This window comes from Staphylococcus sp. HMSC036D05 (assembly GCF_001836225.1).
GTDB lineage: Bacteria > Bacillota > Bacilli > Staphylococcales > Staphylococcaceae > Staphylococcus > Staphylococcus caprae.
This window is the reverse complement of record NZ_KV827773.1, coordinates 363,022-420,692: the sequence shown is the minus strand read 5'-3', so window position 1 is coordinate 420,692 and position 57,671 is coordinate 363,022. Positions and strand designations below refer to the sequence as shown.

At 33.2% G+C, this 57,671-nt stretch carries 52 protein-coding genes (1 of these 52 running past the window's edge); 17 read left to right on the top strand and 35 right to left on the bottom strand.

Annotated elements, in window-relative coordinates; translation table 11 throughout:
* The 6 genes from HMPREF2580_RS02500 to hutU form a co-directional block, all read right to left on the bottom strand.
* A protein-coding gene (locus tag HMPREF2580_RS02500; RefSeq protein ID WP_002443902.1) for a Na+/H+ antiporter NhaC family protein crosses the window boundary here: on the bottom strand, positions 1-238 show its 5' portion. The gene continues 1,064 nt to the left of window position 1, outside the view; 238 of the gene's 1,302 nt are visible here — the first part of the coding sequence; it begins with the start codon at positions 236-238; its stop codon lies beyond the left edge, outside the window.
* 294 nt (positions 239-532) lie between these two features.
* Complete coding sequence (locus tag HMPREF2580_RS02495; protein WP_256326369.1) at positions 533-1,132, bottom strand: hypothetical protein; 600 nt, start codon at positions 1,130-1,132, stop codon at positions 533-535.
* Positions 1,133-1,394: 262 nt separating this feature from the next.
* On the bottom strand, positions 1,395-2,276 hold the full coding sequence (locus HMPREF2580_RS02490; protein WP_070830295.1) for an SDR family oxidoreductase: 882 nt from the start codon (positions 2,274-2,276) through the stop codon (positions 1,395-1,397).
* Positions 2,277-2,407: 131 nt separating this feature from the next.
* On the bottom strand, positions 2,408-3,529 hold the full coding sequence (locus HMPREF2580_RS02485; protein ID WP_070830294.1) for an amidohydrolase: 1,122 nt from the start codon (positions 3,527-3,529) through the stop codon (positions 2,408-2,410).
* A gap of 333 nt (positions 3,530-3,862) precedes the next feature.
* On the bottom strand, positions 3,863-5,098 hold the full coding sequence (gene hutI / locus HMPREF2580_RS02480) for an imidazolonepropionase (RefSeq protein WP_070830293.1): 1,236 nt from the start codon (positions 5,096-5,098) through the stop codon (positions 3,863-3,865).
* A complete protein-coding gene (hutU, locus tag HMPREF2580_RS02475) occupies positions 5,098-6,759 on the bottom strand; it encodes a urocanate hydratase (RefSeq protein WP_070830292.1) in 1,662 nt (553 codons plus the stop codon). The genes hutI and hutU overlap by 1 nt, the downstream gene beginning before the upstream one ends.
* A 270-nt stretch (positions 6,760-7,029) precedes the next feature.
* On the opposite strand from hutU, the gene HMPREF2580_RS02470 reads away from it, so the two are divergent.
* Positions 7,030-7,899, top strand: a complete 870-nt coding sequence (locus HMPREF2580_RS02470; RefSeq protein ID WP_070830291.1) for a LysR family transcriptional regulator — start codon at positions 7,030-7,032, stop codon at positions 7,897-7,899.
* Positions 7,900-7,991: 92 nt separating this feature from the next.
* Here the strand turns inward: HMPREF2580_RS02470 and hutG are convergent, their stop codons facing one another.
* The gene (hutG, locus tag HMPREF2580_RS02465) at positions 7,992-8,927 is read right to left on the bottom strand and encodes a formimidoylglutamase (protein ID WP_002443915.1); all 936 of its coding nucleotides are present in this window, start codon (positions 8,925-8,927) and stop codon (positions 7,992-7,994) included.
* Between the two features lie 248 nt (positions 8,928-9,175).
* On the opposite strand from hutG, the gene HMPREF2580_RS02460 reads away from it, so the two are divergent.
* Positions 9,176-10,252 carry a peptidoglycan release complex CPBP-like subunit SdpC gene (locus tag HMPREF2580_RS02460; protein ID WP_070830290.1) on the top strand — a complete coding sequence of 359 codons (1,077 nt, stop codon included), beginning with the start codon at positions 9,176-9,178 and terminating at the stop codon, positions 10,250-10,252.
* A gap of 58 nt (positions 10,253-10,310) precedes the next feature.
* Here the strand turns inward: HMPREF2580_RS02460 and HMPREF2580_RS02455 are convergent, their stop codons facing one another.
* The 5 genes from HMPREF2580_RS02455 to HMPREF2580_RS02435 all read right to left on the bottom strand — a co-directional run bounded on the left by HMPREF2580_RS02455 (position 10,311) and on the right by HMPREF2580_RS02435 (position 15,022).
* Positions 10,311-11,000, bottom strand: a complete 690-nt coding sequence (locus tag HMPREF2580_RS02455; protein ID WP_070830289.1) for a ribose 5-phosphate isomerase A — start codon at positions 10,998-11,000, stop codon at positions 10,311-10,313.
* 290 nt (positions 11,001-11,290) lie between these two features.
* Positions 11,291-12,301, bottom strand: a complete 1,011-nt coding sequence (locus HMPREF2580_RS02450) for an aldose epimerase family protein (RefSeq protein WP_070830288.1) — start codon at positions 12,299-12,301, stop codon at positions 11,291-11,293.
* 29 nt (positions 12,302-12,330) lie between these two features.
* Entirely contained in the window at positions 12,331-12,657 is a 327-nt protein-coding gene (locus HMPREF2580_RS02445; protein ID WP_070830287.1) for a YnfA family protein, read from the bottom strand.
* 237 nt (positions 12,658-12,894) lie between these two features.
* The gene (locus tag HMPREF2580_RS02440; protein ID WP_070830286.1) at positions 12,895-14,130 is read right to left on the bottom strand and encodes an ABC transporter permease; all 1,236 of its coding nucleotides are present in this window, start codon (positions 14,128-14,130) and stop codon (positions 12,895-12,897) included.
* Entirely contained in the window at positions 14,123-15,022 is a 900-nt protein-coding gene (locus tag HMPREF2580_RS02435; RefSeq protein ID WP_002443927.1) for an ABC transporter ATP-binding protein, read from the bottom strand. The genes HMPREF2580_RS02440 and HMPREF2580_RS02435 overlap by 8 nt, the downstream gene beginning before the upstream one ends.
* A gap of 183 nt (positions 15,023-15,205) precedes the next feature.
* Here HMPREF2580_RS02435 and HMPREF2580_RS02430 point away from each other — a divergent pair, with 183 nt between their 5' ends.
* A complete protein-coding gene (locus HMPREF2580_RS02430) occupies positions 15,206-16,825 on the top strand; it encodes a ribulokinase (protein ID WP_070830285.1) in 1,620 nt (539 codons plus the stop codon).
* A 139-nt stretch (positions 16,826-16,964) separates the two neighbouring features.
* On the opposite strand, the gene HMPREF2580_RS02425 is transcribed toward HMPREF2580_RS02430, so the two are convergent.
* The 3 genes from HMPREF2580_RS02425 to HMPREF2580_RS02415 all read right to left on the bottom strand — a co-directional run bounded on the left by HMPREF2580_RS02425 (position 16,965) and on the right by HMPREF2580_RS02415 (position 18,649).
* The gene (locus HMPREF2580_RS02425) at positions 16,965-17,729 is read right to left on the bottom strand and encodes a hypothetical protein (protein ID WP_070830284.1); all 765 of its coding nucleotides are present in this window, start codon (positions 17,727-17,729) and stop codon (positions 16,965-16,967) included.
* Positions 17,722-17,919, bottom strand: a complete 198-nt coding sequence (locus HMPREF2580_RS02420; protein ID WP_070830283.1) for a helix-turn-helix transcriptional regulator — start codon at positions 17,917-17,919, stop codon at positions 17,722-17,724. Before HMPREF2580_RS02420 ends, HMPREF2580_RS02425 begins: the two co-directional genes overlap by 8 nt.
* Positions 17,920-18,049: 130 nt before the next feature.
* The gene (locus HMPREF2580_RS02415; RefSeq protein WP_070830282.1) at positions 18,050-18,649 is read right to left on the bottom strand and encodes a DUF805 domain-containing protein; all 600 of its coding nucleotides are present in this window, start codon (positions 18,647-18,649) and stop codon (positions 18,050-18,052) included.
* A 204-nt stretch (positions 18,650-18,853) separates the two neighbouring features.
* On the opposite strand from HMPREF2580_RS02415, the gene HMPREF2580_RS02410 reads away from it, so the two are divergent.
* The gene (locus HMPREF2580_RS02410; protein ID WP_037541616.1) at positions 18,854-19,462 is read left to right on the top strand and encodes a DNA-3-methyladenine glycosylase; all 609 of its coding nucleotides are present in this window, start codon (positions 18,854-18,856) and stop codon (positions 19,460-19,462) included.
* 357 nt (positions 19,463-19,819) lie between these two features.
* Positions 19,820-21,028, top strand: a complete 1,209-nt coding sequence (gene gltS, locus HMPREF2580_RS02405; protein WP_070830281.1) for a sodium/glutamate symporter — start codon at positions 19,820-19,822, stop codon at positions 21,026-21,028.
* A 257-nt stretch (positions 21,029-21,285) separates the two neighbouring features.
* Here the strand turns inward: gltS and fni are convergent, their stop codons facing one another.
* Positions 21,286-22,335, bottom strand: coding sequence for a type 2 isopentenyl-diphosphate Delta-isomerase (gene fni / locus HMPREF2580_RS02395; RefSeq protein ID WP_070830279.1), 1,050 nt, complete (start codon positions 22,333-22,335; stop codon positions 21,286-21,288).
* Between the two features lie 46 nt (positions 22,336-22,381).
* Positions 22,382-23,329: a magnesium/cobalt transporter CorA gene (corA, locus tag HMPREF2580_RS02390; protein WP_070830278.1), complete on the bottom strand. Its 948-nt coding sequence runs from the start codon at positions 23,327-23,329 to the stop codon at positions 22,382-22,384.
* Between the two features lie 110 nt (positions 23,330-23,439).
* Here corA and HMPREF2580_RS02385 point away from each other — a divergent pair, with 110 nt between their 5' ends.
* Entirely contained in the window at positions 23,440-23,916 is a 477-nt protein-coding gene (locus tag HMPREF2580_RS02385) for a thioesterase family protein (RefSeq protein WP_070830277.1), read from the top strand.
* 2 nt (positions 23,917-23,918) lie between these two features.
* Positions 23,919-24,311: a hypothetical protein gene (locus HMPREF2580_RS02380; protein WP_070830276.1), complete on the top strand. Its 393-nt coding sequence runs from the start codon at positions 23,919-23,921 to the stop codon at positions 24,309-24,311.
* 49 nt (positions 24,312-24,360) lie between these two features.
* On the opposite strand, the gene HMPREF2580_RS02375 is transcribed toward HMPREF2580_RS02380, so the two are convergent.
* A complete protein-coding gene (locus HMPREF2580_RS02375) occupies positions 24,361-25,260 on the bottom strand; it encodes an alpha/beta hydrolase fold domain-containing protein (protein WP_070830275.1) in 900 nt (299 codons plus the stop codon).
* 278 nt (positions 25,261-25,538) lie between these two features.
* On the opposite strand from HMPREF2580_RS02375, the gene HMPREF2580_RS02370 reads away from it, so the two are divergent.
* Entirely contained in the window at positions 25,539-26,120 is a 582-nt protein-coding gene (locus HMPREF2580_RS02370; RefSeq protein WP_241159061.1) for a hypothetical protein, read from the top strand.
* Between the two features lie 330 nt (positions 26,121-26,450).
* On the opposite strand, the gene HMPREF2580_RS02365 is transcribed toward HMPREF2580_RS02370, so the two are convergent.
* Together HMPREF2580_RS02365 and HMPREF2580_RS02360 are read right to left on the bottom strand one after the other, a co-directional pair.
* Positions 26,451-28,505: a DHA2 family efflux MFS transporter permease subunit gene (locus tag HMPREF2580_RS02365; protein WP_002443953.1), complete on the bottom strand. Its 2,055-nt coding sequence runs from the start codon at positions 28,503-28,505 to the stop codon at positions 26,451-26,453.
* Between the two features lie 12 nt (positions 28,506-28,517).
* Positions 28,518-29,165 carry an HlyD family secretion protein gene (locus HMPREF2580_RS02360; RefSeq protein ID WP_002443955.1) on the bottom strand — a complete coding sequence of 216 codons (648 nt, stop codon included), beginning with the start codon at positions 29,163-29,165 and terminating at the stop codon, positions 28,518-28,520.
* Between the two features lie 140 nt (positions 29,166-29,305).
* Between HMPREF2580_RS02360 and HMPREF2580_RS02355 the strand changes: the two genes are divergently transcribed.
* Positions 29,306-29,857, top strand: a complete 552-nt coding sequence (locus HMPREF2580_RS02355) for a TetR/AcrR family transcriptional regulator (protein WP_070830273.1) — start codon at positions 29,306-29,308, stop codon at positions 29,855-29,857.
* Between the two features lie 83 nt (positions 29,858-29,940).
* On the opposite strand, the gene HMPREF2580_RS02350 is transcribed toward HMPREF2580_RS02355, so the two are convergent.
* The 3 genes from HMPREF2580_RS02350 to HMPREF2580_RS02340 form a co-directional block, all read right to left on the bottom strand.
* Positions 29,941-31,155, bottom strand: coding sequence for a putative multidrug effflux MFS transporter TcaB (locus tag HMPREF2580_RS02350; protein ID WP_070830272.1), 1,215 nt, complete (start codon positions 31,153-31,155; stop codon positions 29,941-29,943).
* 339 nt (positions 31,156-31,494) lie between these two features.
* Positions 31,495-32,886, bottom strand: a complete 1,392-nt coding sequence (locus HMPREF2580_RS02345; protein WP_002443961.1) for a membrane-associated protein TcaA — start codon at positions 32,884-32,886, stop codon at positions 31,495-31,497.
* A gap of 283 nt (positions 32,887-33,169) precedes the next feature.
* Positions 33,170-33,625, bottom strand: coding sequence for a MarR family transcriptional regulator TcaR (locus HMPREF2580_RS02340; RefSeq protein ID WP_070830271.1), 456 nt, complete (start codon positions 33,623-33,625; stop codon positions 33,170-33,172).
* A gap of 186 nt (positions 33,626-33,811) precedes the next feature.
* Here HMPREF2580_RS02340 and HMPREF2580_RS02335 point away from each other — a divergent pair, with 186 nt between their 5' ends.
* Positions 33,812-34,774 carry a YdcF family protein gene (locus tag HMPREF2580_RS02335; protein ID WP_070830270.1) on the top strand — a complete coding sequence of 321 codons (963 nt, stop codon included), beginning with the start codon at positions 33,812-33,814 and terminating at the stop codon, positions 34,772-34,774.
* 59 nt (positions 34,775-34,833) lie between these two features.
* Here HMPREF2580_RS02335 and HMPREF2580_RS02330 read toward each other — a convergent pair whose 3' ends face one another.
* Complete coding sequence (locus tag HMPREF2580_RS02330) at positions 34,834-35,502, bottom strand: ABC transporter ATP-binding protein (RefSeq protein WP_070830269.1); 669 nt, start codon at positions 35,500-35,502, stop codon at positions 34,834-34,836.
* Entirely contained in the window at positions 35,502-36,557 is a 1,056-nt protein-coding gene (locus HMPREF2580_RS02325; RefSeq protein ID WP_070830268.1) for an ABC transporter permease, read from the bottom strand. Before HMPREF2580_RS02325 ends, HMPREF2580_RS02330 begins: the two co-directional genes overlap by 1 nt.
* 133 nt (positions 36,558-36,690) lie before the next feature.
* Between HMPREF2580_RS02325 and HMPREF2580_RS02320 the strand changes: the two genes are divergently transcribed.
* Both HMPREF2580_RS02320 and HMPREF2580_RS02315 read left to right on the top strand, forming a co-directional pair.
* Positions 36,691-37,365 (top strand): response regulator transcription factor, encoded by a 675-nt coding sequence (locus HMPREF2580_RS02320; protein WP_070830267.1) that lies wholly within the window; start codon positions 36,691-36,693, stop codon positions 37,363-37,365.
* Positions 37,358-38,713 carry a HAMP domain-containing sensor histidine kinase gene (locus HMPREF2580_RS02315; RefSeq protein WP_070830266.1) on the top strand — a complete coding sequence of 452 codons (1,356 nt, stop codon included), beginning with the start codon at positions 37,358-37,360 and terminating at the stop codon, positions 38,711-38,713. Before HMPREF2580_RS02320 ends, HMPREF2580_RS02315 begins: the two co-directional genes overlap by 8 nt.
* Positions 38,714-38,919: 206 nt before the next feature.
* On the opposite strand, the gene HMPREF2580_RS02310 is transcribed toward HMPREF2580_RS02315, so the two are convergent.
* On the bottom strand, positions 38,920-40,398 hold the full coding sequence (locus HMPREF2580_RS02310; RefSeq protein ID WP_070830265.1) for a malate:quinone oxidoreductase: 1,479 nt from the start codon (positions 40,396-40,398) through the stop codon (positions 38,920-38,922).
* A 354-nt stretch (positions 40,399-40,752) separates the two neighbouring features.
* Between HMPREF2580_RS02310 and HMPREF2580_RS02305 the strand changes: the two genes are divergently transcribed.
* A complete protein-coding gene (locus tag HMPREF2580_RS02305) occupies positions 40,753-41,898 on the top strand; it encodes a glycosyltransferase family 4 protein (RefSeq protein WP_070830264.1) in 1,146 nt (381 codons plus the stop codon).
* A gap of 206 nt (positions 41,899-42,104) precedes the next feature.
* On the opposite strand, the gene HMPREF2580_RS02300 is transcribed toward HMPREF2580_RS02305, so the two are convergent.
* Complete coding sequence (locus HMPREF2580_RS02300) at positions 42,105-43,706, bottom strand: L-lactate permease (protein WP_070830263.1); 1,602 nt, start codon at positions 43,704-43,706, stop codon at positions 42,105-42,107.
* A 332-nt stretch (positions 43,707-44,038) separates the two neighbouring features.
* Between HMPREF2580_RS02300 and HMPREF2580_RS02295 the strand changes: the two genes are divergently transcribed.
* Complete coding sequence (locus tag HMPREF2580_RS02295; protein WP_070830262.1) at positions 44,039-45,718, top strand: CDP-glycerol glycerophosphotransferase family protein; 1,680 nt, start codon at positions 44,039-44,041, stop codon at positions 45,716-45,718.
* 154 nt (positions 45,719-45,872) lie between these two features.
* Here HMPREF2580_RS02295 and HMPREF2580_RS02290 read toward each other — a convergent pair whose 3' ends face one another.
* From HMPREF2580_RS02290 to HMPREF2580_RS02280, 3 genes are all read right to left on the bottom strand, one after another.
* Entirely contained in the window at positions 45,873-46,475 is a 603-nt protein-coding gene (locus HMPREF2580_RS02290; protein WP_070830261.1) for a hypothetical protein, read from the bottom strand.
* Positions 46,476-46,620: 145 nt separating this feature from the next.
* Entirely contained in the window at positions 46,621-48,789 is a 2,169-nt protein-coding gene (locus tag HMPREF2580_RS11945) for a bifunctional glycosyltransferase/CDP-glycerol:glycerophosphate glycerophosphotransferase (RefSeq protein ID WP_083321650.1), read from the bottom strand.
* Positions 48,790-49,014: 225 nt separating this feature from the next.
* Positions 49,015-49,533, bottom strand: coding sequence for a GNAT family N-acetyltransferase (locus tag HMPREF2580_RS02280; protein WP_037541625.1), 519 nt, complete (start codon positions 49,531-49,533; stop codon positions 49,015-49,017).
* 182 nt (positions 49,534-49,715) lie between these two features.
* Here HMPREF2580_RS02280 and tatA point away from each other — a divergent pair, with 182 nt between their 5' ends.
* Both tatA and tatC read left to right on the top strand, forming a co-directional pair.
* On the top strand, positions 49,716-49,937 hold the full coding sequence (tatA, locus tag HMPREF2580_RS02275) for a twin-arginine translocase TatA/TatE family subunit (RefSeq protein WP_002443985.1): 222 nt from the start codon (positions 49,716-49,718) through the stop codon (positions 49,935-49,937).
* A gap of 10 nt (positions 49,938-49,947) precedes the next feature.
* Complete coding sequence (gene tatC, locus HMPREF2580_RS02270) at positions 49,948-50,655, top strand: twin-arginine translocase subunit TatC (RefSeq protein WP_070830260.1); 708 nt, start codon at positions 49,948-49,950, stop codon at positions 50,653-50,655.
* 27 nt (positions 50,656-50,682) lie between these two features.
* On the opposite strand, the gene HMPREF2580_RS02265 is transcribed toward tatC, so the two are convergent.
* The 3 genes from HMPREF2580_RS02265 to efeO are packed head-to-tail and all read right to left on the bottom strand — an operon-like array spanning position 50,683 to position 54,462.
* A complete protein-coding gene (locus HMPREF2580_RS02265; protein ID WP_070830259.1) occupies positions 50,683-52,401 on the bottom strand; it encodes an FTR1 family protein in 1,719 nt (572 codons plus the stop codon).
* A complete protein-coding gene (gene efeB, locus HMPREF2580_RS02260) occupies positions 52,382-53,608 on the bottom strand; it encodes an iron uptake transporter deferrochelatase/peroxidase subunit (RefSeq protein ID WP_002443989.1) in 1,227 nt (408 codons plus the stop codon). The genes HMPREF2580_RS02265 and efeB overlap by 20 nt, the downstream gene beginning before the upstream one ends.
* Positions 53,605-54,462, bottom strand: coding sequence for an iron uptake system protein EfeO (gene efeO / locus HMPREF2580_RS02255; protein WP_044466794.1), 858 nt, complete (start codon positions 54,460-54,462; stop codon positions 53,605-53,607). Before efeO ends, efeB begins: the two co-directional genes overlap by 4 nt.
* Positions 54,463-54,778: 316 nt before the next feature.
* Between efeO and HMPREF2580_RS02250 the strand changes: the two genes are divergently transcribed.
* Positions 54,779-55,771, top strand: coding sequence for an acrylyl-CoA reductase family protein (locus HMPREF2580_RS02250; RefSeq protein WP_070830258.1), 993 nt, complete (start codon positions 54,779-54,781; stop codon positions 55,769-55,771).
* A gap of 61 nt (positions 55,772-55,832) precedes the next feature.
* Here HMPREF2580_RS02250 and HMPREF2580_RS02245 read toward each other — a convergent pair whose 3' ends face one another.
* Both HMPREF2580_RS02245 and HMPREF2580_RS02240 read right to left on the bottom strand, forming a co-directional pair.
* Entirely contained in the window at positions 55,833-56,234 is a 402-nt protein-coding gene (locus tag HMPREF2580_RS02245) for a GNAT family N-acetyltransferase (RefSeq protein WP_070830257.1), read from the bottom strand.
* 24 nt (positions 56,235-56,258) lie between these two features.
* The gene (locus HMPREF2580_RS02240) at positions 56,259-57,293 is read right to left on the bottom strand and encodes an NAD(P)/FAD-dependent oxidoreductase (RefSeq protein WP_070830256.1); all 1,035 of its coding nucleotides are present in this window, start codon (positions 57,291-57,293) and stop codon (positions 56,259-56,261) included.
* Between the last annotated feature and the right edge of the window lie 378 nt (positions 57,294-57,671).

Genomic DNA, 57,671 nt, shown 5'->3' with positions numbered 1-57,671 from the left:
AGATCAACATCATCAAAATAATATTCGAATGTCCAGCACCCTTTGTAAATACTTCTACCTTCTTAGCGAAGGATTCCTTTCTATTCATAAGTAAGGCAACAATTACTGTAATTGTAATCGCTACATTTAAAGGCATCGTTGTGAAATCGCCAGAAACGATTCCCACGCCTAGAAATAGTAATACAAATAGAAGTAATGGGAGTAGCGCCCATGCGTTACCTTTCTTTATTTTCTCCATTATTCAACCTACTTTCCATAAAAATAGGAGCGAAACAGAAATCTGATTCTCAAAGAACGATTTCGGCATCCCGCTCCCATCTTGTAATGCTTGTAGAACTTCATTAATGAAATTCTCTATCTTGAGACTTGGCGCCAAGGATCATTAAGATTGTAAGTCATTGTATACGATACAACATTGCAGAAACTTCTTTGTCCAGCTCTCAACTTATCTTGATAAGCTACGCGAATTGTGTCTAACATTACAAGATTATAGTTACAACGTCAATACTTAAAATACATAGCTTTTTAAAAATTATTCTTCAATACGCGTAGTAAAATATTTTTCATAAATTGATAAAGCAATAGCGACTAAAATTAATAATGCTATTGATACGCCAAATAAAATCCACCATTTTAAATACAAACTCAAAATGATAAGTAAAATACTCATTACCGTTGTGATAATTGAAGTTATTTTAAATGTTTTTTCAGCGCGATGTGACACAACCTTATAGTCAGCCATGCTCGTATCGTTTACATATTTTTCTTGCTCCCCTTTTTTATCATCAATAATTTTAAGTTTATATTCTAGGTAAAGTGTAATTAAACCAGTCAATAACACTATAAAAAATACAGTAGGAAAGGTAATATGTCTTAAAATCACCCATGAAAATATACCCAAATAAACGATAGCGGCTATCGCTCCTAATATACGATCAATAATGGGGTGAAGCCAAATCATGCCCTTTGTTATATTTTCATTAACTAAATAAAGATTGACTAAAACGTTATATATACAAAGTACAAGAAACATTGAAATCGTAATAATTGGATTATAATTAAATATTATAATACTACCTATTCCTATAGTTAATAATATGTAAGGTAAAAATCTAATTAAGAATGTTCTCACGCAGTATCACCTTGTTCTTTTTATTTGCCCATCATCTTACTTAGAACCATTATCCTTACATACATGGTACATGAAATCATCTGCGTTTATCAAATCGCTTCCATTCGCTTCAATTGAGGAAAATGCCACACTTTCTACTCAAAACAAACTGGCACCTCTATCAAAGTAAAAAAGCTCCTAAAATGAATTTTAAATTCTTCATTTTAGGAACTCGAATGACATTGTTGAATGATAATTTAATAAAAACGGTGTCCGTAACCTTTTAGTCGATTTGTGTACCGCCAGTGACACCAAACACTTGTCCTGTAGTATAGCTAGAATCCTCTGAAGCTAGCAATACATATGTGCCTGAGAGCTCTACGGGTTGACCTGCACGTCCAAGAGGTGTTTGTTGGCCAAATTGAGGTATAGCACTTTGTGGTTGTCCGCCTGTAATTTGAAGTGGTGACCAGAATGGACCAGGTGCCACACAGTTTACTCTAATTCCTTTTGCGCCAAGTTCTTCTGAAAAACTTTTCGTTAATGAAATAATAGCAGCCTTTGATGCAGCGTAATCATGTAGTATCGGACTCGGGTTATAACCTTGGACGGATGACGTTGTAGTAATTGATGCGCCTGGTTTTAAGTATTCTAAAGCTTTTTGAACAGTCCAGAACACAGGATAAACATTCGTTTCAAACGTTTCCGCAAATGCTTCTGTATTAAACCCATGGATATCATCATGATATTGTTGATGGCCCGCAACTAAAGTAACATTGTCTAAACCACCTAATTTAATATAAGCTGTTTCAACCATATCGTAGTTAAATTGTTCATCTCTTAAATCACCAGGAATAAGGATAGCTGTTTGTCCAACACCCTCAATCACTTGTTTCACTTCTTGTGCATCATCTTCTTCACTAGGTAAATAGTTAATAGCGACATCTGCGCCTTCTTTGGCATAGGCTATTGCAGCAGCGCGTCCGATTGCAGAATCACCACCAGTGACTAACATCTTATAACCTTTTAATCTCCCATGCCCTTCATAGGATGTTTCTCCGCAGTCTGGTTGTGGCGTCATCTTGGATTGTAATCCTGGTAACGCTTGCTCTTGTTTTTCATAATCCGTCGTTTTAAATTTGTTTCTAGGATCTTGTGCTGACATCAATCATCATCTCCTAATTGTAGTTTCTATTATTTATACCCACAATTTCTCATTATTTAATCATATTTTATTTTCGGAAAATGAATTTAACAGCACGAATTTATCACAAAAACAATATTTGAAATCAATCATTACCCCTTTAACAATTTCTGCACAAGTTTCACAAAGTATGTTGGTACTTTTTCAAGGATACGTTCATCAGGATCATATTTAGGATGATGTAAATCGTACTTACTATTTGAACCAATGAACGCAAAAACACCAGGATAATCTTTCGTGTAACCTGAGAAATCTTCTCCGATAGTGAGCGGTTCTGTCATCATATGAACGTGATACCCTACTTCTTTAGCAACTTCTATCGCTTGGTCTGTTAAGTTCTCATCGTTGACGACAGCACCTGGTAACTGTGTATAGGTCAATTCCATTTCAACATTAAATGCTTGGGACAACCCTTCAGAAATTTCGTGCATACGCTGTTCTATATATTGGCGTTTTTCAGCATCAAATGTACGCACCGTACCTTGAATATACGCTTGGTCAGCAATCACATTCCAAGTATTACCACAAGATACTTCACCTATTGTTATGACTGCACTATCAAATGCTGATAAATTACGGCTTACAATCGATTGTAAACTATTTATCAACTGACCTACTACGATAACTGGATCATTACCTTGTTCAGGTTTCGCAGCATGTGCGCCCTTTCCTTGAATATGAAATTCAAAACGATCTACTGCTGACGTTGTCACACCACTTTTGATTGCAAATTCTCCAATATCTAGAGTTGGATAATTATGATAACCTAGCACCGCTTTCACACCTTCAAGTGCCCCCGTTTGACTTAGTTTAATAGCACCATCGCCTAATTCTTCCGAAGCTTGGAAAAGTATTCTCACACGTCCATTCAATTCACTTTCTATCGCTTTAAGTTGTGTTGCAACAGCTAATATACTCGCCATATGAATATCATGCCCACATGCGTGCATGACACCTTCATTAGTCGAAGTAAATTCATGCTCCACTTGTTCCGTTATAGGTAAGGCATCAATATCAGTTCTCACAGCTACCATGGGTTCTCCTTGTCCTATCTCAGCAACTAAACCTGTCTCTAAAGGTAAATCCAAAATCGAAATATGATAACTTTCTAATATTCGTTTTAAACGTTTTGTTGTTTCAAACTCTTTTTTGGAGAGCTCTGGATATTGATGAAATGTACGTCTCCAATTGACATAATCTGAATAATTGGCCATCTTTGATTCAACCCCTTCTTTTCGAAAATGACTGTAAAACAAATATAAAATAGAACCTGAAATGACCGAGTTCTAATAAACGGTCTTTACATTTCGAATATTTCGAATTTTCTTAAATTATATACATAGCATTTCTAATAAGAAAAGTTTAATCGTTACGTTATTGAAAAATATTCACTACATACTTTTATTTTCATCAAATATTTTAGTAATATTTTTATCTGAAAGCTTTATTGATATAGAACGAGCCCCTAAAACGAATGTACGTCAATTCATTTTAAGGGCTCCTTGATTAAGTTTAATTTCCTAGTGCATTTGTGATTCAGACATCAACTAATCTAATTTAAATTCATTATCAACAATAACCTTGCCATCTTTGATCACTTTTTGAGCGTGATTAATACCAAAATGATATGGAATATATTCATGGTTAGGTGCATCCCAAATGACGATATTTGCTTTGTCACCTTCATTAATCGTACCTGCATCAGCATCAATAGCTTTTGCAGCATTCACTGTCACAGCGTTCCATACTTCATTAGGAGATAATTTTAATTTTAAAGCTGCAATAGCCATGGCAAGTTGTAAGTTATTTGTTACACTACTACCTGGATTATAATCAGTTGCCACTGCAATCGCGCCGCCATTATTAATCATGCCACGTGCATCAGCATAATCATTCTTATCTAAATAGAATGTCGTAGCTGGTAATAACACAGCCACTGTATCACTATTTTTTAATTTGGCTTTACCTTCTTCACTAGATGCTACTAAGTGATCTGCAGAAATAGCATCCTCATCAATTGCCAATTCTAAACCACCTAATGGATCAATTTCATCGGCATGAATTTTAACTTTAAATCCAGCTTCTTTAGCTTTTTCCATATAACGCTTAGATTCTTCCACTGAGAATACTCCCGTTTCACAGAAAATATCTGCAAAGTCAGCATATTTTCTAACTTCAGGAAGTAATTCAATCATTTCTTCTAAGAATGCTTCATTCGATTCAGCTTCTTCTGGCACCGCATGAGGCCCTAAGAAAGTATGTTTGATATCCAAATTATATTTATCAGCTAATTGATTAGACACTCGTAATTGTTTCAATTCATTATCTTTATCTAAACCATATCCACTTTTACTTTCTATCGTAAGCACACCATGTTTAATCATAGTTAATAAATCATGCTCTGCTTTTTTGAAAAGGTCTTCCTCACTAATTTCTCGTGTAGATTTAACAGTTGAAAGAATGCCTCCACCAGACTCAAGAATTTCTAAATATGATTTACCTTGACGTTTGAGAGACATTTCATGCTCACGTGAACCGCCAAATATAAAGTGCGTATGTGCGTCAACAAGCGCAGGTGAAACAACCTTACCAGTAGCATCAATTGTTTCATTTGCTTCATATTCATCTGTATGAGGGCCAGAATAAACGACTTTGCCATCTTTAACGACAACCGTTCCATTTTCAACAACTTCTAATTCATCTAACTCTCTACCTTTTAAAGGTTTGTCAGTAGATTTAGGTAAAATCAATTCTTGAATATTTTGGATAATTAAATCATTCATTATTTATCACCTGCTTCATCAATCATTGGAATTTTGACACCTTTTTCTTTAGCTGTTTGAATCGCAATATCATAACCTGCATCAACGTGTCTTGCTACTCCCATACCCGGATCTGTAGTAAGTACTCGTCCTAATCTTCTCTCCGCACGTTCTGATCCATCAGCCACAACAACCATACCGGCATGTAGTGAATAGCCCATACCTACACCGCCACCGTGGTGGAATGAAATCCAAGAACCGCCAGCTGCAGTATTAATTAATGCGTTTAATACAGCCCAGTCACCAACTGCATCACTGCCATCTTTCATACCTTCAGTTTCTCGGTTTGGACTAGCGACTGAACCAGAGTCTAAATGGTCACGTCCAATAACGATTGGGGCAGATATTTCACCGTCACGTACAAGTTTGTTTAGAGCTAACCCCATTTTTGCACGTTCTCCATAACCTAACCATGCAATTCTAGATGGCAATCCTTGATAAGATATTTTTTCTTCCGCTAAATCTAACCATCTTAACAATTTTTCGTTTTCTGGGAATAACTTTCTCATTTCTTCGTCAGCACGTTCAATGTCTTTTGGATCACCACTTAATGCTGCAAAGCGGAAAGGCCCTTTACCTTCACAGAATAACGGACGAATATACGCTGGAACGAACCCAGGAAAATCGAACGCATTTTCAACACCATTATTATAGGCAACTTGGCGAATGTTGTTACCATAGTCGAAAGCTACAGCACCATTTTTTTGGAACTCTAACATGAGTTCAACATGTTTAGCCATTGAAGCCTCAGCTAATTCAACGTATTTTTTAGGATTTTCTTTACGTAATTGTTTTGCTTCTTCCACTGAATAACCTTGTGGCACATAACCATTCAATGGATCATGCGCACTTGTTTGGTCAGTAATGATATCTATTTTAAAACCTTTGTCTAAAATTGCTTTATGAACATCTACAGCATTTCCTACTAAGCCAATGGATAATGCTTCCCCTTTATCTTTAGCTTCTTGTGCCATTTTCAATGCTTCGTCTAAATCTGTAGATTTAACATCACAATAATTAGTTTCAACACGTTTATCAACACGTGTTTCATCTACATCTACACAGATGGCAACACCATTATTCATCGTAACTGCTAGTGGTTGTGCGCCACCCATGCCGCCTAAACCAGCAGTTAATGTAATAGTCCCTGTTAAATCGCTATTGTATTCTTGTTTAGCAAGTTCAGCGAATGTTTCATAAGTTCCTTGAACAATACCTTGAGAACCGATATAAATCCAACTTCCTGCAGTCATTTGTCCATACATGATTAAGCCTTTTTTATCGAGTTCATTAAAGTGATCCCAATTTGCCCATTCAGGAACTAACACAGAGTTTGAAATTAATACACGTGGTGCTTCTTCATGAGTTTTAAACACTGCAACTGGTTTACCAGATTGAACTAACATAGTTTCATCTGCTTCTAAATCGCGTAATGTGTTTTCAATTGCTTCGAATGCTTTCCAGTTACGAGCAGCTTTACCAATCCCACCATAAACAACTAATTCTTCAGGATGTTCAGCAACTTCAGAATCTAAGTTGTTATATAACATTCTTAATACCGCTTCTTGTTCCCAACCTTTACACTCAATGTCTAACCCTTTTTTAGCGTGAATTTCTCTCATGTCAATCTCTCCCATCTGATTATTGTTTACATGCATTTTCAAATTGATTGTTATTCATTTTTTCTAAAAACAAATTTCTTTTGTGATTGAATATTATAAAATAGGGAAAAGAGTACTAAAATTAATTAAATTATTCAAAATATTCAATGCGTTAAACGACTTAACACAGCAAATATTTTGTAATTACAGTATAATAGTCTGAGATATAGACAACAAATATAAATAAACTAATCATTTATAACTTAAAACTATAAATACGGGGTGCTTTACATGAAAATCATTCAGCTAGAATATTTTTTGGCTATAGTTAAATACAATAGTTTTACAAAAGCTTCTAACTTTTTACATATTAGTCAACCTTCATTGACCGCTACAATTAAAAAAATGGAAGCAGATTTAGGTTATGACTTATTTATGAGGACTACAAAAGATATCAAAATCACCGAAAAAGGCATTCAGTTTTATAAGTATGCGACACAATTAGTTCAGGAATATCGTTCCACTGTTGAAAAGATGTATGATTTAAACATTACATCAGAACCAAGAATTAAAATGGGCATATTGGAGTCTACAAGTCAGTGGATAGCTAAAGTTACACAGCTACATCATAAAAATTTTCCAGATCAACAATATCGTATGTATGAAGTTCACGATAGAAGCGATTCTATTGATCAGTTACTTAATTTCGATGTACATTTTGCGCTAACCAATGAAAAAATTAATCACGAAGATATTGCGTCTATCCCTCTATATGAAGAACCATATGTTTTACTCACCCCTAAAAATGAATTTCCAAATCAAAAGACAATTAAAATAGAAAATCTGCCTCTCATTATGCCAAATAAAAATTCGCAAGTACGCAAGCATCTAGACGATTATTTTAATAGAAGAAATGAATTTCCAAATATTGTAGTGGAAACAGATCGTTTTGAATCTGCTACAAACTTTGTGCATTTAAATCTCGGTTATGCAATTGTGCCTCGCTTTTATTATCAGTCTTATTTTGCCAAGAATTTAGATAGTATAAAAATACGTCCTAACTTAGGACGCAAGATTTTTATTAATTATTTAAAAAAACGTAAACATTCAGAACAAGTCATGTCTTTAATACAACAATGTTTAGATTACTGGGATATATAAGAAACACCTGTAAAAGTGGGAATCATCATCCTAACTTTTACAGGTGTTTTATTTATAATTAACGTAGTCAATTTGCTTACATTTTCAAAGCGTTAAATTAAGAAGTGATGTACTAAGTTTGCTACAAGTTTCGCAGTGCGATTGTCTAAATCATATTGAGGATTCATTTCAGCAATACTGATTGAAGCAACCTTCTCACTTGGTATAATACGTTTAGCTAATTCAAATACAGTGTGAGGATAGATACCTAGTACAGCTGGTGCACTTACCCCTGGCGCAAAGGCGCTATCGACAACATCCATACAAACGGTAAACATAATAATGTCGTGATCATGAATAAAATGTTCTATCATATCTTTAATCGGGGGAGAAACTTGGTTTAATAATTCATCAGCATAAACATATTGAACATGTTTCTCTTTAGCATAATCAAATAATCCTTGAGTATTACCACCTTGTGATATACCTAATACCATGTAATCAGCGTTATCATCTTGCTCTAATATTTGTCTAAAGCTTGTGCCTGAAGTAGACTCACCTTCATCACGTGTATCAAAGTGGGCATCAATATTGATGACGCCAATAGATTCGTTAGGGTAAACCTTACGCGTAGCTAAGTATTGTGCATAAGCAATATCGTGTCCGCCACCAAGTAAAAATGTTTGCTTATGATTTTGAATAGATTTAGCAGCTAACTCTGCATATTCTTTTTGAGTATCAATCAGGGCGTCGTGATCATGCTCAACATTGCCATAATCAACAAGTTCTTCACATTGATTTAAATCTGGCAAACCTGCAAATGCCTTTTTAATCGCATTCGGGCCTTCTTTTGCACCTACACGTCCTTTATTTAATTCGACGCCTTTATCAACAGCATACCCTAATATACCTACCCCTTTTCGTGTCCCAGATTTTTCAACTTTCGATAAATCACCAAATTTTACAGTTTGAAAGTGTCTAAATTGTTTTACATCTGTTTCACTATCTAGACGACCTGTCCATAAATCACGTTCAGCAAGTCTATACATGATACTTCCCCCTTGATTTGTTAATCACAATAGTTAAATAAAGTATAACTATTGGTGTATTTGAATTCAACGCTTGTAATATTTTGATACCCTGAAAAGAAAATATTTAATTACGATTAGCTAACAAAATGATTCAAGACTATTACATTTTGATGATAATTAAAATAGACAATTTAAACATCTCCTTGTAAGATGTATAATTGTAAATAAAATAAATTTAGCTTGTTACCTAATGGAGGTTACATAAAATGAAGAACTCTCGAATTTCTGGGTTTCAATGGGCTATGATGGTCTTTGTCTTCTTTGTTATAACAATGGCCTTAGCCGTTATACTTAGAGATTTCCAAGTATCCATTGGAGTTAAACGATTTGTTTTTGACATCAAAGATTTAGCACCTTTAATAGCATCAATTGTATGTATTTTAGTATTTAAGTATAAAAAAGAACAATTAGCAGGGTTAAAGTTTTCATTCAGTTTAAAGGTTATTGAACGAATTATTTTAGCGCTTATCTTACCATTAATTATTCTTATGATTGGTATGTATAGCTTTAATACTTTTGCTGATAGTTTCATCTTATTACAAACATCAGATTTATCAGTATCATTAATTACAATATTAATTGGTCATATTTTAATGGCTTTTGTTACTGAATTTGGTTTCCGTTCATACTTACAAAATATTCTTGAAACAAAGATGAACACTTTCTTTGCAAGTATTGTTGTAGGTATTATTTATTCAATCTTTACTGCTAATACTACATACGGTCTGGAATATGCTGGTTACCATTTCTTATATACATTTGCGTTCTCAATGATTATCGGTGAATTAATCAGAGCTACTCAAGGACGTACCATTTACATTGCTACAGTCTTCCATGCTGCGATGACATTTGCATTAGTATTCTTATTTAGTGAGGAAACTGGCGATCTTTTCTCGATGAAAGTCATTGCGATCTCAACAACTCTTGTAGGTGTTGTCTTCATCGTGTTAAGTTTAATCATTCGTGCTATTGTTTATAAAACAACAAAGCAAAGTTTAGAAGAAGTTGAACCTAACAACTATTTAGACCATACTGAAGAGGATGACTTCGGAGGCGTGAACAATCGTTCCAAAGAAGCTGACTCTGAAAAGGAAAATGTTGAGAAACCAAAAGATGAATCACACTCAGCAGTTGATTCTGAACAAACGCATACTGACAACTCAGATTTAAAGGATAGTGCGTCTTACACAGAAGACCGTCATTCATCTGTAGTTAGCGATGTGAAAGATGAAATCAACGAAGCAGAAGAACAAACTACCGAAGATTCAACTAAAAAAGAATAACAAAACCTATAAAAAGAACTTGAGGCATTTTGTAACCCTCAAGTTCTTTTTATATATTCTACACTTTATTCATAATTTTAACGCCATCTTGTGTTCCCACAATTACCTGATCCGTCATATCAAGGAAGTAACCTGTTTCTAATACACCCGTTAGATGTATTAAAAATTCATGCATGTCATAAGGGTCAATGCCTTCTGGCAATGTACAATCTAATATGTAATTTCCATTATCTGTCGTAAATGGAACATCCTCATTCACGCGTCTATTAACTTTCACACCTTGAATGTCTTCTATTCTTTTCGCTACTTGATACCAATTAAATTTATCTACCTCAACTGGTAATACAAACGTTTGCCCTAAATAATCAACAAGTTTATTTTCATCAGCAATGACAACGAATCTTTCAGCCATTTCATCAATCACTTTCTCTCTGAATAGTGCACCGCCACCACCTTTAATAAGGTTAAGGTTTGGATCTACTTCATCAGCACCGTCGATAGCTAAGTCAATGTGATTGACATCATTAACCTCAACAATTTTAATATCTAATTCTTTCGCCAGAAAGGCCGTTTTATTTGATGTACATACACCAGTAATATCGTAATGATGTTGATGAACCAATTCAGCAATTCTAGGTACTAGCAATTCGATTGTACTTCCAGTCCCTATCCCAAGCGTCATACCATCTTCTATCTGACTAATCACATCATCTAACGTCATGAGTTTAAGTTCTTTTACGTCTTTCATTTGCTGATTATCCCCTTTTCTCTAATTTCCTTAATTTCATTTTACATGAGTTTAATTATTTTTAAATACCTTTAGATAATGAAATTAATTTTCATACTTTTTCTCTTTTAAAATTAGAGTTCAATCATCTCAATATTTAAAAAGTAAGCAACTGGAATTGATAGCAGTGCCTCATTTAAAACATCCCCATTCACTTAGAGATAACACACTCTGTAAAGTCAAAATATTAAAAACGTCGAGTTACCATTCCAGTTTCATAAAATGGAGACCCGACGTTTTCAATTAATTATTTACTTTTCATTAATTTGATAGCTTGTTTTAGAAAGATAAGGCGTATGTGCTTCTAAAATAGACTGCGCTTTCTCACCATACATGTTGATATCATTAGGGAGATTTTGAGTTTCCACAGTAAATCCAGAATGAGATTTATAAATATTGAAATCATTATCCCAATTTTGTGGTTCATTAAAAGTATATATCACCATATGTGGCATATCTGTTTCGACTTTTAATTCAAACTCATTATTATCAATAAGAAGTTGACGCCCTCCTACCTCAAATGGATGATCTAAACCTTTATATCGTTGCATTTGCTGATGAAGTTTTTCATTTGTACTATTAAATATATCTTTAAACAGTACACCCTTTTCTTTAAATACATCATAGAAATCAAGTGGTGCTTCTTGTTTCACAATATGGTTATCATCCAAAGTAAACATTTTTAAAGAAGAACTTGATATTTTGTGATTATCAACAACATTATTATCTCGATTTAAATTAAAGTACACATGATTTGTTGGATTAAATAGCGTTTTTTGCGTGGATTCCGCTTCATATTTTATCGTCCAGCGTTGATCAGCATCGTAAGTGTGTGTGACTTTAATAGTCATATCGCCCGGATAATGATCTTCCTCTTCTTTAATCGTGGCTGTGAAAATGACTTTGATCTGGCCAATTTCGTCTACAATTTCATAATCAAAAATTCTAGTATCTAAACCTTTAGAGCCACCGTGTATATGGTGTGGATGCTGATTTGCTTCTAATTCATATGTTTGTCCCTCTAATTCAAATGAAGCGTTGGCAATTCTACCTGCATAGCGACCGATAGTGGCACCAAAATTAAAAGGATTTTCAAAATAGAATTCATCAGCCTCTACAACATTCCCTAAAATAATATTATTGTCGTGATACTTCCAAGAAACGATTCTAGCCCCGTAATTCGTAAATACAATCTTCGTTTCATCATTATCAATTTTAATTAAATCAACATCATGTCTTTGATGCTCAACTTCAACTATCATTACATAATCTCCCTTTCAACCACGTTAAATTAAGCTCTGCTAGGTAATAACATCACTAATACGCCTATCATACAAATTAAGCCGCCAATAATGTCATATTTATCTGGAGTCTGTTTATCTATCACAAAAGCCCAAAGAAGGCTCATAATAATAAACACACCACCATATGCAGCATATACTCTACCGAATGTCGGAAACGCCTGAAACGTGGCCACTACGCCATATAGTATGAGTATCATACCACCTAATAAACCTAGCCAATATGAATGGCCTTCCCTTAACCATAACCATATTAAATAGCCTCCACCAATTTCACAGAGGCCTGCTATGATGAAAATAAACGCAGAATAAAACACGATACAATGCACCACCTTTTAAATTTATCTATTCACTATAACGAAGGGGTAGTTCAGTTATAAATAAGAATAGTATTTATTTTAGATTGATATGATAAGTAACATTGTATCAATGTTAGATTCTATAAATCTATCTTTAATTTAACGACGGTATTTTCACTTACATATTGTTACACTTTTTCTTTTAATATTCCATAGGTTTAGAACATAAAAATAAAAGTGCTTGACTTAGTTTGATTAATTCTTTTTCACAAGACGTTGAATTGATTTGAATAATCCCTTTTCAAAAGTAAGCACAGAATCTTTATACGTTTTAACAGCAATCCATAATAATAGTGCGACTACAATGATTGAAATCCCCATACTCACAGCGATTTCCCAAATTTCTAAATCTGAGGATTGAGCACGTACTAATAACTCAAACGGTGCTAGGAATGGGATAAAACTTGTAATCTTAGTAAGCAGCATATCCGGCTTCATGATGCTAAATATTGCAATATAAAATGCGATCATAGCTAATAAAGTTAACGGCATAAGCGTTTGATTCATATCTTCAATTCTCGTTGCTAATGAGCCAAGAATAGCTGCAAGTAATACATAGCTTAAGATACCAACAATAAGGCAAAGTATGCTTACAATGATAATTTGCCAAGCAAGATGATTCATTTGAATGTCAAATTCTTTAAATAAACTTTTTAAATCAAATGCATAGACACAAAGTAATGCCATGATAATAATCATAATAACTTGAGTAAATGCCACAGCAATGACGCCTGCAATTTTAGCTAAAATATGAATCACTGGTGACACACTTGTAATTATCATCTCAATGACGCGAGAAGTCTTTTCCGTAGCAATTTCCATTGCAACTTGTCCTGCGTAATTAAATACAATAAAGAAGATGAGCATTAACGTCGCATAAACTAATATGTAATTTAAAGTTTGTTCTCCTGAATTTAATTGACTATCCTCTTTATTAGAGATGACTTTACTGTCTACATGACTTCTTGCTTGTAATTGTTTCAATTCATTTTGGCTTAAATTGAGATTCGAAGCGACCAATTGAGATTGGATAGAAGTAAGTACCTCAGTCAATTTTTGCTCGTCCTCAGCCTCTACGTTGTCTTTACTCAATATCGTTCCTGATAATTGATGATGCTTATCTTGTTTCACGATATAGGCTTTCTTTAATTTTTCATTTTTTACTAACTTATGCGCATCTTTTTCACTGACTTTTTTAAAAGTGGCGTCATCATCGAGTGCATGACTTTGTTTTTTCAATACTTTATAAATTTGTTCATTTTGCGTCACAACGCCTACTTTATCTGGGCCATTGTCAAATAAATCTATAATTTTATCTATATTTGAAAGTGCAATCATCAGTATGACGATGATAGACATAAAAATGATAAATGCTTTTGATTTAATTTTACTGAGATACGTGAGTTTAAAGGTCGACCAAAATTTATTCATGTGTTTCACCTACTTTATCTATAAAAATGTCATTAAGTGAAGGTTCTAAAACTTGAAAACGTCTTACAAATCCTTGTTCAATCACTTTCTTATAAATATCTTTAGCGATATCTTCATTTTCAATTGTTATTCGAATATCACGTTTATGTTGCTCAATATTTAAAATACCGGCAATCTCATCTAAGCCATCAATGTGATGATCTGCTTCAATAATCACACGCTTATTACCATGTTCAGAGCGAACATGTTGAATGTCTCCAGAAACGACTAACTCACCCTTATCAATGATGCAAACGTCATCACAGAGTTCCTCCACATGTTCCATACGATGTGAACTATATATGATGGTAGAACCTTTATCATTTAAATCTTTTACCGCACGTTTTAATAGCTCTACGTTAACTGGATCCAAACCACTGAATGGCTCATCTAAAATGAGTAGTTCAGGATTATGAAGCATACTCGCAAGTAATTGGATTTTCTGTTGATTTCCCTTTGAGAGTGACTGAATTCGCTTTTTTCTATTTTCCGTAATCGCAAAACGCTCTAACCAATAATCAATACGTTGTCTAATTTCCTTACTAGATAAGCCTTTTAACGTCGCAAGATACGTTAATTCTTCTTCGACAGTCATTTTAGGATGTAAGCCTCGTTCTTCGGGAAGATAACCAATCGAGTTATACATGTGCTTACCTATTTTTTTACCTTCATATGTAATGGTACCTTCTGTCGTCTCACTCAACCCGAGTATCATTCTAAATGTGGTTGTTTTACCTGCACCATTTCTCCCTAAAAATCCTAACATTTTTCCTTTTTCAAGTTTTAAAGAAATATCATTAACTGCAGTGAAATCTCCAAATTTCTTGGTGACATGATCAATTATCAAACTCATATTTTATACTCCTATCAATATGATTTTTTGGTTTAAATTCTTTTTTTAATATAACATTATTCAATTAATTCTTATATGTAAATTTTGAAACTTAATAAACTTTACAAACTTTTTTGTAAGCCCTATCATTATCTATAAGTTTCGTAGCAATACATACTTTTCAAATTTAAAGGGGTTAGACAAATGAGCTACAGTATTGGCATTGATTATGGTACAGCTTCAGGTCGAGTGATTCTTGTGGACACATCCAATGGTGAGATGATCTCAAGCTATGAAGAAACTTATGAGCACGGTACAATTGCCGAGACATTGAATGGCGAAGCACTCCCGCGTAACTATTTCTTACAAAATGCTGACGATTATCTTCATGTTTTAGAAAATGGCGTTAAACATGTATTAGAAGAGAGCAAAGTGAATAAAAATGATGTATTAGGCATTGGTGTGGATTTCACAAGTTGTACGATTGTCTTTCTAGATGAAAATTTTGAACCATTACATCGACAAGATCGTTTAAAAAACAATCCACACGCTTATGTTAAATTATGGAAACATCATGGCGCTCAAGATGAAGCGACACAAATGGTTGAAGCCAGTGAAAAAACATCTAATCAATGGCTCGATTATTACGGTTCAAGCGTCAATAGTGAATGGATGATTCCAAAAATATTAGAAATGAAACATGAAGCACCTGAATTACTTGAACGCACGAGTTATATCATGGAAGCTGGCGACTACATTACAAGCTTGCTTACAAATAAAAATATTCGTTCCAATTGTGGTATTGGGTTCAAAGGTTTTTGGGATGAAGTGAACGGGTTTAACTATGACTTCTTTGAAGCTGTAGATACAACCTTGCCTACCATCGTTAAGGAAAAATGTGAAGCACCGGTCGTACATATAGGTGAAAGCGCAGGAAATTTAGCGGTATATTATCAACAATTATGGAACTTGCCTGAAAAAGTGCAAATCTCTCCATATATGATTGATGCTCATTCAGGTGTACTAGGTGTAGGGGCTATTAAACAAGGTGAATTTACAGCTGTTATCGGCACAAGTACCTGTCATTTAATGCTAGACCCTAAACAAAAACCTATCCCTGCGATTACTGGTTCTGTGAAAGATGCAGTCATCCCAGGTTTATATGCATATGAAGCAGGTCAAGCTGCTGTCGGAGATTTATTTAGTTATTCTGAGCAGTTAGCTCCCAAACATATCGTTGACCAAGCTTTGGAAAAGGAAGTTTCAGTACTTGAATATTTAGAGGAGCTCGCAAGCGACATCGATGTAGAAGATCAACATGTCATTGTACTCGATTGGCATAATGGTAACCGTAGCATATTAAGTGACAGCCATCTTTCAGGTAGCGTCTTTGGCTTAACATTGCAAACACCCTTCGAGATGATTCACCGTGCATATCTAGAATCGACAGCGTACGGTACTAAGATGATCATGAAACAATTTGAAGACAATGAAATTCCAGTTCATACGGTTTATGCCTCAGGTGGCATTCCAAAGAAAAGTCAATTATTAGTGGATATTTACGCAAATGTGTTAAACAAGAAAGTAGTAGTACTTGAATCATCTAATGCTACCGCACTCGGTGCAGCAATGCTGGGCGCCAATGTTGGCGGTGCGTATCCATCATTAAAAGAAACCGTAAAACATATGAAACAGCCTATTTACTACGTCAAAGAACCGGAACCTGATAAAGTCAAAGCATATGACAAACTGTTCGATAAATATCGAAAACTACATGATATTTTAGGTCGTGAAAATCCAGAACTATCCTACATACATGAATAATTGAATCGTCAGATTGGAATGTAGATTTCAAAAAAATATCTCTAAGAGAGTGAGACAGAAATACAATTTAGAAAAATTAATTTCGTCGTCCCAACCTCTTAGAGATTTTTATATGACTATTAAGCTTTACTTTGATGAATTAAGCCTTTTGACTTATATTATTCTTTTTTATTGAAATGACTTTTAAAGTAGCGATAATGATTAAAATGGCATTGAAAATAAGTGTAACTATTGATGCATAAGGTGTATGATTCATCACTATTTCAATGACAATATCTATAATAGAAATAAGACTAAGCGAGATAACCAACCATACGAAGTTCTTTGCGTACTCCATTTCTATCCTCATTCGTTCATATTCGTCACTAAAATGGTATTGAGGTATAAGATGGAGCAATGGCTCCGTGTGATTAATCTTTTCCTTAACTGGAGCAGTTGGTTTATCTGATACTTTAATTCTCTTATCTCCAGTGAAAATAAAGACAATTAATGGGATAAATATGATAAGCGACGAGGGTTGGAAACCAAACATCTTGTTACCTATTAAAATAGGAATGATGATATTGGGAATCAGGTATAGATATGCAAATGCTAGAATTAAAAAGATCGCTCTTTTTATAAAGCTCATTTTATTAAGCATCTTTTTTTCGTTGTCATTTCTAACATATATTTCTTTATTAGTATCACTATATCCATTGGTCACTAACATACTAACTAAGACAACGATACATAAAATGGTGCCTATTAAATATGGAGATAAATACGCGCGTTCAACATCAAGCATGACCTCAAAATAAAACATAGCTATCAAAAAAATAAAAATGAGCGCCCCAAATTTAGCAAATAAACGGTTCAATCTTTGTAATTGATGCTCATCTGTTACTTTAAATAACCGACTAATCATGGTCATCCTCCCAAAATAAATCATTTAATGTCACATTTAGTTCTTTCGCGATATTAATGCATAATTTTAAAGATGGATTATATTTGTCATTTTCTATCATATTAATTGTTTGTCTAGAAACACCAACAGCTCGGGCTAGAGAAAGTTGAGATATTTTCTGATGTGCTCTAAACTGTTTCACTTTATTCAAATCAGTAGCCCTTCTTTCACAATGATTAAGTACTTTTATCATAATCAAACAAATAGGCAGAAGTCAAATATATATGACACTTTTATTTTAAAAAAGCGGCCTCTTTGAGAGACCGCTAGTGAAAAGTCAATTAATTAGTTTTAGCTTTATCAACTGGATTATGGTTTTTACCTTCATAATTAGTTGCGTATTCAGTGAATTTAGGACTAGGTCCATATTTATTTGTTTCTTTCTTACCGTTAAGACAGACCATGACCAAAAGAACAATTGAAAATACCCACTGTATTGCAAGTAATATATATAATAAGAGTAAAACAAAACCATTGTCTGACCATTTGTCATTAAGTGAAATAATGTTGGCAGTAACATTGACAATAAATATTACTATTACACCACTAATTGGTAACCACATTGAAAATGATAAATCATGAAATCTTCTAACTAAAATAGCCAAGTTAGGTATTAAAGTGGCTAAAGCAAAGATAATGCAGTATAAGTAACCTAAAATGAGTAAAGATCCACCAATAGTTAAAGCGGCTTCATCGTGACTTGCCGATCCTATCATCGCAAACATAAAACCTATAAATAGTCCAATTAATCCTGGAATTACAAATATTAAATTCCATAACGTTGCATACCAATACTCGCTTCGTCTTGAGCGACCTTTAAAGTTAACATAATTACTCCAAAATAATTTAAGTGCTCGCCCAAAACTTACTTTATCTCGCATCATTCATTCTCCTTTTTCTGTGTCATGTAAAACTGTTTTAAAATCTTCTACTCTTTGATAAATTAAAAAAGAGTGAACTATAGTAGAAACTTGTATATTGAGTATATCAAAACATTTCTTTAATAAAAATGTATATTTTAAATTTTAATTCTCAATTCAAATTTTCTATAAAGTATTCTTATTATATTTTAAGGTGAGATGATTGTGGACTTTATCAATAAAGCAACAACACAAACTGCTAAAGATTTATTAGGCGTTAAAATCATATATCAAGATGACAATCAATACTACTCTGGCTACATCGTGGAAACTGAGGCTTATCTAGGTTTCAATGACAGAGCCGCACATGGTTACGGTGGTAAACAGACGCCTAAAGTAACTTCCCTTTATAAAACTGGAGGAACGATATACGCACATGTGATGCATACCCACTTACTCATCAATTTTGTCACACGTACACAAGGCGTTCCAGAAGGCGTATTAATTCGTGCTATTGAACCAGAAGATGGTATAGAAGCGATGAAAATGAATCGTGGTAAAACAGGTTATGAAATAACGAACGGCCCAGGAAAATGGACAAAAGCATTGAATATTCCTAGAGCTATAGATGGTTCAACGCTGAATGATTGTCGCCTTTCCATCGATATTAAAAATAGAAAATATCCTAAAGAAATAGTAGAAAGTGGAAGAATTGGTATTCCTAATAAAGGAGAATGGACACACAAGCCACTTCGTTATACTGTTAAAGGCAATCCATATGTATCACGCATGCGTAAATCTGACTTTCAAAATCCTGATGACACATGGAAATAAAAGTAAAGCGAGGCGCTCTTCTGATGTGCACCCCTTAAAGTTAGTTTTTTAGTCCAACTTTTGGGGTTCAGTACATCATCATAGAGCATCCTCGCTTATTTATTATTTAATATCGATATCTCCTGAATCGTTTTGAATATCATGTCTACTATATTTTAATTTATTGTTAACTCTGAATATAATTTAAATTAATATTTTCAGAATTTTAGATATATATGATTAATATTAATTGAATATCTAGATTTATTTTAAATACGTGTGTATAATGGTTAACATGGCCATTTTTATAACGCTTACATAATTATATAGATTAAGTATTAAACATAGGTTTTGGGACTACTTCTAAGGGGGCATTTTATGATAGAGTTAGATGCAATCACAACCTTGTGTTTAGCATGTGTTCTATATTTAATCGGACAATCAATTGTTAATCATGTATCGATATTAAAGAGAATTTGTATACCTGCGCCAGTGATTGGCGGATTACTTTTTTCAATTCTCGTAGCCATACTCGATTCTTTACATATTATTAAAATCAAACTTGATGCATCATTTATTCAGGATTTCTTTATGTTAGCCTTTTTCACAACAATTGGTTTAGGTGCATCATTTAAGTTATTTAAAATTGGCGGAAAGGTCATGTTACTTTATTTCATGTTCTGTGGAATTATGGCCTTTTGTCAAAATATTATAGGTGTTTCATTAGCCAAAGTTTTAAATATTCAACCACTATTAGGTTTAACTGCTGGATCAATGTCAATGGAAGGTGGTCACGGTAACGCTGCTGCATATGGTAAAACAATTCAAGATATGGGTATTGACTCAGCCGTCACTGCTGCACTCGCTGCCGCTACATTAGGACTTGTATTTGGTGGTCTAATCGGTGGACCCGTCGTCAAATTTTTAATTAAACGTTATAACCTAAAACCTGAACATCGTGATGAGTCATTTAAAAATTATGGCGAAGTTGAATATAACAAAACGCTACACAATAAATTCAAACCTACTCAAATCTTTTTCATACAGTTTACAATCTTAGTATTTTGTATGGCATTAGGTACTTATATTGGAAATACTTTTACTGATTTAACAGGTGTAAATATTCCAATGTATGTAGGTTCCATGTTTGTAGCTGTAATTATTCGTAATGTATCAGAACTCTCTGGATGGAATATTGTGGACTTAAAGATTAATGATCAAATCGGGGATATCTCCCTAGGTATCTTCCTATCATTAGCTTTGATGAGTATTCAACTAACTGAAATATACTCACTTGCGATTCCACTTCTGATTATCGTTCTGATACAAGTGGTATTTATGGTCTTATTCTCTATTTTTGTTTTATTTAGAGGTCTTGGTAAAGACTATGATGCCGCAGTAATGGTAGGCGGATTCATTGGTCATGGTTTAGGTGCCACACCAAACGCAATGGCTAATTTAGATGTTATAACTAAAAAGTATGGTAGCTCACCAAAAGCATACTTAGTTGTACCGATCGTAGGTGCTTTCTTAATCGATTTAATTGGCGTTATCATTGTGATGGGCTTCATACAGTTCTTTAGTTAGATACAATATTTACATCAATTATTAGAAAAGAGACTGGGACATATTAAATATCTCAGTCTCTTTTAACATATTGGCAGTAGATGTCTGGATTGAAAGCGCGCTTTCATCAAGCTTCTTCAATCCTAGCCATCCTTGCCGGCGGGGCCCCAACATAGAGAATTTCTTTTTAAGAAATTCTACAAACAATGAAAGTTGGGAGAGGGAAAACGAAATTAATTTTGTTAAATTATATTTCTGTCCCGCTCCCTTTTTATTTATCATCCTCTATGAATATCTAGACTACGTTGCTCAATCCATGAAGTTAATTCCGGACTAAATACGATATCCTTATGTCTCAATGCTTCAATATCTTTTGCATCTAACATCGTCATAATTTTCTTCATATGGTCTAAGAATGATTCAACATATTCAATTGTATTCGTAATTCCTGTTTGCTCCACTTGATTTAAGAATGGTCTCGACATACCAACTGCTTTAGCACCTAAAGCTAAGCTTTTCACGGCGTCTAATGGTGTTCGCAAGCCTCCACTTGCAAAGACATTCAACTTATCCTGATAATCTGTACTTTCAAGTAAAGATTCTACTGTTGATTGTCCCCATTGTGTTAAATAATTCATATCTTTGTTTGTGCGACGTTCATTTTCAATATCAACAAAGTTTGTACCACCACGACCACTTACATCTACATATTGAACACCGATTTCAACTAATGATTTAAAGGTCTCTTTACTCATTCCGAAGCCAACTTCTTTAACAATAACCGGTACATTCACACGTTTCACAATGGATTCAAGATTGTCCATCCATGTTGAAAACTCACGATTACCTTCTGGCATAACTAATTCTTGAGGAGAGTTTACATGAACTTGTAACGCTTGAGCTTCAAGTAAATCAACTGCTTGGACAGCCTTCTCTACAGGTACATCTGCGCCAACATTACTAAATATCATTCCCTCAGGATTGATTTGTCTTGCAATACTGAATGATTCAGCCATTTTAGGATTTCTTAAAGCGGCATGGGTAGAGCCTACTGCCATAGCTAAACCTGTTTCTCTGGCTACAATAGCTAACTTTTCATTAATTTGTTTCGTCCACTCACTGCCTCCAGTCATCGCATTAATATAAACTGGAAATTGCATATCGAAATGAGATGTATGACTCGTTAAATCGACCTGATTGACATCAATATTAGGTATTGAATGATGAACGAATCTCAATTTATCGAAATCAGATTGTGGTGCATCAGTTTGTGACATTGCAATTTCTACATGTTCATTTTTTCTTTGTTCTCTCAGTGAATCACTCATTGAAATACCATCCTTTGTTAAAGTTCATAATATGATTGTTCCTCTTTTAGAACCATTTTTTCCTTTTGAAAAAGATTATTAAAATAATTGTTATCACGAGCATGACGCCTAGACAAACAAAATAGGCATAATGCCATTTTAATTCAGGCATGTAATCAAAGTTCATACCGTATACACCAGCTATAAAAGTTAACGGAGAGAAAATAACTGATACTAGTGTTAAAATTTGCATAATACTATTCATTCTAAATGAAGTAAATGACTCATAGTTTTCACGTATTTCATTTGTCATCTCTTGCGCTGTTCTAATGACACTTCGTTGTTTGATCAAATGATCGTCGATATGTTGAATATACATTGAGTGCTTAGCATCTTTAATGATATTGCCTTCACTTTTAATCGTATCAACCACTTCTTGCATCGGAAACATGACACGCTTAATTTTAATCAAATCAGAACGTAATTGAAAGACATTTTCCATCACACTTTTACTATACCGATCATCAACATGTCGTGCTTCGAAATTATAAACTTTATCCTCGATGCCATATACGAAATCAAAGTATTTATCCACCATACTATCTAGTATATGTATTACTATATCTGCGCAGTCCAAATCAGCATTATGATTTTCAGCATTATATTTAGCTACTCTCTTCAATGATCTAAAGGGCTTATGATGATACGTTACAAGAATTTTATCCTGTAAAAAAACGTTAAGCGCAATTGGAGAGTAATCTGAGTCTATAATACTATGGAATATCATATACTGATATGCTTTATATTCCTTATACTTCACGCGAGGTATACCAGTAATGGCATCATCAATTTCTAAATAGTTGAAATTAAAGTTATTTCTGAGAAAATCATTCTCCCGTTCTGTAGCATTTTCAAAATCATACCAAACAATTGTCGCATCTTTAGGAACATCCCGAACATTTGCTACTTCCGTAAGAGGTTGTGTTAATGATTGATATCTTACGGTTAAGGTCATTTTACTTCCCCCTCTTGTTATCTCTGTTACATTTTATCATGAATTTAATTACGTGTATGTGTTAATTTTATCTAGTAAGATAGTGTTAGGTATAAGGGGAGGAAAAAGAGATGTCTCACACATTCAAGGTTACTCGAAATGTAACCGAAGATTTAATTGATAATAACAATCATATGCATGATGCGTATTACAATATGATATTTAGTGAAGTGGTTAATGAATTTAACTATAGTCATGGCTTATCTCTTGAAGAAAGAGAAGCAAGCCAATATACCGTTTTTACTATTGAGGAACATACAACGTATTTAGCAGAATTGTCATTAGGTCAAACATTCATAGTTGAATTATACCTTTATGATTATGATTATAAACGTACGCATTTCATTTTAAGAATGCTACATGAAGATGGTACTGTTGCAGCTACAAATGAAGTCATGATGATGGGGATTGATACAAAGCAACGTCGTTCTGCGGCATTTCCTGAGAAATATATGAATTTCATTAAAGCATATGAATCAGAGCAAGAAAAAATAGAATGGCCAAAACAACTGGGACATCGAATTGGTATCCCTAAAAAAGGAGAATAAATATGCCTACACGTCAACGCATTAAAAGTGAACTTATAGATTTAAAAGATGATGTTAAATTTGAATTGAGTGAATTAAATAATCAAAAAGAATTGGTTATCAATGGACCGGCGTCTCAACTCGTCAAGCGTGCAATTCATATGAGCTACTTACAAGGGCAAAAGTTTGCGATTGATGAGATTTCAACGTTAATTGAGGAAAATCATATCGATGAAGAATTTCTCATTCAATATAATAATTATGAAAAGCACGTGAGAGATCAAAATCTAGAAAAGAAATTTACTTTTAGTAATTTTACTGATATACCACATCAATTTGATGAATTCATCGCTTCATTTTATTACTTAAAAGGCCAAAACTTTATTGTAACTCATATCAATTCAATCATTGAATAGGATAATGAATAAGGACTTTGGAAGTTTGAACCACCTCCAAAGTCCTGTTTTATTGTTGTATTGCTTTTGTAATTTGTTTAATGACTTTATGCGATTGTCTAATAGGATAAATCGGGAAATCATGAACCATTTTAGGATATTCTTTAAAATCAATGTACTGCCCATTGTCTTCTAATAAATGTGCAAACAACTTCATGTCCGGATTTCCAATTTCCTTACCACCACCATACATATATACAGGAGGTAGACCTTTTAGTTCTCCATACAATGGAGAAACACGCTTATCAGTTAGTGGCAAGCCATTAGACCATGCTTTCATCAACTCATTAACCCCAAATCGACTCACTAAGATATCTTTGTCTTCTAATTCTTCAGTAATATCTTTATTTGATAATGTGGCATCTAATAAAGGTGATATTAAGAATAGTTTACTCGGTACAGGTTGCTGTTCTTCAACCAAGGATTGAACGAAACGCAATGCTAAACCTCCACCAGAACCATCTCCCATAATCACAATATGCTCATTACCTACTTCAGAAACTAATTCATCGTATACTTTTTTGATAGCTTGATAGGTATCTTCAAGATGATATTCCGGCGCTTTTGGATAGATTGGTAATACGACTTCATTTAATGTATTGAGAGCCAATTTATCTAATAATCTCCAATGAAACGGTGACGGTTGTAATGTGTTATATCCACCGTGGAGGTATAAGATTTTATGTTTGGCTTCATGTCTAAAATTAAATCTAAACACTTGCATATCTCCTAGAGATAATTTATCAAGATTAGATTTTACATTTAATGTAGACGGTTGTTTATGCTTTTTACTATTTTCAGTTCTTCTTTTCTCTAAAAATTGTTCTACTTCTTCATCATTGTTAAAGAAAATAGATCTGTTATGAAGTATATATTTATTAACGACTCTATTCATTAAATAGTTTTTCATAGCGTGACCAACCTGCCCCTTTTCAAATTTTAAATTTAGAAAACAATTTGCTTAAATCTGTATATTCGTTTTCTTAAAAAAGATATAATAATACATATATCAATTGCATCTTTAAATAATGATGTCTATTACTGATAGTGATACTTGAATAAAGCCAATTATAACAGACATTATATTAAAAAGATAAAAATAGAAAAAATGTGATTGAAGGAGGCATCATAGTGACTGAAGCAAATCAAAATTCAAGTGATTTCAATTCACAATTTCGTAATCAAGAAATGCATCGTGGTAAAAAATATGGAAAGAAAAAACGTTCTTGGGTAAGTATCGTTATTCATATTATTGTATTAGTTTTAACTGCTATTACAGGATATAGTATGTTAAAGCAACCTATTTTTAATATAGTCTTCGCTAATCAAAAGATTAATTTTCATGAAATACGAAATTTCCAAGATACTGTTACTAAAATTGGAAATTTAGATATTAATTTAGGTGATATGAATGATCTACAACATTCAATAGATAACCTTATTTTAGTTTTTAATATTTTCTTTGTTTTATGTCTCATTAGTATGTTTATAACTGTGATTACTATCATTCTTAATCGAACATTATTAAAAATTTTTAATATCATTATTTTAGCGGTAATGCTTTTTATTACTATGTATTTCAGTTATATCATTCATACAATTGCTCAAAATATTTCAGAGTCTCTTAAGAAATATTATTTAAGTGTTTCACCAGATCAAGTGATTACGGAAGCTGATGCAATTCATAATGGATTAATTCTACTTGCTTGTAGTATTGCGTTATTATTTATTAGTTTATTCTTCCGTAACCGTCTAGCTCGTATACGATAAATTGAAGGCCTATCAATCACTCTTAGTTGAGTCATCGATAGGCCTTTTTATTATGGTTCGCCTGCGCTTTTTGCGCATGCATAATAGTCTAGAAAATATTAAATATATCAGTCTCATTTAACATATTGGCAGTAGATGTCTGAATTGAGAGTGCACTTGAATCAAGCTTCTCTCAATCCTAGCCATCCTTGCCGGGGCGGGACAACGAAAATAATTTTGCTAAATTATATTTCTGTCCCGCTCCCAAAAAAGAATCGATAACGACGGAACGTTACCGATTCTTCAAAAATCGTGCCCCCACAACACAATTTTTTATCTCTTAATTAATATTTACTCTTGGTGAGCTGCTTTATCTTCGGCATTTGCTTTTTCAGCAGATGCTTGTGCTTTTTTCTTACTTTGTAAGAATAAGCTTAAGATTAAGGCAATGGCACTAATCACAGTTGCAATGATAAATGCATCATTAACACCTTCTACAGATGCAAGTTTATTAATATGTTCTAATAACACTTTTAATGCGCCTGATTCGCCACCATATTGTTGTGCTAATTCACGCATATGATCTTGAATGACAGGATTTGTTTTATCTAATTCATCGCCAAATGCTGCAACATGATTAGTTTGTTGAGTCGTCATTACAGTCACCAATATCGCTGTACCTATTGATCCAGCTAATTGTCTCATCGTATTAACAAAAGCATTACCATGAGAAATTAAACGGCCAGGTAATGCATTCATACCTGCTGTCATAATAGGCATCATGATAAATGCCATACCAAATGAACGTAATACATAGATACCCATAATATGAAGATAAGGTGTGTCCATGTTTAATTTACTTAGTTCCCAAGTTGCATAAGTCATAATACCAATCCCAAAGATGGCTAATGGTTTAATACCAATTGTATCTAATAACTTACCTGCAACAGGTCCTAAAGCACCCATAACTAAAGCACCAGGAAGCATAAGTAAACCTGAATCGAGTGCTGAGAAACCTCTTAAATTTTGTAAATATAATGGAAGTAAAATCATACCACCATATAAACTCATCATAACAATCATATTGATAACTGTTGTAAGTGTATATGTTGGATATTTTAATACTTCAAGGTTTAACATTGGTGCTTTCATTCTTAACTCTCTAATAACGAATAAGATAATGAAGATTGTACCAATAATAAACATTGTCACGATTTCAGTTGAACCCCAACCTTTATTACCAGCTTCAGAGAAACCGTATAATAAAGCACCGAAACCGATTGTACTATATATAATACCAGGAATATCAGCTTTTGGATTTGTCGTACGTTGGTAAAGTTTAAACCAGAACATACCAATTACAATTGCGACTAATCCGATAAAGAACATACCATAGAACATAATGTTCCAATGATAATTTTGAACGATATAACCTGATAAAGTAGGTCCAATAGCTGGAGCTAGAATCATTGCGATACCCATTGTCCCCATTGCGACACCACGTTTTTCAGGTGGGAAAATCGTTACAATAACGTTAGAACCTAATGGCATTAAGATACCTGCGCCAATCGCTTGTAGTACACGACCACCCATCATAATTGGGAAGTTAAATGAAATCGCACAGATAAGTGAACCAATTGTAAATAATGCTAAACCTACAATAAATAATTTTCTATAAGAATATTTATTAAATAAGAATGCACTGATTGGAATCAAAATACCATTCACTAACATGAATCCTGTCATCAACCATTGTCCAGTTGAAGCAGAAATATTAAATTCCGTATTAATTTTAGGCAAAGCAACGTTTAATAATGTTTGGTTCAAAATCGCAATGAACATACCAAATAACATTGCTGCTAAAATTTTACCTCTTGAAATACCTTTACCGAAAATGAAGTTAGATTCTTGTTTTTTAATCTTTTCATTGACTCTACCCTCTTCTGAGTTAGGGTCAATTGGATTTAAAACTTCATCTGATTCTTCATTAGGTTGTTCAGTATTATCTTTTTGATGATCTTGTTTCTCATCATTCGCTTGATCTTCGTGTTGATCTGAGCGACGTAGAGAACCAGGATATGCATCATATTTGCTATTTGCATTAGTAGCTTTAGAAGATGTTTGATCTCCCTCATTAGTAGTTTCGAAGTGATGTTTTCTTTTATCATCTTCGATATTATCAGAATGATTTCTGATTTGACTTGAAGCATTGTTAGACTCAGATTGTTTATCTAGATCACTTGCTTTAAATTTAGATTGATAACTTTGATTCTCAGAATCCTTAGTCGAACGTTGTTCCACTTTTTGATCTTTAGCTTTTTTTCTTGATTTTGAAAAAAGTACGTTAATTAGACCAATAAGTATGAGCGCTATAACAATATAAACAATAATGAAGGTCGTTGTCATGAAATGACCCCCTTAATTTTTATGGATTTTAACTTCAGCGTTCATACCTGGAACAACATTTTTAGATGGTTCAGAATCTAGAGAAATTTTAACTGGTACGACTTGTGACACTTTAGTGTAGTTACCGTCACTGTTAGATGAAGGCATTAATGAGAAACTAGCTGCAGTTGCTTTTCCAACTTGTTCTACTTTACCTTTAATAGAAGCTTTTTGACCATCGATATCGATGTCTACATCGTTTCCTTTTTCTACATCAGAAATGTCTTTTTCATCAACGTTTGCAGTAATGTATAAATCATCTAAATTATATGCGTAAGCGATTGGGTTACCAGCTTGAGCCATTGAACCTTCCATGCCGTCAGTTTTAACGATTGTACCGTTTTGAGGCATTTTGATGCTCATATCTTTAGATTGACCACCTTCGCCTTGAGCTGAAACTTCAGCTACTTTATCACCTTTATCAAGTTTATCTCCTTGTTTCACATCTAGAGATTTAATTTCTCCTGAAGCTGGGCTAGAGATTTTGATTTGATCTCCGTCTACTTTTGCATTGTCTGTAGTTACATAGCTTGTTGCATTATTCCAGAACCAGAAACCTAGAACACCTATTACTACAAGAACAATGATAGTAATGACATTCACTAATACCATTTTCTTCATGAATATATCCTCCTATTTGCTTTTAAAATTCACTTTATCTATTATAGAGATGTATCACTAAAAAAAACACCAACATTTTTCACAATTGTGTTGGTTAGCATTTTATATAAAAATATTATTCAGATTGATCAGGTGAAACAATGAAACAACGTGCGAAATATAAAATAATAAAAAGCCTTATTGAATTGATTGAAGAATACCCTTTTGAGGAAATCACAATCAAAATGATATGTGCTTATAGTGGTGTAAATCGTTCGACATTTTATGATCATTTTCAAGATAAATATCATTTATTAGAGAAAATTCAAAACTATCATTTAAATAAATATAAGGCTATATTGAATTCATTCTATAAAGATTTTTATAATATCAAGCAAGATCAAAAGAAATTATATAAATTTTTCTTACTCGTTGCGCGATATATTAAGCGTAAAGAAGCATTTTATAAAGCAACGCTCATTATTCATCCTAATAAGGAAATTGCCCTTGATTATATTAATGAAACAAAGCGATGCTATGAAAAAGTAATGGATAGATATGAAACAACCATTCAGAATAAGCGTATGTTTGTAATTTATTCTGTTGGTGGTCAAGCTGGCATACTTTTTGATTGGTTACGTCATGGTTGCAAAGAATCACCTGAAGATGTCGCTAGCGTCTTACTCGCAAATACAATTAAACTACAACGATAAAATAATAAAAGCTAAACCTAAAATGAAATTCCCCTCTTCAAAGTACGACTTTCTAACAAGCACTTTGAAGAAGGAAATCAACATCATTGATTAGGTTTAGCTTTTTTAAATACTTTCATATTTAATAACTGTAAAATGATTAAAATAATCGCTGTAATGACGATAATTGTTATATAAGGGGTAGTATCATTTTCACCTTTAATACCAACTAAAGGAGACATTAAACCACCAAGAAGCGTTTGAAATAATCCTAATAAACTAGATGAACTCCCTTTACCACTCTTACTTTCATCCATCGCAATTGAAAAGCCTAGTGTGGCAACACCCGTGACAGGTGCCACGAGTATAATGAAACCGATGGCTAATAACCAGAAATTCAAATGATTGATCAATATAAGTGAAACAAGTATCACACCTATAATTTGAATGGCCGTCATGATTCTAAGTAGTTGTTGACTATCCATATAATCTACTAACTTACCTGTCAGTTGACTTGAGATAATCAATGTTATGCCAATAAACGCGAACATGATACTAAATTGGAATGGAGATAAACCATAAATCTTCTGTACGATAAATGGAGATGCTGAAATATAAGTAAATAATAATATAAATGACACGCCCTGTATCAACATAGGTAGAACAAATCGTGGCGTGGCAAATAAATCTTTGAAATTTTTAAACATTGTTCCAATATTGCTATTGGCGCGGTGTTCATTTTCAAGAGATTCTGGAACTTTAAATAAAGTACCTACGAACATGAGTAACCCAAATACAGTCAAAATGATAAAAACCATACGCCAACTGGCAAAACTTAAGATTATCCCACCGAGTGCTGGCGCAATCACAGGCGCAACACCATTTACAAGCATTAGTAAGGATAAAAATTTAGTTAAATCATTGCCTGAATACATATCACTTGCAATGGCTCTTGATATCACTGCTCCTGCGCCACCAGTTAATCCTTGAATCAGTCTTAGTGCAATCATAATCCAAATATTCGTAACGAAAATAATACCTAAACTCGCTAACGTAAATATTATCATTGCTATGAGGAGTGGCTTCTTACGTCCTGAAGCGTCTGAAATTGGACCTGCAAATAAGTTACCGAATGCTAAACCGACCATAAAGAGTGAAATCGTTAATTGTGCATTCGATGCTGTTGTATCAAAATCATTTTTAATATTAGGCAAACCTGGTAAAAACATATCAATCGATAAGGGTCCTATTGCAGTGAGTGCCCCTAAAATGACAATAAATAGTATAGATTTATGATACGTTGAGCGAGAATTTTCCAATATTAACTCCCCTTTTTATTTTTTAAAGCGAACCAACATTTACTATTTCATAAACGTGTTCCGATAATTACTAATATTACTAAATGGTAGCAATAGGGAGTGGGACAGAAATATAATTTAGCAAAATTATTTTCGTTGTCCCTCACCCAACTTTCATTGTTTGCAGAATTTCTTAAAAAGAAATTCTCTGTGTTGGGGCCCCGCCGGCAAGGATGGCTAGGATTGAAAGAAGCTTGATATAAGCGCACTTTTAATTCAGACATCTACTGCCAATATGTTAAAGAAAGCTGAGACAATTAATTATGTCCCAGCCTTTATTTAGACCGCAAACGAAAGCGCTCACTCATCGTCGTCTGCTTTTGTAAGTTGCATGTTACTGTTATCAGAATCTATTTCTAATTCATAATCTTTATTAACGTAATTTCCTGTTAAATCAATTTGTTGGATAGTGGTTTTAATCTTATCTCCACTTCTACTTGCACTCAGTACTTGAGGAGAAATCATTGATACTTTTGTTTGTGTCAGAAAATTATTTTTCATTTGTTTATAAATAGAAGAGTTTTTCTTGTAATAACTTGAAATAAAATCAAAATCATTGATGTCGAAAGCTGTATTAATTGCTGTAGAATAGCCGGTAAAGAACTGAGTTAATTTATTTTTAAGACTATTTTCCTCTTTTTCTTTCTTCTCAACATAGCTGCTAATTTTATCACTTTCAAATTCTAATGTCACTTTGGTATTATCTTTTAAATCATCAGCACTGATTGTTTTAGTTTCAGACTTAAATGTACGTCCTTTAGCTTTACCAGTCGCTGAAATAGTAATATCTTTCGTTTTAGGATATGGTCCATATTCTTTTGAGTTTGAATATGACATTTCTCGATCATTAATTTTAACTTTTTCAGAGCTATCACTTAATTTGCTCGCGCCTTTTAATTTAATATTTAAATACGCTTGATCAAAGTCTTCGGATGCTTCAACTGTCTCAGAACTACTATCTCTAAAATCGAAGTTCAAATTACCGTTAAACGTTCCATTCTGTGTGGTTTTCTTAGCTGGCAATTCATAATTACCTGGAATGAAATTACCAAGTGGGGTGTTTTTGTGCGCGTCTGCGATGACTGTTTTACTTTTACCGCCAGCTTTAAATTCATACTTAGTTTTTTCTTTTGGTTTAATTATCGGTTGTTTTGTTGGAGCCGTAAAACTCATATTATCGAAGAATAGATATCTCGTTCCATTTTTACTTATTCTTAGAACATCTTGACCGCTTCTTGTTTGAATATAAGAAGCGACACTAGAATTATTTTTATTTAATTTACTGACGGTCTCTTTGATATCACTCTTAAAGCTTTTCATGCCGACTTCACTTTTAATATATTTAATATATTCTTTCGCTTCATCCGGATCCACTTTATTATCTTTTGTACTCAACACTGTTGCAACCTTTTGCGTATCATTATTATCAACCGCATTAACTAGAATCTTAGTTTGCGCTTCTGGAGAATTAAAATTCTTTAAAAGGAAGAATAAAATGACAATAAGTATCAAAATAAAAAAGATAATTCCTAGTGGAACAATTCTACGTAATTTAAGGTTCGTAGCGTTATCATTGAATGAATGAGATGATGTTTGTTTAGCTTTATTATTTTTTGGTAGTGATTGCCCACATTTAGGACACTGATTATTATCATCACTGACTGTCTGACCACAGTTTGGGCATTGTTTCATTCTATCACCTCTATTTCTAACACTACATTCAATTCACATTCATATTATATAATTATTTTATCTACCCGTTTTATTTTACAGAGGTTAGATTAAAATTACAATTCTCATTATATGTAGTTTTCATTGTATTTTAATTAAAAGAAAGTTACATACTTATTTAAATTATATAAACAGTTCATCATCAAATAAATACTTATTTAGTCTTATCTCTTAACGATTATCTACACATACATCATTATATTCCTACGAGTGATTCTATGTATAGTCTAAATCTTCGAATAAATTAAAATTTAGAGTTGAAAGATTTGATTCGATGATCAATAATCTCAAGTACTTGTCGTACCTTTTCAATTTCTTCAGTTGAAAAGTCGCTCGTCATATCGTTAGCAATACTGCTCGTGATTGCTTTTCTTTTAGCGATATATTCTTTACCTTTTTCAGAAAGATTAACAATTTTTAAACGTTGGTCGATATTAGCATCAGATTTTTCTAATTTAACTAGGTCAGCATCTAATAATTTTTTAACTCTTCTACTTACTGCCGCTTTATTTACACCTTGTTTTTCAGTAATTTGACTCACTGTTAAAGACTCATTTTTCAACATACTAAGCACATTCGATTGTTCTAATGAAATGCCATACTCATTTTGTAAATCTTTAAGTAACTTAGCCGTCAATCTATTTACATCATTAATAAATTTCTCTAAAAATACAATATGATCTTCTATTCTTCTAACCATGTAGAATCTCCTATATTATTTTATCTATTTCTATAAAAAAATTATTTTTCATACTTTTAAATAATAGCAAGAATACTGGATAATTGAAACCTCAAATTCTCTGAGCAATACTTTATCTTTAAGATTGCTAATTATGATTGGTTAGTCTACATTTATAAGTACAATATAAAAAGAGGAACATCAATCATGATTTCAATCATTTTAACCATCATCGCATTTATTCTCATTGTATCTTTGTACTTTGACCAACCTTTAACACTTAATTTATTGAGCTTTATTTCAACAGTTATTTTAGGTTTCATCATCGTGACGTATCATTTAATCACTTTAACACTGCCCTATGATTTATCCATTATAATGATTATTGCTTCTATACTCATTATAATGAAACATCGTCATTTATTTAACTTTAGTCGTGGTCGTCATTTTCTAAAAAATATGTGTATTAACGCCTATCAACTTGCTTTATTTTTAATAGCTTGTTTCTATATCAGTACAGTTTCAATCCCAGTTATCAATGGACTGGCGTTATGGCTGAGTGCAATTGCTTTTAGCACTTTTTTTGCATTTATATGTTATGTATCTTGGTCATCTGCCTTTGGGAGTCATTCATTTCATAAAAATGTAGATTTGATTATGGTGCTTGGCGCTGGTATCTTCACAGAGCAAGTTACACCTATGTTAGCTGAACGGTTAAACCGCGCAATAAATGTTTATCATTCACAAGCAAAGCCTGTTTATTTCTTAGTAAGTGGCGGGCAAGGTCTTGATGAACCGATTACTGAAGCTTTAGCAATGAAACGTTATTTAATAGCAAAAGGTATACCTGAAGATATAATCTTAATGGAGAATCAATCCACGAATACGTATACAAACTTCTTATATTCTAAACCAATTATTGAAACGCATTTCAAACGTCAGTCGCAACTTCTTTGTGTAACAAGTCAATTTCACATTTTAAGATCGTTACGACTCGCTGAAAAGTTAGGTTTAAAATTTGATGGTATTGGCAGTCATACACCGTACCACTTTTTCAGTAGAGCATTAATCAAAGATTTCTTAGGTGTTATGTATCAATATCGCTTATTACTAACCATTTATTTTGCAATCACTTTTTGGATTAGCATTCTCAGTTTAATTCTAAATTAAAAAGCAAGAGAACCTAATGATGTATGGTTTGCGACATCAACTGATCTCTTGCTTCATTTTTATTGTTTTATAATTTGTCCATCATATAATTCTATGACGCGATCTGCGTATTCAAATAAACTTGTATCATGAGTAATCATAATTCCAATCTTATTATGTGCTTTAATTTGTTGACTTATCATTGATACTACTTCTTTAGCTCGTTTGGCATCTAAACTTGCTGTAGGTTCATCTGCTAGAATGATTTTAGGTTGATTCATAAATGCGCGAGTAATTGCCACACGCTGCTTTTCCCCACCAGATAACATATGCGGATAACTGTGAAGTCGATGCGCCAATCCTATATTATTAAGTAATTGTGTTGCTCTAGACTTAGCACTTTTCTTAGGCATTCCCGCTTCTTTACCTACAATAAGTAACTGTTCTTCTACTGTCAGATAAGGAATCAAGTGTGAGGATTGAAATATAAACCCTATATCATTCAGTCTAAATTGCGAATTGTCCTTACCGTTAATGAATAACTGTTTCTCATCATATAATACATCTCCAGAGGTTTGAGACAGTAAACCACCTAATATTGTTAATAATGTCGTTTTACCTGAGCCGGAAGCGCCATTAAGGATGACAAACTCCCCTTTTTTAATTTCAAAGTTAATACCTTTAAGTACTTGAGTTGCTGAATCATTTTCCCCAAAAGTTTTAACGATATTGTCTACGATTAAAGTCATTATTCATTACCCCCAATAGCTTCAATTGGATCAATCTTTAATAATTTAATAAATGACAGTGATGCACCGATTAAACCTACGATTAGAAATATCACTACCACTGAAAGCAGGTTACCTAAACTTAGATGAAATGGCATAGTCACCGGCATAATTTGATTTATCATCATGATTAAAATCTCTGATAAGGCTATGCCAATAAACGTAATTAAAGAAATTTGTAAAATCAGTGAGATTAACAAATGTGGTGTTGAGATACCTATAGCTTTAAGCACTCCAATTTCAGATGTTTTTTGAATGGTCATGACATAAAAGAATGCACTTAACACAATTGCAGTAATCACATATAAACTATAAATCATCATTTTTAATGGACTTTGCTCAGCCTTATAACTCGCAATATGGTCTGTTAAATCATGGGTGTTGACGATTTGAGTGCCTTGAATGGATTGAATTTGTTTTTTCTGTATTTTGCTGAGTTGATTTGTTGAATAAAATGATGCTACGGCTTTACTTTCATTTTGAAAAACAGATTGGTTCAATATTACAACATTACTATGTGCATACATTGCATCATTTAAAATGCCTACGATTTTGTAACTCTGATTACTATTTTTAAATTTAACTGTACTTCCTTCTTTAAGACCTTCTGCGAGCAGCTTCTTATTGACTACAATTTCATTTTTATGTTGCGGATATCTACCTGAAGTTAATTTCCAGTCACTGTTTTTAGTACGATTTAATGCGACCACATTTTCTTCATTTCCATTAATATTTAATGTCTTCTGTATCATATTGACTGGTTTTGCTTTAACTACCTTATCGATTTGTCGTTGTTGGTCCTCTGACAATGCAGACTTTTCAATTTGTGGTTCTTTCATTTTCTGAATGATAAATTGATTCCCTTTAAACTGTTCAAATATAGAAATATTTTCTCTAGCTAATCCTTGAGCTAAACCACTAATAAATAGAACCATGATTGCCATTAAAAACACAATCAGCATGATTTGTATAAATCTGAATTTATAAAATTTTATTTCCTTCCATGCCAAATTCATGTATCGTCACTCCTTTATCTTTATAGTTAAAGATTCTAAGCAGTGAATGTGAACTCAATATGAACTAAAATCAATATGTTAAAGTTAAATTTGAAATAGTATAATGATAGAAAAACTTAGGAGCGGACATACTATGGTTAATTGTTTAATCGTTGATGACGATCGTAAAATCTTGGATTATGTAGCAACCCACCTCATCAATGAGCATATTCGCACACATACATTTTTAAGTGGCGAAACGGCACTTCATTTTCTAGAAAAGGAGAATGTAGATATCGCGATTGTCGATATTATGATGAAGGGCATGGATGGTTTCGAATTATGTCAAAAACTGAAAGAAGATTATGGATTACCTGTTATCATGTTAACAGCAAGAGATGCGCTAAGTGATAAAGAACGTGCTTTCTTAAGTGGTACTGACGATTATGTGACTAAACCGTTTGAAGTTAAAGAATTGTTATTCAGAATCAAAGCAGTATTACGAAGATACCAAATCAATGCTGAAAGCGAACTGAAACTTGGCAATTTGACACTCAACCAGTCTTACATGGAACTTAGCGTCGATTCGAAAACAGTGAATCTGCCTAATAAGGAATTTCAATTGATATTCTTATTAGTATCAAATCCTAAACATATATTTACTCGAGATGACATTATTGAGAAAATTTGGGGCTTTGATTATGAAGGTGATGATCGAACTGTCGATGTACATATTAAAAGGCTGCGCAAAAGATTAATGCAATTAGAGGCTTCAGTATCCATCCATACTGTGCGCGGACAAGGATATATGGTGAGTCAAAATGTTTAAAACACTCTATTCCAGAATAGCTATATATACGATTACTGTTATACTTTTTAGCGCTTTAGTTAGCTTTTTACTTACGAATGTTTATTATCACTTTAATTTGAAGTCCTCTAACGATGCTAAAATTATGCAAACCTTAAAGCAAGCGCGAGAGTATGAAACAACACAAAATAGTAAGCAATTGACGTCCTATTTTAAACATTTAGGTGACATGAATTACCAAATTCTTACCGTGGACGCCCATCAATCGAAGCACTTTTACGGGGAAGCTTTTCGAAAGGATTCATTATCAAATCACGCTATACAATCCGTCTTGAACGGCAAAGATTATCATGGTATTAAGAATAAACCTTTCGAACTATTCGTAACTGGATTCTTCGATAACGAAACAGACAATACAGTGGGCGTGCGTTTTCATACTCAGCACGGACCATTAGCCGTATTTATGCGCCCTGATATCGGAGAAACATTTAGCGAATTTAGAATATTTTTAGCAGTTTTACTTTCATTATTACTGGTCATTTCAATTTCATTAGTTATTGCGTCTACGTATTCTATTATTAAGCCTGTTTCTGCTTTGAAAAATGCGACCAACAGACTCATGCATGGTGATTTCCAAACGCCAATCAAACAAACGAGACAAGATGAAATTGGAACTTTACAATTGAGATTTGATCATATGAGACAAAGTCTAGGACAAGTTGACCAAATGCGACAGCACTTTGTACAAAATGTCTCTCATGAAATCAAAACACCATTAACACATATGCAAAGATTACTTACTCAGTTACAGTTTTCCAAAAATAAAGAGGAACGCACATCTTATATTAATGAATTATTTAGTATCACATCACAAGTGAGCGAGTTAACAAAAGAATTACTGTTACTATCAGAATTAGACAATGCTGCTCATCTAACATTTAACGATCATATACACTTAAATGCATTAATTAAAGACATCGTAAGACATGAACACTATCGTTCAGAAAATAAAGATTTAGTTATCATGACTGAGTTGGAAGATGTGTATTTCCTAGGAAATGATCGTTTGATACATCAAGCGTTCAGCAATTTAATTATCAATGCGATTAAATATTCTCCGCAACAAGGTATGATTCAAATGCGTTTATTTAAAGAAGCATCCAATATCATTTTTACAATTGAAAATGAAGGTACCATTTCAAATCAAGATAAGGCTCACATTTTCGAGAGATTTTATAAAACAAGTACTGATAACACGAGTAACGGTTTAGGTTTAGCTATCACTCAATCAATTATTGAATTACATGGAGGACATATCTCCTTACATTCAAACGATTCTACAATATTCTCCATTCAATTGAATATGTAAATAAAAAGGAAGCTGAGACATAATTCCCAAAAATAATAGCAGTAAGAGGATTTCAATTGGAATCTTCTTACTGCTACTTTTATATCAAATACTACGTATTAACATTTAATTTTATATGCCTACACTCTATTCACCTATTAGCGGAAAGTGTTTGAATTGAAAGTACACTGATACCGAGCTTCTCTCAATCCCTCTTCGTTTAAAATTTATTTCACATTTAAATATTTTTTAATTTCTTTATTAACTGCACGGTACACATCTTCATGTTCAGAAAGTTTCAAACCAAATGATGGTACCATTTCTTTAATTTTAGATTCCCACCCACTAAATTCAGATTTATAACAACGTTGTAATACATCAAACATGATATCTACTGAAGTCGAAGCGCCTGGAGAAGCACCTAATAATGCTGCTAGCGTACCGTCTTCAGAAGTAATCACTTCTGTACCAAATTGTAGATTACCTTTCGATTTATCAGTGTCTTTAATAACTTGAACACGTTGACCGGCCGTGATAACTTCCCAATCTTCATCTTTCGCTTCAGGAAGGAATACTCGTAAATCATCGACACGCTCTTCGTTAGATAACATCAATTGTGATACAAGATATTTAGTTAGGTTAAATTCTTTCACACCTGCACTTAACATCGTTACAATGTTATTCGGTTTTACAGATTTAATTAAATCTAGGTATGAACCTGTTTTTAAGAATTTAGGTGAAAAGCCTGCGAATGGTCCAAATAATAATGAACGCTCACCATTCACAAAGCGTGTATCTAAGTGAGGTACTGACATAGGCGGTGCACCTACTTCAGCTTTACCATATACTTTCGCATAATGTCGTTGAATCACATCAGGGTTCTTACATCTTAAGAATAAACCACTTACCGGGAAACCACCAATGTGTTTAGATTCTTTAATACCTGTTTTTTGTAATAATGGTAAACTTGCGCCACCTGCACCAATAAATACAAATTCAGTCTCATAGTGTATGACTTGGCCAGATTTTAAATCTTTTACGACAACATGCCAATTGCCATTATCTTGTTTCTTAATATCTTGAACTTCGTGTTTATAATTAACTTCAACGTTTTTATCTTGTAAATTACTGATTAATTTCTTCGTTAATGCGCCGAAGTTCACATCCGTTCCTGTTTCATCGTAAGTAATAGCGATCGGTTCCTCAGATTGACGTCCTTCCATCATAAGCGGTACCCATTCTTTAATCTTTTCAGGATCTTCAGAGATTTCCATTTTTTCAAAAAGAACGTTCTTTTGTAGACTATCTACACGGCTTCTTAAGAAACGTACATTATTTTCACCTTTGACAAAACTCATATGAGGCACAGATTGTATGAAGTTTCCTGGACTTTCTAATTGGCCAGTACGTACTAAATGCGCCCAAAACTGTTTAGACACTTGGAATTGTTCATTAATTTGAATCGCTTTTGTAATATCAACTGAGCCATCTTTACCTTCTTTAGTATAGTTCAATTCACATAATGCTGAATGCCCTGTTCCTGCATTATTCCAAACATTTGAACTTTCCTCTCCTGGTTGTTCTAATCTCTCAAATAATTTAATTTCTCTCTCAGGTGATAATTCTTTAAGTAATGTTCCTAACGTTGCACTCATAATACCGCCACCAATTAAGATGACATCTGTTTTGCTATGTTGTGTACTCATAACAAATACAGTCCCCCTTTTCAATGAATAAATGGAACGATTGACTCTAATGGATTTGTTTTAACATAGATTTTCTTATTAAAATTAAAGCGCTTTCTAAATCTATAAAAAAAATATATCCCAAGAGTTATTTAAGAAGTCTATATACCTTCTCATCATAACCATTGATTAGACTACTTTAATTATATACATAAATTGTATTTCACAAAAGGATAAAAAGTCAGATATACATAAATAATTAAACTTGTAGTCTTAAATTTTAACCACTTAACCATTTTAACATATTACCTGAGAAAGCAAGTCTAATGTTATAATTATTTATAATAACAAAGAAACAATGAGGTGTTTAAATTCATGAAGTCGTTCACGTTGTTCATGCATAACATTTATGCAATGGGTGGAACGGTAAAGTCTGTAACACAACTTGCGAATACATTGGCACAAAAAGGACATCCTGTTACTATCATTTCAGTATTTAGAGGTGCTGAAACGCCCTATTTCCAACTGCATAAAGATATTAAGATTAAAGTACTTGTTGACTATCGTTTTAAGCCTAAAAATTTAAAGGCGATTGTTGCGAACCGCGTTAAAACATACACGCCATTCTTAAAGACGAAACATATTTCTCAACACGAACCGGGACTCAATCAATTTTCAAGTTATGTAGAAAAGAAAATAATTAAAGCTATCAAAAACGTTTCTACCGATGTGTTAGTAGGAACACGCGCAAGCTTCAACATACTTATTTCTAAATATGCTAAAACTGAAGTCTCAACCATTGGTATGGAACATATGAATTTCGAAGCCCACCCTGAACAATATCAAAGAGAAATCATAGCAGCGTATCGCAATCTAAATAAGATTACAACGTTAACAGAAGCAGATCGCAAAAGATATCAATCTCAAATCAAGACGCCTGTCTACGTCGTTCCAAATATGATTACTGAGAAAAAGATTGCAGCGCCAAAGAAAAATATCATTGTAGCTGCTGGACGTCTTGAATATGAAAAGGGATTTGACTTACTTCTAGAAAGCGTCAGACTCATTCAAGATTATTTGAGAAGTTTAAATTACGAGGTTCATATTTATGGAGATGGTAAAGAAAAATTACAACTTCAAGAATTTATCAATCAGTATGATTTGGGGGATATTATACAACTCAATGAATCTACACAAGATTTAAATAGTAAATTAGCTCAAAGTAAAATTGTCGTTGTTCCTTCTCGCAATGAAGGTTTTGGAATGGTCATATTAGAAGCTATGGCTCAAGATAATATCGTTATCAGCTTTAAAGGGAATGTGGGACCAGATGCTATTATTAAAAATGGAAAGAATGGTTACCTTGTTGAGTATGAAAACGTCTCACAACTTGCGAAACAAATCGATTTAACCACTCATAACTACCATGAGCTTGAACACATCGTTCAAGGTGGCAGAGAAACTTTAGAATTATATCAACCTGATAAAGTATATGAAGACTTTATGTCGATGTTTAAATAATAAAGTAAACCGCTTCGAGCAATTCCCTTAGTTCATAACTGGCAAACGATATCTTGACATTAAATAAGCTCTAAGAGGAGTTCTTTGATTAGAAATCCTCTTAGAGCTCTTATTTTAGAATTGATATTTCGAAAGTGAGATAGCAATATCGTTCTAGTAAAATTAATTTTCTTGGTGCAACCTCATTGATAAGTGTATTTCATTTTTTATAATAAAAGTGATAATACAAATGTCCAGAGACAGACGAATATTAATAATCCAATGCTATAACGTAAAGTCATTTTTAATAATTCGGATTCCTTACCAACTTCTTTAACGGCAGCTGTGGCAATCGCAATAGATTGAGGTGAAATCAGTTTAGCTGCTACCCCACCTACTGTATTAGAAGCAACAAGTAAAGAACCACTCGTTCCAATTTGTTGTGCAACCGACGCTTGGATAGGCGCAAATAGAGAGTTGTTATTTACTACAGATCCTGTCATAAATACCCCTATCCATCCAAGTATTGGAGATAAGATTGGGAAGACACTACCCGCTTTAGCAATACCTTGTCCCATTGCACTACTTAAGCCACCGTATGTCGTAATCTTAGAAATAGCTAGAATGAAACAGATCGTTAAGACTGGTAACCATAATTCTTTAAATGTTACGCCAAATAAACGTCCGGCATCTCCAAAGTTTACTTTCTTAGACATTAATATCGTAATGATAATTGTAAGTAAGATGGCTGTACCTGTCTGTCCAATAATATTAAGTGATAACACGATAGGTTTATGTGCAATTTCACTAAAGGTACCTGGCAAGTTAAAGTTAAATACTAAACTTGATAACTTCCCTTTTGGTAAGAATAATCCTTTAAATGATGGAGAACTCCAAATCATTACAATGACTGTTAATATGATGAATGGACTCCATGCGTATAATATATCTTTACCTTTATGATGTTGAACGGGTTCTGGTTCGACATCTTTTTGAATTCTGAAGATATTTTTCGGTTGGAATTTCTTAGAAAATAATGCTAGAGCTAGCATAGATGCAAGTGGCGGTATAATATCAGCTAACTCAGGACCATTGAATACAGTTAAGAGTGCTTGCAATGCGGTATACGTAATTGAAACCACTAAGATAGAAGGTAATGTTTCTTTAATACCTTTAAAACCATCAATAATAAATATTAGTAAGAATGGAATAAAGAAGTTAATAAAGGCTAAAGTTAACGTAGATGTCTGAGATACACCCATCGCTGAAACATTTCCAGGTAAATGTAATGTGTCTACAACACCAACTGGAATACCAATGGCACCAAACGCACCTGAAGCAGCGTTCGCAACTAAACATAACATCGCTGCTTGTAATGGTCTAAATCCAAGTTGAGATAATAATAATGCACAAATGGCAATAGGTACCCCAAATCCTGCTGCTCCTTCTAAAAATGCATTAAATGAGAAACCAATCAGCAATAATTGAATACGTTGGTCTTGAGAAATACTTGTAATACTATCTTGAATCGTAGAAAACTGTCCTGATTCTAATGTGATTTTATAAAGTAGAACGGCCATCATAACGATATAACCAATCGGTATAATACCTTGGAAGAAACCTTCTACAACTGCCCCAGATGCAATACCAACTGGCAATTTGAAAAATGGAACGGCTATTATTAATGTCACGACAAGTGTCGTTATCGCGGCATAAATTCCTTTCATTTTAAAAACAGTAAGACATAGTAAGAATAGAACAATAGGTATCGCTGCGATTAAACTTGATAATATTAAATTATCAAATGGATTAAATGTTTGTACTAACATATTTTGACTCTTCTTTCCTAAAATTTTCTATAAAATTACTAGCTAGTCACATACTGAAAAAATTAAAAATGTGTTATCGATAACTAAAAATCATCTGTATGCTTTCACAATTTTGTGAAGTTTTTCACAATTAAAATATATCATCTTCCTTTTAAAAATTCAACAGACTTTTCACTCTTTATTCAGTTGCGTTGGAAAACGTTTCAACTTATCTTCACTCAAGATTATAGAATTTCGTCTTTAATCAATTTTAAATTGTGAAATGATGAATCATAACGTCCCTCGTGTTAAAATATATACATTAAAAAAGTTATGAGATAGAAGGAATTTGAATGATAAAACAAATTAATATTTCCCATATGGAAAAGTTAGAAGGACAATTAGAAAGAGCAATACATGAAGGTTACACACATTTTGTACCCTATTCAAACGAAATTCAAATTCATCAATCAATGTTGAAATCGATTGAGTTACCATCAACATCATTTGTGGTCGACTATACAATACATAATCAGTATCTTAATGATTGTAGATACTTTGGTAAATCGTATATCGAATTTGAAGATTGGGTACAAAACATTAATTTATATCCGAACGTCATTTATGAAATGAAATCAACTATTGCCTTATTACATAAATTTGAAGTTGAGACTATCTTCGATTTAGCATTATTCACCATTCTTAAAGGCCATGTCGCTGTAGATGGACATGTAGCATTAGATTTCAAAGATTCGCTTCGAACAAGTAAAGTATTTTGGAGAAGTTTTGATCGTAATCACTTGAGTTATAGGGACAAATTTTTCTTAAATAAAATTGCCTATGAACATCAACGTAGAATTCCGTTTACACGTGTACCTTTTAATGATCATGACAGCATTCGTTATTCTGATTCAGTATTGCTAAGCACTAAATTTAAAGCACCTAGATGGCTAGTCAATCCAATTAAAAATTACTCTCTAAGAAAGCATAGAGAAATTAGTTATCTTTATGACAAAGATGAATCTAAAACGAAAGACCATGTCATATTCTTAGGTTTTGATTATAATTACAGAGGAAACTCGAAGTATTTGTTTAATTATTTTGTTAAACATAACCCTACTGTTGAATCTTATTTTATAACAGAGGATAGAACGGGGCCTCATTTCTACTCTCCTAAGGATGAAAAGGCTAAAGAATTAATTGAAACTGCTAAAGTGGTTATTATCGAGAGCTACTTACCTGATGACATACGCCCTAACGGTAAAGTCATTCAATTATGGCATGGCACACCGATTAAGCGTCTCTTCTTAGATAGTAAAGAGCCACATCAAAACTTAAATATTTATAACTATCGTGCACGTAAATATAATAAATGGGTTCATCAAGATTATCTTGTCGTTGATTCAAAACCTGTTGTTACGTATTTTGAATCAGCTTTTCCAAGTCAGAAATTAGACATCTTGCCTGTAGGTTATCCAAGAGTCAACTATTTATTGAATAGAGCACAGGATCTATCATTACGAAAACGAATTATCAAAGGACTAAACTTAGATCCATCGAAACCTGTACTACTCTATGCACCTACCTGGAAAACGAATCCATCCGAAGAGGATATTTTACCTATTTCAGAGCAGTTACTCGCTAAATATAATGTCATATTTAAAGGACATGTTGAAAGTGAGGATATACACATACCCGAACAAGTCATTGTCCCTCCTGAAAGTGTGGAAACTCAAGACTTAATTATTGTATCTGATATCGTATTGACGGATTATTCTTCTATTATTTTCGATGCACTCACGATTAATAAAAAGGTATGTCTTTATACACCTCAGCATGCTGAATATGTTGAAGAACGTGGCGTGTATGAAGATGTACTTGAGAGCCTTAAACAAGTATGGTACACAGATGCAACATTACTCACAAATAATTTAATTTCTGATGAAGTGCCTCATATTGACAGTAAATTGGTAAACAGACATAATCAATCATTAGAGCAACTAAGCCATTTAATTACACAACAATTAAATTAAACATATTAATTCTTATTTAACAGCTATAGATGATATGTATGCTAAAGACGAACGAATCCCTCAAAAAAGATTGTACTTCAATCTTTCTGAGGGATTATTTTTATCAATATAGTTTTGATTTTAACCTGCAATTGGTATTTTACTTCAATTTATATTATGGTTGATAATTTGGATCAATAAGTGTTGGCTCGCCTTGACGGTTAACAGTTACAATAGAATAATTATCCTTTTTAGATGAATCTTTAAAGCTAAATACATATCTAAAGCCATCTTCAGTTGCTTCTATTGAATAATCATTATACTTCTTAGTTGAATTACCAAACATATTCGCTTCTTTACGCGCGATATCAAGGGCTGTTTTGAAATTTGGTAACTGCTGTAATGCTTGCCCTTCATTACCTTTGAATGGTGATAGACCTCTTGCTACCTGTGTCGCATCTTTACTTTGATATGGCGCTACATAATCTTTGTGATTACTATTATCCTTTCCTGTTTGTGAATGGTCACCATTATTCGCTTGATCACTGGATGATGCTTGATTATTGTCTCCATTATCGTTAGATTTTGAATTTTTATCATTTTGCTCTTGAGATTTTTGATGATTTTTAGACTTATCTTTTGAGTTACTGTCAGATTTTTTATCTTTATGTTCTGTTTTTGAGTTGTTGTCCTTTTTATCATTCTCATTATTTTCATTATGAGAACATGCTGCGAGTAATAAGGACAGTACAGTGATGCTTGCTAATAATCTTTTCATGTGAATCTCCTCCTGCTTCATATAAAAATCAAACGCTTGTTACTCTGATTCTATAGCTACTCACTTTCATAAAAGCATAAAAAAAGAGTATAATATTAATTCCTTATTAATATTATACCCCACTTTTATTAACTAAGTATTAAATTTAACGTTTCTTTTCAATATCTTTATTAATTAATTCTCCGATATATTGAGACGCTTTACCATCATCCACTGAACAGAATCGATCGTAGAAAGCATCAATTTTATCTTGATACTCATTTTGTACCTTATCTAAATCTTTTAACTCTTTCGCTAGACCGTATGGTTCTGTATAGATTGGACCAGGTAAATCTTTCATATAATCCATATAGAAGCCACGTAATCCTTTATCATATTTGTCGATATCATATGCAAAGAAGAACTGTGGACGTTTTAAAATACCGTAATCAAACATCACAGATGAGTAATCGGTGATTAAGCAATCACTAATTAAGAATAATTCTGAAACGTCGTTATAGTTGGAAACGTCGATGGCAAAGTTTTCATATCCAGATAAATCTAAAGCATTTGAAATAAGATAATGCATACGTAATAGGATAACGTAATCATCACCTAGTTCTTTATATAAATTTTCTAAATCAATTTTCAATTCAAATAGATACTTACCTTTACTCACAAACTCATCGTCTCTCCATGTTGGTGCATACATGATGACTTTTTTATCATGTGGTAAATTGAGATTCGTTTTAATTTCCTCAATAAACTTTTTATCATTTGCTCGATTTACCAATACATCATTTCGTGGATATCCAATTTCTAAGATTCTAGGTTCATCCATCCAGAATGCACTTCTGAAAATTTCAGATGAATATCTATTAGGAGAAATAAGGTAATCCCAACGTGAAGTTTCACGATTGAAATTGCGTTTATATTTAGAAGTTGTTGTTCCAGGCATACGAACCACTTTCATGTCGTTAGCAAGACGTTTCAATGGTGTACCATGCCAAGTTTGAATATATGTTTGATTCTCTTTTTTATTTAAATATAAAGGCGTACGCGCATTAGAAACCCAATGACTTGCTTCAGAATAAGCTTGATAAAACTCAGTTGAACCACGTTTCACTTTAATTGCATTACCTGGAATTACGCTCTTGTCAGGGTTTTTAAGTGACCAAACGTAGCGATAATTTGGATAGTATTTTTGCATATATTCATAAATATATTTAGGACTATCACTATAGTTTTTACCGCCAAAGGCTTCGAATACAATTGTTTGAGGCTTAACATTCTCTTCCTTATCTGTTAATTCATACATTGAACGTTCTTTATTTTTTCTTCTCAACACAACGTTCTTCACATGGCGCAATGTCTTTCTGAATTGATTCACTTTAAAGGCTTTATACGTATCATCATTCATTAATAGTATTGTTTCTATCATATTGATAAGTTTTTGTTGTTTAACAAGATGTACATTGAGGAAGCGTGATAGTTCTACAAGTGTGTTTTTATGTGCCTCATATCTTTGCTTAATATCATAGTGTGTAGGATCGAAATCTCTCGCAATTCTATTTTGCATTTTATAAATAATAAATTCACGTGTCATTTTGTTTGAAGTACGTTCTAACGCATCGTAAAAACTTCTGACGTAATCTTCAAATAATACATCAAAATTCTGTTCACTTAACGTTAATGTCTCAAATGGATCATACACTTCGCCACGGAAGTAGAATGGAAAATTCAGGATACGAATGAATTTGTTGACATATTTCATGTATTCAAGAAGGAATGACCAATCAATATAAATATCCAAATCTTCATTAAATCGAATATGATGTGCTTTAACAATCGCTGTTCTAAAAATAATATTACAAGCTGTCTGCTTTCTTAAAAATGAATTTAAATTTTGAGCGGCATGGTAATATTCAACTTTTACTCTATCTAAATCGACATATTGCGGACGTTTAATTGAAAATGAATGTATTGGAGCGACTAATCCATCGGTTGAATTTAACTTTTCCAAATAAAATGTTACCGCATAAGAAGCTAAATCATCATCAGCGTCTAAAAACATAAAATATGGTGTATCTACTTCATCTAATGCAACGTTGCGCGCGTGTGCATGTCCTTGATTATGGTCTAATTTAATATAATTGACCTCTTTGTCATAGTCCTTTAAAGCTTCTTTCATTAGTTGTTCGCTTTGGTCCGTAGAACCATCATTAACGATAATGACATCGAAATCTTGAGTTCTTTGTTGTTTAATACTTTCCAAGCAACTTTGAATATATTCCTCAGAATTATAATATGTGACAATAATTGTCAGTGTATTCATACTATACGTCCTTTCTTTCTACTATATAAAAATGATCCAACATGTAAGTTCTAGATAAATTATGTAGGACTACTACCTAATGGTTTACTATAAATTAACTTATAATTAATGGAAATTTAATGTTACAATTATATCTAAAATTTGCCACAAACGCTAATAATAATAGGTACACCCTTTTATATTTTAATGCCTTTAATATAAACACAGTAAATTCTATTCCAACATTTATATCAATGTCTTCTCCATGATTAAATCTCTATCAATCACATCTCCTGTATAAAATTCATGAGACCCCGTGATTTCAAATCCTCTTTTTTCGTAAAAGCGAATCGCTTTAGGATTATGTTCCCACACACCTAACCAAATTTTAGTTTTGTCATGTTCATGTGCTTTTTTAATAGCTAAATCAATCAAACGGTGGCCTCTACCTCCACCTTGATAGTTCTCATCAAAATAAATGCGCTGCACTTCTAAATACGCATCACCCATTTTTTCAGTTTGAGCGTCATTAATATTTAATTTTAAATAACCCACTACCTGTTCGCCAACCTCGTAAAAATAATGAAACGATGCTTTATTTTGGAGTTCATTTTCTAATTTATCTAGATGATACGCGTCATCAAAAAATTTATTAAAGTCTTCGTCACTATAGGATGATTTAAATGTATTATAAAACGTTCTTTTAGCTATATCTTGTAAAATGGTTACTTCATCAATTTTCACTTCACGAATACGTTCATTCATCATCAACATCCCCTTTTTATCGTTTAAACCACTTTAACGTATTTTAATAAAAATGGCACTGTTTTTTATTCGTAGCATCAAACCTAATTATTTTACAATACTATCATTTGGGTATTGATAATATTTATCAATGAGTATAAAGTTATAGATGAAAATCGTAAAAAATAGAGTGAGGTTATATTATGTTAGGAAGTATGTTTGTCGTAGGTATCACTGGCCCAACGAGTTTAGTCGTTATTGCAATTATTGCATTAATTATATTCGGACCAACGAAATTACCACAATTTGGTAGAGCAATCGGTTCAACTTTGAAAGAATTTAAATCAGCAGCTGAACATATAGACGAAGATTCACACGAAACTCCCAGTAAAGCATCCAAATCACAACGAGAACAATCTAAGTAATTCTTCATTAATAGAACATTTTGGTGAATTGCGTCATAGACTAGTCGTTGTCTTCATTGCATTTATTATTTCAGTCATCATCGTTTACATTTCATCTCATTGGTGGATTCAATCATTGATTAGATATATTAAACGTGCACATGTTACGTTGCATACTTTTTCGTTTACAGAAACAATTCAAATCTATGTCATGATTATATTCACAGTTGCGATATGTATTATTATACCAATCATTTTTTATCAACTCTGGTCATTTGTTGCACCAGGTTTACATGCATATGAACGACAGTTTATATATAAATACAGTTTTTTCTGTGCAATTTTATTTATTTCAGGGGTTGCCTTTGCCTTTTTCATTGGCTTCCCTATGATTATTAACTTTTCGGAAAATCTATCTCACCTACTAAGTATTGATCAAGTTATCGGATTCAAAGCTTATTTAGGAGAACTAATAAGATGGTTACTCGTCTTTGGATTTATATTCCAATTACCTATATTATTTATGGGATTAGCACATTTCGGATTAATTGATGTGACTCAGTTAGGACGTTATAGAAAATATGTTTACTTCGCATGTTTTGTTGCAGCAAGTATTATCGCACCACCAGATTTAATTTTAAATTTGGTATTAACATTGCCGTTAATTATCTTATTTGAAATCAGTATGTTTATTGCGAAAATTACATCCCGAAAGCAAAAAATCACAAATGAACTCTAACTCAGAGTTTCATTTGTGATTTTTTATTTATGAATGATTCTTTTTACGTTGTTTAAATACAAAGAAAAGTATCAACACAATAAGAATAATTTGAGCAGTAATTGTTTCAATGCTTGGATAGAATCCAATCCAACTGATTGTAGGAAGGCCTTCAATACTATGTTGAGGCATCCAACCTAATAATTGTAATTTTTGAATACTTACACCTAACATTTTAAATGTCATGATAAAGATAAGTATTGAAAGTACTCTAAAGATATAGTGTACTGGAATTAATTTTACAATGAATCTAAACGCAAAGGCGAAGATGATTAAAATCACAATAGCTATTGCAATACCGATAATGAAGTCTTGGGTTTTAATACTTCCTATCATACCCATATAGAATATAATGACCTCGACACCTTCACGGAGCACTGAAATTAAACCAATTGTACCTAACAATACGAGATTACCATTACTAATTGCATTCTGATACATCGATTGAATCATTTCATTCCAACGTTTCGCACTCGAGCGATTATGCATCCACACGCCGACAACGTACATCAAGATAACTGCAACAATGCCTAGCACAGCCTCCATACCCTCACGTACAATACCATTGTTACCAATCGTTGCAATGAAGATGACTGCAAGTGTAATACTTAAAACTAAACCTAGAAGCGCTCCACCAATAACGCTGGATGTTCCTTTATGGTCTTTAACTTTACGTGTCATTGTTGTTAACGTCATAATAATAAGTAGTACTTCTAAACCTTCACGTAAGAAGATAATCATCACATCGACAAAGGTATAATCACCTGTTCCAACAGTGTCTTTGATATCGTTATTAATATCTTTTAAACCATCTTTAACACGTTCTTTATTACTATGATCTAATATACTTTGATAATAAGGAATCTTGTCTTCAATCGTCGTATATAAGCTACTATTTTTTGTTTGGATTTTCCCTTCGACGTATGGCCAAATTTGAATGAATTTAGATAAGGCTTCGTCAGTTTTATTTAAATCGTTGTTGTTAATACCACTAATCGCTTTATCTAATTCGTCATTTAATTGCGTTACTTTGTACTTTCCATTATCTTCAGAAGACTGTTTCTGATCTACCGTGTCGATACTAGATTTAAAGGTATCCCATGCATTTTTAACTTTCTTAGTATCTAACGGATCCTTTTGAACGGCAACACGAAGTTGCATTAAATTGACTTCGATTGTGCCATATTTTCCTTGATCATAATTACGAATTACCGTCTCATGACTTGTCCATATTTGATTTAAGCTATTATTAATTGATTCTAATTCTGAACGATTTTTACTTTTAATCGCTTTTTGTATAGGCGCATCTTTCGCATCTACTGCTTGTTTAAGCTCTTTGATTTGACCTGACGCATCTTTAGAAGACTGAGAATCTTCATAAGCAATTAATGCTTTAGTCAATTCGGATAGCTTATCTCCCTGTGTATCTGAAGATTTAGCATTTTCAACTTCTTTTAATTTACTTTTAACTGCTTTACCTTCTTTGTTATCTTTCACATTTAAAGCATCAATTTCTTTTTTTACATTGCGAATCGCTTTTTGCTTGTCGCTATCTTTTTTAGAATCATCATTAATTGTTGATTTAGCATCTGTAATCGATACATATGCTTCACTCATTGAAGCATCTTCTGCATGTACAGGTGCTACTTTTAATACAGTTAATAATAGAATTAAGATGGCAAGTATCTTAATCGAATAATGTTTCACCGAGGTATCCTCCCTTTTTTACACCAGGTAACACGATAAATGTTGCGGAGGCACGATGTGTAATATATTCGTTTAATTTATCTTTATGACCTAAATGATTTTGAATATCAATAAATTGTTGTGTTGATTTTTGGAAGCAAATAAATAGTAATCCAGTTTCTAATGCACCCGTCTTCTCATTTGTTCCTGCAACATAGTTATAGGCACGACGTTTAATAGAAGTCTTGGCTTCATGCGCTAAGCGTGCATGTGCATCTTCAGGAATGACGTATTGACCACTGCTATCTTTTGCTTTCAAATCGAGTTCGTCAAACTCTTTCTTACCTGTAAGCGGCGCTCCAGATTGACGTTTACGACCAAACGTAGCTTCTTGTTCCTCAAGCGCAGTACGGTCCCAAGTTTCAATATGGATTTGAATACGACGAATAATACAGTATGTTCCATTTTTAGCCCATCCATCATTAATAAATACATAATCTTTATATTCATCAGTATGACGAGGATTAACTGTACCATCTTTAAATGCCATTAAATTACGTGGCGTTTCATGAAGTTGGCCTGAAACGAAACCTGTTTGAGACCATTTGACTTGTACAACATCTCTAAATGGACGTATTAAATTATGAATGGCATGGAATGTGACTTGATCGTCCATTGAACACGCTTGAATCATAATGTCTCCATCACTATAATCATCAGAAAGTTGATCATTTGGGAAGTGTGGTAAATCTTTATAGTCTTTAGGTATCTTATCTGACATACCTATCTTCTTAAGAAATGATTTACTTACGCCAAACGTAAGTGTGAGCTTACTTGCACTTAAACCAATCGCTTCACCTGTATCAACAGGAGGTAGTAAAGGATTGTTGCTTTCCTTTCCTACAGCATCACCATCAGTCATTTGTGCCGCCATCTTAGTCCACTGTTTAAACATCTCTTTAATTTCAGATTTATCTTTTGTCTTCAAATCTAAAGCGACGAAATTAATAGACCGCTGTGTTGGCGTAGTTATTCCAGCTTGAACTTTGCCATAGAACTCATATGCATCCTTCTCTTCATCTTCAGGTGTATCAAACATTGATTTAAATGAGAAGATACTTCCGACACCACTTGCTCCAATCATTACGCCAGCCCCACCGATGCCTAACATTTTTAAAAATGAACGGCGTGACATTTGCGATGATTGATCTTTATCTAATTTACTCATTCTGTAACCACGGCCATCTTACTTAACGGTTCACCTAAAGAGTTAACAGCATCAGATAATGCCTTTCTATCCTTCTTAGTTACTTCATTATATGATTTGTAACCGTCACCGTCTTTATATTTATCTAACAGTTTATTCACTTTATCAAAGTTCTTTTGAATATCAGCACTTAACTTTTTATCTTTCTTCTCTAATGTAGGTTTGAATAATTCATAAATTTTTTGTGCACCTTCAATATTAGCTTTGAAGTCGTATAAGTCAGTGTGTGAGTAGATTTCTTCTTCACCAGTAATCTTAGATGTTGAAACTTCGTTTAATAAGTCAACTGAACCTTGCAACATTAATTTTGGCGTAATATCTAAAGTGTCTGCTTTCGCATGTAACTCTTTCGCATCTTTTAATAACTGATCTGCATCTTTTTTAGTCGTGCTATCAATTTTATTATCTTGATATAATTGTTTTTCGATTTTATGATAACCAGTCCATTGATCCGCTTTTTTCTCTTCTTTCATATCAGCTAAACGAGCATCAATTTTAGGATCTAAATCACCAAATGCTTCTGCTACAGGCTCAGAACGTTCATAGTACATACGTACTTTAGGATACAATTCTTTCGCTTTTTGCATATCATTATCATGAATCGCATCAACAAATTTTTGAGTTCCTTTTAAGAATTGATCAAGTTGACCATCTGTATATTTCTCATACTTTTTAGTTGCTTCGTTTAATTCTTTTTTATTACTACTGTTGCTGCTATTATTATTTGAACTTGAACTATTTTTATCGCTGTCATTATTTCCACATGCTGCTAATAACAATGATGATGCTAATAAAATCACTGGTAATTTCTTCATTACTTCACCTCATAAAAAATTTAAACTATGTATTGTTAAGACATTCAATCTCCCAATGAGATTCATGCAAAACTTCTCAATTGATAATCATTATCATGATAATTATATTCGTGGGTGTTATTTGTGTCAATAACAACTCTTTTAACTTTTTATCAAAATATCATTTTAATTTTTAAATGAGAAAAGGTACTTTATAAAGATAGTCATTTTAAAAAGTAAAATTACTGGGTAAACAATAATTAAGTAAATTTAGAACCAATAAATACATTTAACTATGCGACGTTGATATATAAAACATTTGAAGGAGTGACTGATAATGGTTGAAAAATTCAAAGCTTTTATAGTTGATCAAGACGAGAATGGCAAAGTCTCACAAGAATATAAAACCCTAACAAAAGATGATTTACCTGAGGGAGATGTCCTTATCAAAGTACATTATTCAGGTATCAATTATAAAGATGCGTTAGCTGCACAAGATTATAATGCTATCGTGAAAAAGTATCCAATGGTCCCTGGTATCGATTTGGCAGGAACGATAGAAGAAACAAATGCACCTGGTTTTGAAGTTGGAGATAAAGTCATCGTCACAAGTTATGATTTAGGAGTAAGTCATTATGGAGGATTTAGTGAATATGCCCGTGTTAAATCAGAATGGGTGATTGAATTGCCTGAAGGTTTAACTTTAGAAGAAGCGATGATTTATGGAACAGCAGGTTATACTGCTGGTTTAGCCATTGAAAAGTTAGAAAAAGCAGGCATGTCAATTGAAGGTAATGAAGTGCTTGTAAGAGGTGCGACTGGTGGTGTTGGTACATTGGCTATGCTGATGCTAGATAATTTAGGATACGATGTTGTCGCAAGTACAGGTCGTAAAGATGTTGATAACCAACTAAAACAATTAGGCGCCACTGAAGTAATTGACCGTTTACCTGATAATGATGATAAATCACTTGCTTCTCGTACATGGCAAGCTGCCATTGACCCAGTAGGTGGTAAGAACTTACCTTATATAGTTAAACGCTTAGATAATAATGGTAGCGTAGCTGTCATTGGTATGACTGGTGGAACGGAATTCGAAAGTTCTGTCTTTCCGTTTATTTTAAGAGGTGTGAGTATCATCGGTATTGATTCTGTATTTACACCTATTAAATTACGTAGACGTGTATGGAGACGATTAGCAAGAGATTTAAAACCTGATCAATTACATGATATCAAGCATATTATCTCATTCGAGGACATTCCTGATGCTATTGAAAAAGTCATTAATCATGAAAATACTGGACGTATTGTCATTGATTTCAATGCTTAAGTATAAAAAATGTATGAAAAAGCGCGCGAGTGAATCTGATACCCACTCGCGCGCTTTCAATTTAATATTTGATGTACATTCCTTTTGAATAGGGTTCTGTACTTTTGAAACCGAACTTTTCATAAAGTTGATCTGCTGGATAATCTGCCATCAAGCTGACGTACGTTCCTTTTTCTGCAACACTATCAATGTAAGTCATAATTTCTTCCATTATTTTACGACCATAGCCTAAACCTTGATGATTTTTATCCACTGCGATATCTACAATTTGAAATGCGGTACCGCCATCACCAATTACGCGTCCCATACCTATTAAAGTTTCTTGCTCATAAATTGTGACGTTAAAGCAAGCATTGGGTAACCCCTTTCCAGCCGCTTCAATCGATTTAGGACTCATACCTGCGTTCACTCTTAAATCACAATAGTCTTGAACTTTAGGCGCCTCAAATTTAACTAATGCCATCTCTATTTCGTCCTTTCATTCAACTCAATACAGATATTGATTAACGATATCTTCATTAGATTCTTTAAAAATGTCGTTATGACTTGATACATAGCCTTCAGTAGCTGCCTCCGGATTTATATATGTTTTGGCTAAATTTGCAGCATTACCTGCGTCACTAAACGCACTTGCAATAAGATGAACCTTTGCATCATGATGCACAATATCTCCACAAGCATATATACCTTCGACACTCGTTGTGGTATTTCCAAATCCTTTAACACGATATTCGTCATAAAGTTCAAATTGAGATGTACAATCTTTGAGAAGTGTATTCTCATGATCGAAACCATGACTAATAATCACCTCATCAAAGTCTTGAGTTTCTGTTATACCAGTCTCAATATTTTCTAATTGAACTTGACGGATGCGTGTCTCATTGTCGTCTCCAATGAGTTGTTTAATTTTAGTATTTGGCAATAATTGTACACCAAGATTTTCCAAAATCCTATTCATCGCTTCATAACCACTCGTTTCTGCTTTTCGATAAACGACTGTAACACGATTGGCGATTTTAGCAATATCTCTCGCCCAATCTAATGCTGTATTGCCGCCTCCTGAAATGAGCACATTTTTGCCTCTAAATTTTGAAAATGATTGCACTACATAATGAAGGTTAGTGAGTTGATATCGTTCTGCTCCCTTAATATCAAGTGGTTTAGGATTGATTATACCTCCACCTATGGCGAAAATAACTGCTTTAGATTCGTAAATATGTCCCTCTTCTGTTTCAATTTCAAAATGTCTTTCTGAAACTTTGCGTATATCAGTTACACGTTCATTCAAATTGACTTTAGGTTGAAAATGCAAACCTTGTTGAATCATATCTTCAATAATTTGATAACACGGCTTAGGTGCCACGCCACCGATATCCCAAATAATTTTTTCTGGATAAATTTGCATTTTGCCACCCAATTTATCTTGCACGTCTATGATTCTAACTGACATCCCTCTTAATCCAGAATAGAAACTTGCAAATAATCCAGCTGGACCGCCACCAATAATTGTAACGTCTTCCATATGATTTCCTCCTATGATGTATGTAAATTACATCAGATATTCCCCAATGATAATAATTATCATTTAACACACAATCATTATACTATAGTGAAATAGAAGATTGAAAATATTAAAACGACGCTCGCAAAATAAAAAGGGAGTGGGACAGAAATATAATTTAGCAAAATTATTTTCGTTGTCCCACCCCGGCAAGGATGGCTAGGATTGAAAGAAGCTTGATATAAGCGCACTTTTAATTCAGACATCTACTGCCAATATGTTAAAGAAAGCTGAGACAATTAATTATGTCTCAGCCTCTTTAGACTATAGATAACTCTTCGAAATATAATGTTAAAATCCAATACTTCTTATTGACTAGCTCCCTTGCCGCGGGCATGG

What these genes read in the sequence shown, in the direction of transcription:
- HMPREF2580_RS02375 (WP_070830275.1), bottom strand. Translation starts at nt 25,260, where the DNA reads ATGAAAAACTATTTAATGAATAGAGTCGTTAATAAATATATACTTCAT.
- HMPREF2580_RS02365 (WP_002443953.1), bottom strand. Translation starts at nt 28,505, where the DNA reads ATGACAACGACCTTCATTATTGTTTATATTGTTATAGCGCTCATACTT.
- HMPREF2580_RS02355 (WP_070830273.1), top strand. Translation starts at nt 29,306, where the DNA reads ATGAAACAACGTGCGAAATATAAAATAATAAAAAGCCTTATTGAATTG.
- HMPREF2580_RS02240 (WP_070830256.1), bottom strand. Translation starts at nt 57,293, where the DNA reads ATGGAAGACGTTACAATTATTGGTGGCGGTCCAGCTGGATTATTTGCA.
- HMPREF2580_RS02385 (WP_070830277.1), top strand. Translation starts at nt 23,440, where the DNA reads ATGTCTCACACATTCAAGGTTACTCGAAATGTAACCGAAGATTTAATT.
- gltS (WP_070830281.1), top strand. Translation starts at nt 19,820, where the DNA reads ATGATAGAGTTAGATGCAATCACAACCTTGTGTTTAGCATGTGTTCTA.
- HMPREF2580_RS02290 (WP_070830261.1), bottom strand. Translation starts at nt 46,475, where the DNA reads ATGAAAAGATTATTAGCAAGCATCACTGTACTGTCCTTATTACTCGCA.
- HMPREF2580_RS02295 (WP_070830262.1), top strand. Translation starts at nt 44,039, where the DNA reads ATGATAAAACAAATTAATATTTCCCATATGGAAAAGTTAGAAGGACAA.
- HMPREF2580_RS02330 (WP_070830269.1), bottom strand. Translation starts at nt 35,502, where the DNA reads ATGACTTTAATCGTAGACAATATCGTTAAAACTTTTGGGGAAAATGAT.
- hutU (WP_070830292.1), bottom strand. Translation starts at nt 6,759, where the DNA reads ATGAGAGAAATTCACGCTAAAAAAGGGTTAGACATTGAGTGTAAAGGT.
- HMPREF2580_RS02310 (WP_070830265.1), bottom strand. Translation starts at nt 40,398, where the DNA reads ATGAGTACACAACATAGCAAAACAGATGTCATCTTAATTGGTGGCGGT.
- HMPREF2580_RS02440 (WP_070830286.1), bottom strand. Translation starts at nt 14,130, where the DNA reads ATGAATAAATTTTGGTCGACCTTTAAACTCACGTATCTCAGTAAAATT.
- HMPREF2580_RS02435 (WP_002443927.1), bottom strand. Translation starts at nt 15,022, where the DNA reads ATGAGTTTGATAATTGATCATGTCACCAAGAAATTTGGAGATTTCACT.
- tatA (WP_002443985.1), top strand. Translation starts at nt 49,716, where the DNA reads ATGTTAGGAAGTATGTTTGTCGTAGGTATCACTGGCCCAACGAGTTTA.
- HMPREF2580_RS02340 (WP_070830271.1), bottom strand. Translation starts at nt 33,625, where the DNA reads ATGGTTAGAAGAATAGAAGATCATATTGTATTTTTAGAGAAATTTATT.
- HMPREF2580_RS02315 (WP_070830266.1), top strand. Translation starts at nt 37,358, where the DNA reads ATGTTTAAAACACTCTATTCCAGAATAGCTATATATACGATTACTGTT.
- hutG (WP_002443915.1), bottom strand. Translation starts at nt 8,927, where the DNA reads ATGTATAGACTTGCTGAACGTGATTTATGGACAGGTCGTCTAGATAGT.
- HMPREF2580_RS02460 (WP_070830290.1), top strand. Translation starts at nt 9,176, where the DNA reads ATGAAGAACTCTCGAATTTCTGGGTTTCAATGGGCTATGATGGTCTTT.
- hutI (WP_070830293.1), bottom strand. Translation starts at nt 5,098, where the DNA reads ATGAATGATTTAATTATCCAAAATATTCAAGAATTGATTTTACCTAAA.
- corA (WP_070830278.1), bottom strand. Translation starts at nt 23,329, where the DNA reads ATGACCTTAACCGTAAGATATCAATCATTAACACAACCTCTTACGGAA.
- HMPREF2580_RS02320 (WP_070830267.1), top strand. Translation starts at nt 36,691, where the DNA reads ATGGTTAATTGTTTAATCGTTGATGACGATCGTAAAATCTTGGATTAT.
- efeO (WP_044466794.1), bottom strand. Translation starts at nt 54,462, where the DNA reads ATGAAGAAATTACCAGTGATTTTATTAGCATCATCATTGTTATTAGCA.
- HMPREF2580_RS02485 (WP_070830294.1), bottom strand. Translation starts at nt 3,529, where the DNA reads ATGGCCAATTATTCAGATTATGTCAATTGGAGACGTACATTTCATCAA.
- HMPREF2580_RS02425 (WP_070830284.1), bottom strand. Translation starts at nt 17,729, where the DNA reads ATGATTAGTCGGTTATTTAAAGTAACAGATGAGCATCAATTACAAAGA.
- HMPREF2580_RS02250 (WP_070830258.1), top strand. Translation starts at nt 54,779, where the DNA reads ATGGTTGAAAAATTCAAAGCTTTTATAGTTGATCAAGACGAGAATGGC.
- HMPREF2580_RS02415 (WP_070830282.1), bottom strand. Translation starts at nt 18,649, where the DNA reads ATGCGAGATAAAGTAAGTTTTGGGCGAGCACTTAAATTATTTTGGAGT.
- HMPREF2580_RS02455 (WP_070830289.1), bottom strand. Translation starts at nt 11,000, where the DNA reads ATGAAAGACGTAAAAGAACTTAAACTCATGACGTTAGATGATGTGATT.
- HMPREF2580_RS02280 (WP_037541625.1), bottom strand. Translation starts at nt 49,533, where the DNA reads ATGAATGAACGTATTCGTGAAGTGAAAATTGATGAAGTAACCATTTTA.
- HMPREF2580_RS02345 (WP_002443961.1), bottom strand. Translation starts at nt 32,886, where the DNA reads ATGAAACAATGCCCAAACTGTGGTCAGACAGTCAGTGATGATAATAAT.
- HMPREF2580_RS02430 (WP_070830285.1), top strand. Translation starts at nt 15,206, where the DNA reads ATGAGCTACAGTATTGGCATTGATTATGGTACAGCTTCAGGTCGAGTG.
- fni (WP_070830279.1), bottom strand. Translation starts at nt 22,335, where the DNA reads ATGAGTGATTCACTGAGAGAACAAAGAAAAAATGAACATGTAGAAATT.
- HMPREF2580_RS02370 (WP_241159061.1), top strand. Translation starts at nt 25,539, where the DNA reads ATGCATCGTGGTAAAAAATATGGAAAGAAAAAACGTTCTTGGGTAAGT.
- HMPREF2580_RS02245 (WP_070830257.1), bottom strand. Translation starts at nt 56,234, where the DNA reads ATGGCATTAGTTAAATTTGAGGCGCCTAAAGTTCAAGACTATTGTGAT.
- HMPREF2580_RS02380 (WP_070830276.1), top strand. Translation starts at nt 23,919, where the DNA reads ATGCCTACACGTCAACGCATTAAAAGTGAACTTATAGATTTAAAAGAT.
- HMPREF2580_RS02300 (WP_070830263.1), bottom strand. Translation starts at nt 43,706, where the DNA reads ATGTTAGTACAAACATTTAATCCATTTGATAATTTAATATTATCAAGT.
- HMPREF2580_RS02450 (WP_070830288.1), bottom strand. Translation starts at nt 12,301, where the DNA reads ATGATAGTTGAAGTTGAGCATCAAAGACATGATGTTGATTTAATTAAA.
- efeB (WP_002443989.1), bottom strand. Translation starts at nt 53,608, where the DNA reads ATGAGTAAATTAGATAAAGATCAATCATCGCAAATGTCACGCCGTTCA.
- HMPREF2580_RS11945 (WP_083321650.1), bottom strand. Translation starts at nt 48,789, where the DNA reads ATGAATACACTGACAATTATTGTCACATATTATAATTCTGAGGAATAT.
- HMPREF2580_RS02470 (WP_070830291.1), top strand. Translation starts at nt 7,030, where the DNA reads ATGAAAATCATTCAGCTAGAATATTTTTTGGCTATAGTTAAATACAAT.
- HMPREF2580_RS02335 (WP_070830270.1), top strand. Translation starts at nt 33,812, where the DNA reads ATGATTTCAATCATTTTAACCATCATCGCATTTATTCTCATTGTATCT.
- HMPREF2580_RS02360 (WP_002443955.1), bottom strand. Translation starts at nt 29,165, where the DNA reads ATGAAGAAAATGGTATTAGTGAATGTCATTACTATCATTGTTCTTGTA.
- HMPREF2580_RS02325 (WP_070830268.1), bottom strand. Translation starts at nt 36,557, where the DNA reads ATGAATTTGGCATGGAAGGAAATAAAATTTTATAAATTCAGATTTATA.
- HMPREF2580_RS02305 (WP_070830264.1), top strand. Translation starts at nt 40,753, where the DNA reads ATGAAGTCGTTCACGTTGTTCATGCATAACATTTATGCAATGGGTGGA.
- HMPREF2580_RS02490 (WP_070830295.1), bottom strand. Translation starts at nt 2,276, where the DNA reads ATGTCAGCACAAGATCCTAGAAACAAATTTAAAACGACGGATTATGAA.